The 57075-nt window shown below is 60.5% G+C and carries 51 protein-coding genes and 2 tRNA genes (2 of these 53 cut by a window edge); 26 read left to right on the forward strand and 27 right to left on the reverse strand.

The window, feature by feature from the left end:
• The 3 genes from prfB to AC1RO0_RS17170 all read right to left on the reverse strand — a co-directional run.
• A protein-coding gene (gene prfB, locus AC1RO0_RS17160; RefSeq protein ID WP_110924596.1) for a peptide chain release factor 2 occupies positions 1-446 on the reverse strand; the annotation gives its coding sequence in 2 pieces (ribosomal slippage) (positions 1-376 and positions 378-446; 1131 coding nt in all); it reaches 686 nt to the left of the window's first position.
• A gap of 126 nt (positions 447-572) precedes the next feature.
• Positions 573-3035, reverse strand: coding sequence for a penicillin-binding protein 1A (locus AC1RO0_RS17165; RefSeq protein ID WP_498594072.1), 2463 nt, complete (start codon positions 3033-3035; stop codon positions 573-575).
• Between the two features lie 262 nt (positions 3036-3297).
• A complete protein-coding gene (locus tag AC1RO0_RS17170; protein ID WP_498594073.1) occupies positions 3298-4497 on the reverse strand; it encodes an N-acetylmuramoyl-L-alanine amidase in 1200 nt (399 codons plus the stop codon).
• Between the two features lie 702 nt (positions 4498-5199).
• Here AC1RO0_RS17170 and AC1RO0_RS17175 point away from each other — a divergent pair.
• The gene (locus tag AC1RO0_RS17175; protein ID WP_498594074.1) at positions 5200-8076 is read left to right on the forward strand and encodes an Rne/Rng family ribonuclease; all 2877 of its coding nucleotides are present in this window, start codon (positions 5200-5202) and stop codon (positions 8074-8076) included.
• A 323-nt stretch (positions 8077-8399) separates the two neighbouring features.
• Here AC1RO0_RS17175 and AC1RO0_RS17180 read toward each other — a convergent pair whose 3' ends face one another.
• Positions 8400-9557, reverse strand: a complete 1158-nt coding sequence (locus AC1RO0_RS17180; RefSeq protein ID WP_498594425.1) for a pyridoxal phosphate-dependent aminotransferase — start codon at positions 9555-9557, stop codon at positions 8400-8402.
• Between the two features lie 213 nt (positions 9558-9770).
• On the opposite strand from AC1RO0_RS17180, the gene AC1RO0_RS17185 reads away from it, so the two are divergent.
• From AC1RO0_RS17185 to AC1RO0_RS17215, 7 genes are all read left to right on the forward strand, one after another.
• The gene (locus AC1RO0_RS17185) at positions 9771-10538 is read left to right on the forward strand and encodes a DsbA family protein (protein ID WP_498594075.1); all 768 of its coding nucleotides are present in this window, start codon (positions 9771-9773) and stop codon (positions 10536-10538) included.
• A 211-nt stretch (positions 10539-10749) separates the two neighbouring features.
• Complete coding sequence (gene aroQ / locus AC1RO0_RS17190) at positions 10750-11187, forward strand: type II 3-dehydroquinate dehydratase (protein ID WP_007691976.1); 438 nt, start codon at positions 10750-10752, stop codon at positions 11185-11187.
• A gap of 24 nt (positions 11188-11211) precedes the next feature.
• The gene (accB, locus tag AC1RO0_RS17195; RefSeq protein ID WP_498594076.1) at positions 11212-11682 is read left to right on the forward strand and encodes an acetyl-CoA carboxylase biotin carboxyl carrier protein; all 471 of its coding nucleotides are present in this window, start codon (positions 11212-11214) and stop codon (positions 11680-11682) included.
• A gap of 4 nt (positions 11683-11686) precedes the next feature.
• Positions 11687-13039, forward strand: a complete 1353-nt coding sequence (gene accC / locus AC1RO0_RS17200) for an acetyl-CoA carboxylase biotin carboxylase subunit (RefSeq protein ID WP_007691978.1) — start codon at positions 11687-11689, stop codon at positions 13037-13039.
• 6 nt (positions 13040-13045) lie between these two features.
• Entirely contained in the window at positions 13046-13669 is a 624-nt protein-coding gene (aat, locus tag AC1RO0_RS17205; RefSeq protein ID WP_498594077.1) for a leucyl/phenylalanyl-tRNA--protein transferase, read from the forward strand.
• 70 nt (positions 13670-13739) lie between these two features.
• Positions 13740-14696 (forward strand): DUF2167 domain-containing protein, encoded by a 957-nt coding sequence (locus AC1RO0_RS17210; RefSeq protein WP_498594078.1) that lies wholly within the window; start codon positions 13740-13742, stop codon positions 14694-14696.
• A gap of 369 nt (positions 14697-15065) precedes the next feature.
• A complete protein-coding gene (locus AC1RO0_RS17215) occupies positions 15066-15704 on the forward strand; it encodes a DUF1062 domain-containing protein (protein ID WP_498594079.1) in 639 nt (212 codons plus the stop codon).
• Positions 15705-15775: 71 nt separating this feature from the next.
• On the opposite strand, the gene AC1RO0_RS17220 is transcribed toward AC1RO0_RS17215, so the two are convergent.
• The 6 genes from AC1RO0_RS17220 to AC1RO0_RS17245 form a co-directional block, all read right to left on the reverse strand.
• Positions 15776-16216 carry a DUF2155 domain-containing protein gene (locus AC1RO0_RS17220; protein WP_498594080.1) on the reverse strand — a complete coding sequence of 147 codons (441 nt, stop codon included), beginning with the start codon at positions 16214-16216 and terminating at the stop codon, positions 15776-15778.
• Between the two features lie 104 nt (positions 16217-16320).
• Entirely contained in the window at positions 16321-16719 is a 399-nt protein-coding gene (locus AC1RO0_RS17225; protein WP_047465105.1) for an NADH:ubiquinone oxidoreductase subunit NDUFA12, read from the reverse strand.
• A gap of 104 nt (positions 16720-16823) precedes the next feature.
• Positions 16824-17291 (reverse strand): GNAT family N-acetyltransferase, encoded by a 468-nt coding sequence (locus AC1RO0_RS17230; protein WP_498594081.1) that lies wholly within the window; start codon positions 17289-17291, stop codon positions 16824-16826.
• Between the two features lie 19 nt (positions 17292-17310).
• Complete coding sequence (locus tag AC1RO0_RS17235) at positions 17311-17814, reverse strand: GNAT family N-acetyltransferase (RefSeq protein WP_498594082.1); 504 nt, start codon at positions 17812-17814, stop codon at positions 17311-17313.
• Positions 17815-17818: 4 nt separating this feature from the next.
• Positions 17819-19324 (reverse strand): Asp-tRNA(Asn)/Glu-tRNA(Gln) amidotransferase subunit GatB, encoded by a 1506-nt coding sequence (gene gatB / locus AC1RO0_RS17240; RefSeq protein ID WP_498594083.1) that lies wholly within the window; start codon positions 19322-19324, stop codon positions 17819-17821.
• Between the two features lie 87 nt (positions 19325-19411).
• Entirely contained in the window at positions 19412-19921 is a 510-nt protein-coding gene (locus AC1RO0_RS17245; RefSeq protein WP_498594084.1) for a GNAT family N-acetyltransferase, read from the reverse strand.
• Positions 19922-20222: 301 nt separating this feature from the next.
• On the opposite strand from AC1RO0_RS17245, the gene AC1RO0_RS17250 reads away from it, so the two are divergent.
• Positions 20223-20480 (forward strand): YjhX family toxin, encoded by a 258-nt coding sequence (locus AC1RO0_RS17250; protein ID WP_498594085.1) that lies wholly within the window; start codon positions 20223-20225, stop codon positions 20478-20480.
• Between the two features lie 76 nt (positions 20481-20556).
• Here AC1RO0_RS17250 and AC1RO0_RS17255 read toward each other — a convergent pair whose 3' ends face one another.
• The 7 genes from AC1RO0_RS17255 to AC1RO0_RS17285 form a co-directional block, all read right to left on the reverse strand.
• Positions 20557-22563: a DUF4139 domain-containing protein gene (locus AC1RO0_RS17255; protein ID WP_498594086.1), complete on the reverse strand. Its 2007-nt coding sequence runs from the start codon at positions 22561-22563 to the stop codon at positions 20557-20559.
• Between the two features lie 157 nt (positions 22564-22720).
• Entirely contained in the window at positions 22721-23863 is a 1143-nt protein-coding gene (locus tag AC1RO0_RS17260; RefSeq protein ID WP_498594426.1) for a slipin family protein, read from the reverse strand.
• A gap of 341 nt (positions 23864-24204) precedes the next feature.
• A tRNA-Lys gene (locus AC1RO0_RS17265) sits at positions 24205-24274 on the reverse strand.
• A tRNA-OTHER gene (locus AC1RO0_RS17270) sits at positions 24274-24347 on the reverse strand. Before AC1RO0_RS17270 ends, AC1RO0_RS17265 begins: the two co-directional genes overlap by 1 nt.
• A gap of 274 nt (positions 24348-24621) precedes the next feature.
• A complete protein-coding gene (gatA, locus tag AC1RO0_RS17275) occupies positions 24622-26103 on the reverse strand; it encodes an Asp-tRNA(Asn)/Glu-tRNA(Gln) amidotransferase subunit GatA (RefSeq protein ID WP_498594087.1) in 1482 nt (493 codons plus the stop codon).
• Positions 26104-26163: 60 nt separating this feature from the next.
• Positions 26164-26451, reverse strand: coding sequence for an Asp-tRNA(Asn)/Glu-tRNA(Gln) amidotransferase subunit GatC (gatC, locus tag AC1RO0_RS17280; RefSeq protein WP_498594088.1), 288 nt, complete (start codon positions 26449-26451; stop codon positions 26164-26166).
• A 67-nt stretch (positions 26452-26518) separates the two neighbouring features.
• A complete protein-coding gene (locus AC1RO0_RS17285; RefSeq protein ID WP_498594089.1) occupies positions 26519-27229 on the reverse strand; it encodes a metal-dependent hydrolase in 711 nt (236 codons plus the stop codon).
• 116 nt (positions 27230-27345) lie between these two features.
• Between AC1RO0_RS17285 and ruvX the strand changes: the two genes are divergently transcribed.
• Entirely contained in the window at positions 27346-27840 is a 495-nt protein-coding gene (ruvX, locus tag AC1RO0_RS17290; RefSeq protein ID WP_047465082.1) for a Holliday junction resolvase RuvX, read from the forward strand.
• Here the strand turns inward: ruvX and AC1RO0_RS17295 are convergent.
• The 3 genes from AC1RO0_RS17295 to AC1RO0_RS17305 form a co-directional block, all read right to left on the reverse strand.
• Positions 27777-28109 (reverse strand): DUF6105 family protein, encoded by a 333-nt coding sequence (locus tag AC1RO0_RS17295; RefSeq protein ID WP_498594090.1) that lies wholly within the window; start codon positions 28107-28109, stop codon positions 27777-27779. The genes ruvX and AC1RO0_RS17295 overlap by 64 nt on opposite strands.
• Before the next feature lie 299 nt (positions 28110-28408).
• Complete coding sequence (locus AC1RO0_RS17300) at positions 28409-29068, reverse strand: TetR/AcrR family transcriptional regulator (protein ID WP_498594091.1); 660 nt, start codon at positions 29066-29068, stop codon at positions 28409-28411.
• 103 nt (positions 29069-29171) lie between these two features.
• Positions 29172-29789 (reverse strand): GNAT family N-acetyltransferase, encoded by a 618-nt coding sequence (locus AC1RO0_RS17305; protein WP_498594092.1) that lies wholly within the window; start codon positions 29787-29789, stop codon positions 29172-29174.
• A gap of 83 nt (positions 29790-29872) precedes the next feature.
• Here AC1RO0_RS17305 and AC1RO0_RS17310 point away from each other — a divergent pair, with 83 nt between their 5' ends.
• Positions 29873-30073: a type II toxin-antitoxin system VapB family antitoxin gene (locus tag AC1RO0_RS17310; protein WP_498594093.1), complete on the forward strand. Its 201-nt coding sequence runs from the start codon at positions 29873-29875 to the stop codon at positions 30071-30073.
• Entirely contained in the window at positions 30070-30468 is a 399-nt protein-coding gene (gene vapC, locus AC1RO0_RS17315; protein WP_498594094.1) for a type II toxin-antitoxin system VapC family toxin, read from the forward strand. Before AC1RO0_RS17310 ends, vapC begins: the two co-directional genes overlap by 4 nt.
• 15 nt (positions 30469-30483) lie before the next feature.
• Here vapC and AC1RO0_RS17320 read toward each other — a convergent pair whose 3' ends face one another.
• Positions 30484-32142: an acyl-CoA dehydrogenase family protein gene (locus AC1RO0_RS17320; protein ID WP_498594095.1), complete on the reverse strand. Its 1659-nt coding sequence runs from the start codon at positions 32140-32142 to the stop codon at positions 30484-30486.
• 182 nt (positions 32143-32324) lie between these two features.
• Here AC1RO0_RS17320 and AC1RO0_RS17325 point away from each other — a divergent pair, with 182 nt between their 5' ends.
• The 10 genes from AC1RO0_RS17325 (at position 32325) to rpmG (ending at position 43892) form a co-directional block, all read left to right on the forward strand.
• Entirely contained in the window at positions 32325-33281 is a 957-nt protein-coding gene (locus AC1RO0_RS17325) for an aspartate carbamoyltransferase catalytic subunit (RefSeq protein ID WP_498594096.1), read from the forward strand.
• Positions 33278-34567, forward strand: a complete 1290-nt coding sequence (locus AC1RO0_RS17330; RefSeq protein ID WP_498594097.1) for a dihydroorotase — start codon at positions 33278-33280, stop codon at positions 34565-34567. The genes AC1RO0_RS17325 and AC1RO0_RS17330 overlap by 4 nt, the downstream gene beginning before the upstream one ends.
• Before the next feature lie 32 nt (positions 34568-34599).
• A complete protein-coding gene (gene plsY / locus AC1RO0_RS17335) occupies positions 34600-35217 on the forward strand; it encodes a glycerol-3-phosphate 1-O-acyltransferase PlsY (RefSeq protein WP_498594427.1) in 618 nt (205 codons plus the stop codon).
• Positions 35217-36368, forward strand: coding sequence for a DNA-processing protein DprA (dprA, locus tag AC1RO0_RS17340; RefSeq protein ID WP_498594098.1), 1152 nt, complete (start codon positions 35217-35219; stop codon positions 36366-36368). The genes plsY and dprA overlap by 1 nt, the downstream gene beginning before the upstream one ends.
• A gap of 240 nt (positions 36369-36608) precedes the next feature.
• The gene (topA, locus tag AC1RO0_RS17345; protein ID WP_498594099.1) at positions 36609-39275 is read left to right on the forward strand and encodes a type I DNA topoisomerase; all 2667 of its coding nucleotides are present in this window, start codon (positions 36609-36611) and stop codon (positions 39273-39275) included.
• Positions 39272-41650: a ribonuclease R gene (gene rnr / locus AC1RO0_RS17350; protein WP_498594100.1), complete on the forward strand. Its 2379-nt coding sequence runs from the start codon at positions 39272-39274 to the stop codon at positions 41648-41650. The genes topA and rnr overlap by 4 nt, the downstream gene beginning before the upstream one ends.
• A gap of 30 nt (positions 41651-41680) precedes the next feature.
• Positions 41681-42136, forward strand: coding sequence for a DUF983 domain-containing protein (locus AC1RO0_RS17355; RefSeq protein WP_498594101.1), 456 nt, complete (start codon positions 41681-41683; stop codon positions 42134-42136).
• Entirely contained in the window at positions 42133-42447 is a 315-nt protein-coding gene (locus AC1RO0_RS17360) for a hypothetical protein (protein ID WP_498594102.1), read from the forward strand. The genes AC1RO0_RS17355 and AC1RO0_RS17360 overlap by 4 nt, the downstream gene beginning before the upstream one ends.
• Positions 42444-43628, forward strand: a complete 1185-nt coding sequence (locus tag AC1RO0_RS17365; protein ID WP_498594103.1) for an MFS transporter — start codon at positions 42444-42446, stop codon at positions 43626-43628. The genes AC1RO0_RS17360 and AC1RO0_RS17365 overlap by 4 nt, the downstream gene beginning before the upstream one ends.
• Before the next feature lie 96 nt (positions 43629-43724).
• Positions 43725-43892, forward strand: coding sequence for a 50S ribosomal protein L33 (rpmG, locus tag AC1RO0_RS17370; protein WP_003547442.1), 168 nt, complete (start codon positions 43725-43727; stop codon positions 43890-43892).
• A gap of 823 nt (positions 43893-44715) precedes the next feature.
• Here rpmG and AC1RO0_RS17375 read toward each other — a convergent pair.
• Together AC1RO0_RS17375 and AC1RO0_RS17380 are read right to left on the reverse strand one after the other, a co-directional pair.
• Entirely contained in the window at positions 44716-46089 is a 1374-nt protein-coding gene (locus AC1RO0_RS17375; RefSeq protein WP_498594104.1) for a PleD family two-component system response regulator, read from the reverse strand.
• Between the two features lie 16 nt (positions 46090-46105).
• Positions 46106-46477 carry a response regulator gene (locus tag AC1RO0_RS17380; protein ID WP_028754034.1) on the reverse strand — a complete coding sequence of 124 codons (372 nt, stop codon included), beginning with the start codon at positions 46475-46477 and terminating at the stop codon, positions 46106-46108.
• A gap of 132 nt (positions 46478-46609) precedes the next feature.
• On the opposite strand from AC1RO0_RS17380, the gene AC1RO0_RS17385 reads away from it, so the two are divergent.
• Both AC1RO0_RS17385 and AC1RO0_RS17390 read left to right on the forward strand, forming a co-directional pair.
• Positions 46610-46918: a DUF3572 domain-containing protein gene (locus tag AC1RO0_RS17385; RefSeq protein ID WP_436027247.1), complete on the forward strand. Its 309-nt coding sequence runs from the start codon at positions 46610-46612 to the stop codon at positions 46916-46918.
• A gap of 2 nt (positions 46919-46920) precedes the next feature.
• Positions 46921-47568, forward strand: coding sequence for a hypothetical protein (locus AC1RO0_RS17390; RefSeq protein WP_498594105.1), 648 nt, complete (start codon positions 46921-46923; stop codon positions 47566-47568).
• A gap of 17 nt (positions 47569-47585) precedes the next feature.
• Here AC1RO0_RS17390 and AC1RO0_RS17395 read toward each other — a convergent pair whose 3' ends face one another.
• Positions 47586-48167: a GNAT family N-acetyltransferase gene (locus AC1RO0_RS17395; RefSeq protein WP_498594106.1), complete on the reverse strand. Its 582-nt coding sequence runs from the start codon at positions 48165-48167 to the stop codon at positions 47586-47588.
• A gap of 81 nt (positions 48168-48248) precedes the next feature.
• Here AC1RO0_RS17395 and AC1RO0_RS17400 point away from each other — a divergent pair, with 81 nt between their 5' ends.
• On the forward strand, positions 48249-49538 hold the full coding sequence (locus AC1RO0_RS17400) for a DNA polymerase IV (protein WP_498594107.1): 1290 nt from the start codon (positions 48249-48251) through the stop codon (positions 49536-49538).
• Here the strand turns inward: AC1RO0_RS17400 and AC1RO0_RS17405 are convergent.
• Positions 49508-51259 carry a GNAT family N-acetyltransferase gene (locus AC1RO0_RS17405; protein ID WP_498594108.1) on the reverse strand — a complete coding sequence of 584 codons (1752 nt, stop codon included), beginning with the start codon at positions 51257-51259 and terminating at the stop codon, positions 49508-49510. The two genes, AC1RO0_RS17400 and AC1RO0_RS17405, sit on opposite strands and share 31 nt — an antisense overlap.
• Positions 51260-51458: 199 nt before the next feature.
• Here AC1RO0_RS17405 and AC1RO0_RS17410 point away from each other — a divergent pair, with 199 nt between their 5' ends.
• Positions 51459-52727 carry a L,D-transpeptidase family protein gene (locus AC1RO0_RS17410; protein WP_498594109.1) on the forward strand — a complete coding sequence of 423 codons (1269 nt, stop codon included), beginning with the start codon at positions 51459-51461 and terminating at the stop codon, positions 52725-52727.
• On the opposite strand, the gene dnaE is transcribed toward AC1RO0_RS17410, so the two are convergent.
• Positions 52724-56221 carry a DNA polymerase III subunit alpha gene (gene dnaE / locus AC1RO0_RS17415; RefSeq protein ID WP_498594110.1) on the reverse strand — a complete coding sequence of 1166 codons (3498 nt, stop codon included), beginning with the start codon at positions 56219-56221 and terminating at the stop codon, positions 52724-52726. The two genes, AC1RO0_RS17410 and dnaE, sit on opposite strands and share 4 nt — an antisense overlap.
• Positions 56222-56682: 461 nt before the next feature.
• On the reverse strand, positions 56683-57075 hold the 3' portion of the coding sequence (locus tag AC1RO0_RS17420) for a P-loop nucleotide/nucleoside kinase family protein (protein ID WP_498594111.1). 66 nt of this gene lie beyond the right edge of the window; 393 of the gene's 459 nt are visible here — the last part of the coding sequence; its start codon lies off the right edge, out of view — the gene reads right to left on this strand; it ends in the stop codon at positions 56683-56685.

The raw sequence follows: 57075 nt of genomic DNA on the forward strand, positions 1-57075 counted from the left end.
TGCGCAGCAGCATGTTCGCCCAGTCCTGGCTCTCCGTGCCGCCGGCGCCGGAATGGACTTCGACGTAAGTGTCGTTGCTGTCGGCTTCGCCCGACAACATGGCTTCCACCTGCCGTCGCGCAGCCTCGGTCTTCAGCGCCTTCAGCGCCTCTTCGGCCTCGCGGACGACGTCGGCATCGCCCTCTTCCTCGCCAAGCTCGATCAGCTCGACATTGTCGGCAACCTGCTGCTCAAGAGCGCGCACGCCGCTGATGCCGTCATCAAGCTGCTGGCGCTCGCGCATCAGCTTCTGGGCTTCGGTGGCATCGTTCCAGAGGTTCGGATCCTCTGACTTATTGTTCAACCAGTCCAGTCGTCTTACCGCCTGATCCCAGTCAAAGATGCCTCCTCAGCAGGCTTATGGCCTGCTTGGTTTCGTCGACAATTTTCTCGATTTCCGCTCGCATGTTCCTGCTTCTTTATTCGGCTGTTCGATGTGAACCGCTGTTCAATTCAAAGAGTGCTGGTGACATAGATACACATGCCGCGGCTGTAAAGCCCCGCGGCATGTTCATTGAACAAATCCGATGGGATCAGAAGAGGCCGCCAGAACCGGAGGTGACCGCCTGATTGGCCTGCGGCGAGGTTCTGAGAATCTCCTCGGGCGCGACCTGTGCCGAAGCATCGCCGCCGCCAATGACCGTGAAGGTCGTGGCTGGGCCGGTGCCGGGCTTGAAGGCTTCCATGATGGCATTCGGATCGCCGGGCTGAGCCGCCATGCCGGTTCCGCGATTGACCGCCGTGATCGTCATGCCCGCCGGAACCTGGAACTTCTGCGGCGGCTGCCCCTGGGTGGCGGCCTGCATGAATTCGTTGAAGATCGGCGCGGCGAGCGAACCGCCGGTTCCGCCACGGCCGAGCGTGCTCGGCGTATCGTAGCCGATATAGAGGCCCGCAACGAGGCTCGGTGTGTAACCAACGAACCAGGCGTCCTTCTCGTCATTGGTCGTGCCGGTCTTGCCGGCGACGTCGGTGTTCAGCTTGATCTTGCCGGCGGCCGTGCCGCGAAGGATCACGCCCTGCATCATCGACGTGACCTGATAGGCCGTCATCGGGTCGAGTACCTGTTCGCGATTGTCGGCGATCACGGGCTCGTCCTGGTTTTTCCATTCGCTGACATTGCAGGCCTCGCAGACGCGCTCTTCATGCTTGAAGATGGTGGCGCCATAGCGGTCCTGAATGCGGTCGATCAATGTCGGCTTGATCTGCTTGCCGCCATTGGCAATGACCGAATAGGCCGAAACCATGCGCAGCACCGTCGTTTCGCCGGCGCCAAGCGACATGGCAAGCACCGGATTCATGCGGTCGTAGATACCGAAGCGATTGGCGTATTCGGCAACCAGCGGCATGCCCATGTCGGCGGCGAGGCGCACGGTCATCAGGTTGCGCGAATGCTCGATGGCAAAGCGAAGCGTATGGGCACCACCGCCCTCGCCTTCATAGTTTGTCGGTTTCCAAACATCGCCATTGCTGAGGGTGATCTGCAAGGGATCATCGAGAATGACCGAAGCCGGCGTGTAGCCGTTGTCCATGGCCGCGGCATAGACGAAAGGCTTGAAGGACGAGCCGGGCTGGCGCTTGGCCTGGGTGGCGCGGTTGAATTCGGATTGCGCGTAGGAGAAGCCGCCGACCATGGCGAGCACGCGGCCGGTATGCGGATCCATCGCGACGAGACCACCCTGCACTTTCGGCGGCTGGCGCAGGCGATAGGTGCTGGAATCCGCGCCGCCGGTCTTCTGGGCGAAGATCACATCGCCGGGGCTGAGCACGCCGCTCGGCGATTTCACCGTCTTGCCGCCCGCCAGGCGGAACGCCCAACGCATATCGGCGGCAGCTATGACACCACGCTTGCGCTCGGTTGCAACCCTGCCGGCGGCATCGACGCTCGGCTGCAGGCCGATATCAACCGCCTGGTCGGATACGGAAAGCACCACGGCAAGCTGCCACTCGGGAACATCACTCAAAGTCGGAATTTTGGCAAGCTCCGGACCCCAATCCTGCGACGTGGCGATCTGCTTGATCGGTCCATGGAAGCCACGGCGCTCGTCATAGTCGATGAGGCCGTCCTGCAGCGCCTTGCGCGCTTCAAGCTGCAATTGCGGATCAAACGAGGTACGCACGGAAAGACCGCCCTCATAGAGAGCCTTCTCGCCATATTGATCGATCAACTGCCGGCGAACTTCCTCGGCAAAGAAATCCGAGGCGGCAAGCGACGGCCCATTCTTCGGCGGAACGACGCCGAGAGACTGCTTCTTGGCCTCTTCCCCATCGCTCTGGCTGACATAGCCATTCTCGACCATGCGGTCGATCACCCAGTTGCGGCGGGTCATCGCAGCTTCCGGATGGCGGAAAGGATTGTAGTTGGCCGGACCCTTGGGCAGCGAGGCGAGATAGGCCGAATCGGCAATGGTCAGTTCGTTGACCGACTTGTCGAAATAGGTAAGCGCCGCACCGGCGATGCCATAGGAATTGAGGCCGAAATAGATCTCGTTGAGATAGAGCTCTAGGATCTTGTCCTTGCTGTAGGCCTGCTCGATGCGGAAGGACAGGATCGCTTCCTTGAGCTTGCGGTCAAAGGTCTGGTCAGCCGAAAGCAGGAAGTTCTTGGCAACCTGCTGCGTGATGGTCGATGCGCCGACAAAGCGGCGGCCGGAACCGATATTCTGCAGGTTGACGGCGATGGCGCGCATCAGGCCACCGACATCGACGCCGGGATGATTGTAGAAATTCTTGTCTTCGGCCGAGAGGAAGGCAGCCTTGAGGCGATCGGGAATGGCCTGGATCGGGATAAACAGCCGATTTTCGCGAGAATATTCCTTCATCAGCGCGCCGTTGCCCGCGTGGATGCGCGTCGTTACCGGCGGCGCGTACTTCGCCAGGACCTCGTAGTCCGGCAGATCCTTGGAGACGACGCTCAGATAAATAGCCGCCGCGGCCGCAACACCCAGGAACAGGATGCAGCCCAGTCCAAAGAAATATCCTATCAGTCTGACCATATGATGCTACCGGTGCTTCTTCTTCATGCGGCACATATGCGAAACCATCGCATATTTACGGGCGTTTTGCACGCTGACGGTGTTAATGCAAGACGACAACAACACAAAGCCGTGCATGCCGTCCGTGGGCGAACGATACTTCGCTGTAACGGCGGGAATGTGAGCAAAATAGGGCTCCTGCCGGTATTTGCCATTTCATCCAGGCCTATTAGCAGCGGCTGTTACATGGAAGACACGAACGGCGCCCGCCGTCCATACCCTTTTAGCCGCCATTCGCAACGATAGAAGCGCGGTATTGTTTAACCGCATTGGTCAACTGCCCCACCAGCTTCTGCCGCCAATCGGGATCGAGCAGCAACTTCTCGTCGTCCTTGTTCGACAGGAAACCCAGTTCAAGCAGAATGGAAGGCACGTCCGGCGCCTGCAATACGCGGAATCCGGCGTGACGATGCGGATTGTTGATCATGGCGATCTGGCCGTTGAAGGAGGTCAGCACGTCCTGCGCGAGCGATATCGAAAAAGCCTGCGTCTCGCGCCGGGTCAGATCCATGAGGATGTCAGCGACGGCGGCGGGCTGGGCCTGTGTCTCGGCACCGGCGAGCTGATCGGAATTATTCTCGCGGTCTGCCACTTCGCTGGCGAGCTTGTCGGAGGCCTTGTCGGAAATGGTGTAGACGGTCGCGCCCCGAATATCCTTCTGCTTCAACGTATCGGCATGCAGCGATATGAAGAGCGAGGCGTGGTTTTGCCGGGCGATGGTCACCCGTTGCGATAGCGACAGATATTCGTCCTTGTCGCGCGTGAGGAAAGCCTTGATGCCGGGCTGGGCATTCAGTCTGTCGGCCAGAAGCTTGGCATAGGCGAGCGTGATTTCCTTTTCCTGTGTGACGCCATCGCTGGCAGTCGCGCCTGTATCTATACCGCCGTGGCCGGCATCGACGGCCACGAGGAAGGTGCCCGGATCGGGTTTTTCCATTGGCGCCACCGGGCCGACATCCTTGGCGGTATCATCACTGGTCCAGCTCTGCTGCTTGACGAGCTCCGCGAATTGGGCGGCAGGCAGCATCTCCGCATCGAGCACGAGGCGATGCCCCTTGCCATTTTCGTCGGGCTGCACCTTGGCCATGACCAGCTTTACGGGCTTGGTTGCCGTCAGCACGATGCGGGCGCTGTCCTGATCCATGGTGCCGTAGCGGATATCCTTGAAAAGACCGGTCGGCTTCAGATTGGCAGCCGGAAAGCCGAAGGCGGTTGCCGGGAGGTCAACGACGACGCGAACGGGGTTGTCGAGATAATGGACGGAAAAGGCTGGCTCGCGGTCCATGTCGATGACGATGCGGGTACGGGCGTCATCACCGGCAATGCGGGCACCATAGGCAAGTACGGGATCGGCGGCGGCCTCAGCCCTACCAAGCGGCGAAACAATTGAAAGAGCCGTCACGGCGAGAGCCGCTATTGCCATTCGCAACACCCTCACGCCACTCTCCGTCCCATGCCGCAATCCCTTTGCCAACTGCCCGCCGCGCCCCATATTGATTCCGATGTCGTTTTTGAAGTCCCAAAAGGACGGGAAAGCCATCGATGGCACGATAGTCTTTGATATGACGGCACGCCGGATGAAGAATCGAAAACGCGGCCCTCGGACCTTCATCATCTGACGAATCCATCAATATTATGGCATACTTGGCTTTCCCCTTGCTATTGTGACAGATAAAACATACAACGCATATTAGGGTATAAGTGTTGACGGGATAGAGTCCGCCGCAAAGGCAGCCGCCTCAGAGTACTAGGCGCCATCCGCGGCCGTCATCCGCCGTCTCCAGTGCTTCTACCCCCATACTGGATATCTGGATTTCCGGTTTTGCGCGGGAAATTCATCGGTGGAGAGCCACCAAACGCTCTTTAGAGAGCACATTCATCGGACCCGATCTTGGGTCTAAGGCATTGTCGATCTCGCTTGGTTACGGATGTTACCGCAGCAGCTTTCTCAAGAAGTGAACAGACCCCGGGGAACTAACGTCCCGGTTGCCGTCTGGCTGTTGTCATCGCAAAACAACCAATCGCGACTTTCATTATCCGGTGCAGCAGTGATGGATTGCATCCAGCCTGTCTCAATGACAGGCCGGACCCTTTCCGCATGCCGGCGCCGAGGAGCACAACTTTCATGGCAGACAAAATGCTTATCGACGCGTCTCACGAGGAAGAGACGCGCGTCGTTGTCGTTCGCGGGAACCGCATAGAAGAATTTGACTTCGAGTCGCAGCACAAGAAGCAAATCCGCGGCAACATCTATCTCGCCAAGGTAACCAGGGTAGAACCCTCGCTACAGGCCGCTTTCGTGGATTACGGCGGCAACCGGCACGGCTTCCTGGCCTTTGCCGAAATCCATCCCGACTATTACCAGATCCCGCTCGCTGACCGGCAGGCGCTCTTGAGGGCGGAAGCCGAAGAGCATCGCCGCGACGACGATGTCGAGCATGTCGAAACGGCGCTCGACCTTTCGCAGCAGGACCAGCCGGATATCGGCATCGTCCAGAAGGATGAAGCCCCAGCCGCCATCGCGGAAGAGGCCCCTGCCCTCGAGGCAGCCGCTCCTACCGAGGAAGCGGAAGCTCCGGTCAAGAAGGCCAAGCCGCGCCGCAGCCGCAAGAAGGTGGTCGCGGAAGCTCCCGCCGACGAAGCACCCGTAGCCGAGGCAAAGGTCGACGCACCCGGCGAAGACGAGGAAGACCCCTCCGGCTCAATGGCCGCGATGGTTGAAACCGATTCGATCTCCGAAGACGTCGACGTTTCCAAGCGTCGTCATGACGATGACGACGATGATGATCACGACCATGAAGAGGAAGTGATCGAATCCGTCGGCGCCGAAGACGCGATGGAAGAGGTTCCGGATCGTGTGCAGCGCAAGCCGCGCAAGCAATATCGCATCCAGGAAGTCATCAAGCGCCGGCAAATCCTGCTGGTGCAGGTTGCCAAGGAAGAGCGCGGCAACAAGGGCGCAGCTCTCACCACCTATCTCTCGCTTGCCGGCCGCTATTCGGTTCTGATGCCGAACACCGCACGCGGCGGCGGCATCTCCCGCAAGATCACCAATCCGCAGGACCGCAAGCGTCTCAAGGAAATCGCAAAGATGCTCGAAGTGCCGCTAGGCATGGGCGTCATCCTGCGTACCGCCGGCGCCAATCGCACCAAGGTCGAGGTCAAGCGCGACTTCGAATATCTGATGCGCCTGTGGGAAAATGTCCGGACGCTGACGCTCGCTTCGACCGCTCCCTGCCTCGTCTATGAAGAAGGCAGCCTGATCAAGCGCTCGATCCGCGACCTCTACAATAAGGACATCAGCGAAGTCATCGTCTCCGGCGAGGAAGGCTATCGTGAAGCGAAAGACTTCATGAAGATGCTGATGCCGAGCCACGCCAAGGTGGTTCAGCCCTATCGCGATATCCATCCGATCTTCTCGCGCTCCGGCATCGAGGCGCAGCTTGACCGCATGCTGCAGCCGCAGGTCACGCTGAAGTCCGGCGGCTACCTGATCATGAACCAGACGGAAGCGCTGGTTTCGATCGACGTCAACTCCGGCCGCTCGACCCGCGAACATTCGATCGAGGACACGGCGCTTCAGACCAACCTTGAAGCCGCCGACGAAGTGGCCCGCCAGCTTCGCCTGCGCGACCTTGCAGGCCTTGTTGTCATCGACTTCATCGACATGGAAGAGAAGCGCAACAACCGCGCTGTCGAGAAGAAGCTGAAGGAATGCCTGAAGAACGACCGCGCCCGCATCCAGGTCGGCCGCATCTCGCATTTCGGCCTTTTGGAAATGTCGCGCCAGCGTATCCGCGCATCGGTTCTGGAAAGCACCACGCAGGTCTGCTCACATTGCGGCGGCTCCGGCCATGTACGCTCGCAGTCCTCGGTCGCGCTGCATGTTCTGCGTGGGATCGAGGAGTATCTGCTCAAGAACACCACGCACGACATCACCGTCCGCACGACGCCTGAAATCGCGCTTTACCTGCTCAACCACAAGCGCCAGACGATCGTCGATTATGAAAGCCGCTTCGGCGTTGCCATCATCATCGGCGCTGACAATGCCGTCGGTGCGCAGCATTTCGCAATCGATCGCGGCGAGCCGGTGGAAAATCCGGTGAAGATCGAAACCCTGTTCAACTTCGCCGCCATTCCGGAAGACGATGACGACGATATCGTCATCGAGGCCGATGAGGACGAAGACGAAGAACTGGAAGAAAAGGCAGCCAGCGTCGAGCAGACGCCTGTTGCCCGGTCTTCCGAGAGTAATGACGGCAATCGCAAGCGCAAGCGCCGCCGCCGTCGTCGCGGTGGTCGCGGCAACGAAGTCCAGACAGCCTCCCAGCCCGGAGACACCTCCGCCGAAGACGGCGATGAGGATGGAGACGAAGGCGACGAGGACGATAACAACGAGAACAGTGAAATCTCGGCCGTTTCCGGCAGTGATGAAGACGCTCAGCAGAAGCGCAAGCGTCGCCGTCGCGGCAAGCGTGGCGGTCGTCGCAATCGCGATGGTGAAGGCAATGAATTGGCTGCCGGCGAGGAATCCGGTTCCGACGAAGGCGCTGACGCTGAGGATGACGGCGAAAACGATGTCGCTGTGACAGTCGCCGAAATCGTCATTGCCGAAGGCGAAGCCGCCGTCGAAAGCCAGCCGGCCATGGCCGCTGTTGAGACGGCATCCACCGTCACCGAAGACGTAAAGCCCGCCAAGAGCCGCAGCCGTCGCAAGCCGAAGGCGGAAACTTCGCCTGTGGAAGCCCCGGTTGTCGAAGCAACGACTGTCGCTGACACCGAAGCCGAAACGGTTGCCGAAGTCGCAGTTGCTCTCGACACCCCGGCCGAACCGGTCGTGGCAGCGGAACCAGAAGCCGCCAAGCCGGCGCGCGCCAACCGCGAATCGAATGTCTCGTCCTCCTCCGAGCCGGTGGTCAAATCCACCCGCACCAACGAGGGCACCGACAGCGACGGCAAGCCGAAGAAGGCTGGCTGGTGGCAGCGCCGTGGTTTCTTCTGAACACTGCTGTTCGGAACGAATTAAAAAACCGGCCGTGGTGACACGGCCGGTTTTTTTGTTTTGAACGATTGTTCTTTTCCCAAAACCACCCTCGCCCTTCGACAGGCTCAGGGTGAGGGCTAGCCCTTCAAGCTCGGGGACTGCTGATCTTCAAGCTTGGAAGTGGAGCTCATTTTGGACAGGCCAGAACAGTCTCCCCGCCTCACCCTGAACTTGTCGAAGGGCGATGCGGCCCGATTAGCGGGCCTCCCGCTCCTCACAATTTGATTCAAGAACTTCCTGAAATACCTTCAAAACCCATCGCAAGTAGCTGATATAGGATTCTATTTCAGCCAGGCAGCCATGCGCTCGACGGCTTCCTCGATCTCCGCATTCGAGCCGGCATAGGATAGGCGCATCGCGCGGTGTCCCTCGATCGGATCGAAGTCGAGGCCGGGCGTGGCGGCGACATTGATGTCTGCCAGCATCTTTCGGGCGAAGGCCATGCTGTCGTTGGTGAACCTGGTTACGTCGACATAGGCGTAGAAGGCGCCGTCCATCGGCGAGGCGATGGAGAAGCCGATTTCGGGCAGGCGCCGCATCAGGAAATCGCGGTTGCGGCGATAGGTTTCGCGATAGGTGTCCAGTTCGGCCCCTGCCCCGAGCGCTGCCGTGGCGGCAATCTGCGACAGTTCCGGTGCCGAGATATAAAGGCTTTGGGCGACGCGCTCAACGGGGCGCACCAGCCGCTCCGGCAGCACCATCCAGCCGATGCGCCAGCCGGTCATGCAATAATATTTCGAGAAGGAATTGATGACGATCGCCTCGTCCGTCAGTTCCAGCGCACTCGTCTCCTCGCCAACGAAGGTCAGGCCGTGATAGATCTCGTCGGAGATGAAGGCGATCGAGCGATCGGCGCAATAATCGGCGAGCGCCTTCAGCGCCGCCCTGCCCGTCACCGTACCGGTCGGATTGGCGGGGCTTGCAAGCAGCACGCCCTTCAACCGCTTGCCGCTTGCCACTTGCGCCGCCTCCAGGCTCTCCGGCGTCAGCGTGAAATGCGTTTCGGCCGTGACAGGCACCTCGACGACATCAAGCCCGAGGGCGGCAAGGATATTGCGGTAAGCCGGGTAGCCGGGCCGGGCAATGGCGACACTATCGCCGGGGTCGAACAGCGTCAGGAAAGCGAGATTGAAGCCGGCCGAGGAACCGGTGGTGATGGCGATCCGCGCGGGATCGATCTCCAGCCCATGCCGTGTCCGGTAATGGCCGGCGAGCGCCCGCTTCAGCGCCAAGGTGCCGAGCGCATCGGTATAGCCGATGCGGCCGTGATCGAGCGCCGTGCGGGCCGCCGCAAGCGCTGCCTGGGGTGTCGGATGAGACGGCTGGCCGACGGCCATGGAAATGACCGCATGTCCCGCCTGCCGTCGCCGCGTCGCCTCCGCCAGCACGTCCATGGCATGGAAGGGTTCGACATCGCTGCGTTTGGATAGGGAAAACAAGGTCAATTCTCTCTTCTTATCGGATTCGCGTGTGACAATTGCCGCAATATCGGCGTGTTCACAATCCCGCGATTGATGCTTCGCCGTGAAAATTCCTGTTTCTGGAAATAAGCATGCACCGTAAATTGCCGATACCTATTTGCGGACTTTAACCTGCCGGTGCTATGTCGCACGCGACGATGAAGTCTTAGCATCGACTCAAACGAGGACCCAATGACCCTTTTTTCCAAAACTCTGCTGACGGTTTCGGCGGTCGCCATTGCCGCATCGCTCGCCTTCGTCCAGCCCGCCGCAGCGCTGGATGATCAGCAGAAGAAGGAGTTTGGGGAGTTCATCAAGGAATACCTCGTCGAGCATCCGGAAGTCCTTCTGGATGCGCAGGCGGCGCTTGAGAAGAAGCAGGATGCGGCGCGCCTTGCCCAGTCCGCCCAGGCGGTCACCCAGAACAAGGATGCCATCTTCAACTCCAAGAACGATGTCTCGATCGGCAATCCGAAGGGCGACATCACCGTCGTCGAGTTCTTCGACTATAATTGCACCTATTGCCGCCATGCTCTCGGCGATATGGAAACCCTGCTGAAGCAGGACACGAATGTGCGCTTCGTGCTCAAGGAATTCCCGATCCTCGGACCGGATTCCGTTGCGGCATCAAGGGTCTCCGATGCTTTCCGCAAGCTGGCGCCTGAGAAGTACGCCGCCTTCCATCGCGCCCTGCTTGGCAGCGATGGCCGCGCTTCGGAAGACAGCGCCATCGAAGTCGCGGGTTCGCTCGGCGTCAGCGAAGCGGCGATCCGCGCCGAGATGGCCAAGAGCCCGAACACCGATTCGGTCAAGGCCACCTACCAGCTTGCCACCGATCTCAACGTCACCGGCACGCCAGCCTATGTCATCGGCAACGAGACGATCTCGGGCGCTATCGGCCTCGAGGCCATCCAGCAGAAGATCGCCAATGTCCGCAGTTGCGGCAAGACCACCTGCTGAACCAAAGGGCCTGACCATCCCGAGCGGCCTCAGTCGGGCAGCATGCTGAAAGGCGCTCGAGCCTTCATGAAAACGAACCGCTTCCGAATTGAGCGCAAAATCGCCAAAATCGGGGCGTTTCCACATCAGACATGCACACCCTCTTATCTGGGGGCTTTCCTCTAGGCCCTCGGGAGTCTATAGGTTGCGCTGCACTTTGACGGAACCTCTGATGGCGCAAACCATTTTCGTCCTGAACGGACCCAATTTGAATGCCCTTGGCAAGCGCGAGCCGGGCATCTATGGCGGCAAGACACTCAAGGATATCGAAGCCGATTGTAAGTCCGTGGGCGAAAGCCTGGGCTTCGTCATCGATTTCCGCCAGAGCAATCATGAAGGCGTGCTGGTCGACTGGATGCACGAAGCCGGCGACACTGCCGTCGGCGTCGCGATCAATCCCGGAGCCTATGGCCACACGTCCATCGCGCTTCATGATGCAATCCGCGCCATCTCGGTTCCGGTGGTGGAGGTTCATATTTCCAACATCCACGCACGCGAAGAATTCCGGCACAAATCGATGATCGCGCCCGCCGCCAAGGGCATGATCTGCGGTTTCGGGCCTCACAGTTACATCCTGGCGCTGCACGCGCTGAAATCCATCACACAATGACAAGAATTACAGGGCACAAGATCCATGGCTGAAAAGAAAACGGGTATCGACCAGGCGCTGATCCGCGACCTCGCCAATATTCTCAATGAAACCGATCTGACCGAGATCGAAGTCGAGCAGGAAGATCTGCGTATCCGCGTCTCCCGCGCTGGCACGACGCAATACGTTCAGGCGCCGATCGCAGGCCCGGCCTATGCCGCAGCGGCTCCCGCTGCCGCACCGGCAGCAGCTGCTGCTCCCGCCGGCAAGGTGCGCAACCCGGACAGCGTCATCAGCGCTCCGATGGTCGGCACCGTCTACCTGGCGTCCGCGCCGGGTGCAGCCGCCTTCATCCAGGTCGGCTCCGTCGTCAAGGAAGGCCAGACGCTGCTGATCATCGAAGCGATGAAGACGATGAACCAGATCCCCGCGCCCAAGTCCGGAACCGTGACCGAAATCCTCATCAAGGATGGAAGCCCGGTAGAATACGGCGAAGCCCTGGTGGTCATCGAGTAAGCCCATGCCCATGATTTCGAAGATACTCATAGCCAATCGCGGAGAGATCGCCCTTCGGGTGCTGCGCGCCTGCAAGGAGCTTGGCATCGCGACCGTTGCCGTGCACTCGACAGCCGACGCCGACGCGATGCATGTGCGTCTGGCGGATGAAAGCGTGTGCATCGGCCCACCGCCGTCACGCGAGAGCTATCTCAACATCCATCAGATCGTTGCCGCCTGCGAGATCACCGGCGCCGACGCCGTACATCCGGGCTATGGGTTCCTGTCGGAGAACGCCAAGTTCGCCGACATCCTCGATGCACATGGGATCACCTTCATCGGCCCGACGGCGGACCATATCCGCATCATGGGCGATAAGATCACCGCCAAGACGACCGCGCAGCAGCTCGGCATTCCCGTCGTTCCCGGTTCGGACGGCGAAGTGAAGACCGAAGAGGAAGCGCTGAAGACGGCGAAGGAAATCGGCTATCCCGTGCTGATCAAGGCCACCGCCGGCGGCGGCGGTCGTGGCATGAAGGTTGCCCGCACGGAAGCGGACGTCCTTGAAGCCTGGTCGACGGCGCGTACCGAGGCGGCTGCCGCCTTCGGCAACGAATCCGTCTACATGGAAAAATACCTCGGCAAGCCGCGCCACATCGAAATCCAGGTGTTCGGCGACGGCGAAGGCAATGCCATCCATCTCGGCGAACGCGACTGCTCGCTGCAGCGCCGCCACCAGAAGGTCTGGGAAGAAGCCAACTCGCCGGCGCTCAACGTCGAGCAGCGCATGAAAATCGGTCAGATCTGCGCCGACGCCATGATGAAGCTGAAGTATCGCGGCGCCGGTACGATCGAATTCCTCTACGAAAACGGCGAGTTCTATTTCATCGAAATGAACACCCGCCTGCAGGTGGAGCATCCGGTCACGGAAGCGATCACCGGCATCGATCTTGTGCACGAACAGATCCGCGTCGCCTCCGGCGGCGGTCTGTCGGTGACACAGGACGAAGTGCATTTCCATGGTCATGCCATCGAATGCCGCATCAATGCCGAGGACGCGCGCACCTTCGTACCCTCCCCCGGCACGATCACGCATTTCCACGCCCCCGGCGGTCTTGGCGTGCGTATCGATTCGGGCGCCTATCAGGGCTACAAAATCCCGCCCTACTACGACAGCCTCATCGGCAAGCTGATCGTGCACGGCCGCACCCGCGTCGAATGCATGATGCGCCTGCGCCGCGCGCTGGACGAATTCGTGGTCGATGGGATCAAGACCACCCTGCCGCTGTTCCAGGATCTGGTTTCCAATCAGGATATCGCCAATGGCGATTACGATATCCATTGGCTGGAAGACTACCTGGCGAAGACCTCGGTCTAAGCGCCCATGGCACGGCCGCGCGGCAGAAATCCCGGCATTACTCCGGAAATTCTGCTGCGCGCCTATTCCATCGGGCTCTTCCCGATGGCGGAATCGGCCGATGACCCGGAAATCTTCTGGGTCGAGCCGGAATTGCGCGGCATCCTGCCGCTCGGCGCCTTCCATATTTCGAAAAGCCTGGCGAAGACCATCCGGCAAAAACCCTTCGATATCCGCTTCAATGCGGATTTCGACGCCGTCATCGCCGCCTGCGCCGAGCAGACCAGCGGCCGGCCCAGCACCTGGATCAACAAGACGATCCGAGCGCTCTATTCGACCCTCCACCATATCGGCCACGCCCATTCCGTCGAGGCATGGGACGGCGACATGCTGGTCGGGGGATTGTACGGTGTATCGCTCGGTTCGGCCTTCTTCGGCGAGAGCATGTTCTCACGCCGCACGGACGCCTCGAAGATCTGCCTGGTGCATCTGGTCGAACGACTGAGAGAGCGGGGCTTCACCCTGCTCGACACTCAGTTCACCACTGAGCACCTAAAGACATTCGGCGCGATCGACATGCCGAAGGACGAATATGCCCGGATGCTGGAAAAGGCGATGGAATCGCCCAATTTGAGCTTCTCCGGCAGTTAAGAATCCTCATCTCAGCATTGATTTAATTCATCAGTCCGCTACTTTCGGGTCGACAGCCGGGGGTGGTATCTTGAAGAAATATCTTGCAATCGCTTTTCTCGCCGCGCTGGCCGCAACGCCGGCCGAGGCGAAGTCCTTTCACGACATGTTCGGCGCCGATGTGCCGGAGGGCAAATACGGGGCCGTCCTGAAGACGCTCGACTTCCAGCAGGGTGCGATCAAGCTTTCCGGCGCCAACGCCACGCTGAATGTTTCGGATCAGTTCTACTATCTCAATCAGCAAGATACGCGAAAGGTGCTGGTCCAGCTCTGGGGCAACCCGGATAGCGCCGCCGGCAATACATTCGGCATGATCTTCCCGGCGAAGTATTCGCCGATCGACCCGCGCTCCTGGGGCGCGGTTATCGATTATGACGGCAGCGGCCATGTCTCCGATGACGATGCCGCCTCGACGGACTACACGGCGCTGCTGAAACAGATCCAGGACGGGATCCAGGAGAGCAATCCCGAACGCGAGAAGGCGGGCTACGATCCGATCACGCTGGTCGGCTGGGCCGAACCACCGCATTACGACAAGGCGACCCACGCCCTCCACTGGGCGCGCGACCTGATTTTCGGCAAAGATCCGAACGCTCCGCACACGCTGAACTATTCGGTGCGTGTCCTTGGCCGCGAAGGCGTGACCGAGCTTGATTTCGTCGCCGGGCTCGAGCAACTGCCGGAAATCAACGCGGCCATCCCTAGCGTTATCAACACCGTCCAATATGACAGCGGCAAGCGCTATGCCGACTTCGTCAACGGCGACAAGATCGCCGCCTACAGCATGGCGGGCATGATTGCTGCCGGTGCCGGCGTGAAGATCGCGGCCAAGCTCGGCTTCCTCGCCGTCGTCCTCGGCTTCTTCAAGAGTTTTGGCGTGGCGCTTCTGGCGCTGAAGAAGGGATTGATCATCGTGGTCGCTGGCGTTGTGGCAGCCGGGCGCAAAGCCCTCGGGCTGTTTCGCCGCGACAAGAACACCGACGCGTAAGAATGATTCGGGCCGGTTTTGCCCACCAAAGGACAACCGGCCTCTTCATGTTTTTACGACTTCAAATTCTGGTTGCCGTCTGTTATCGCTTGACGCGAAGAGTGTTGGCGCGTCGAGGTTTCATTTTGCCTTCGTAAATACCGGTCTCATCCAATTTCACCCCGTATGTCAGGGCAGCATATCGCCGCCCGGCATATGATCATGTTCATCGGGTGGTGGTCTGAGACCGGTTTGGCATTGTTGACATGCGCCATGCGCAGCCATTGCTGTCTCAGCTCTTCATCCGTCCTAGACATCGCCACACCGCGCCCGTGAAGGGCTTGTCTTGCCGCCAGCTTGGTGAACTTCCGAACGGAAGACCAAGACGGTATGTGCACTATTCTAAAGGTCCGCTGGACCATCAATCCCCGAACTGCGCCCCAGCCATGGATCGCCTGCAGCAGCTGCGGGTGCCTCAAGCCCTTCAGATCCAGCGGCAAGGTCAGGCTTAACGCCAACGGCAAGAAACTCGACGCCTGGCTCGTCTATAAATGCTCGGCTTGCGACAAGACATGGAACCGAACGCTTTTCGAGCGCCAGAATGTTCGTGGGCTCGCCCCCGCCACTCTCGAGGCGTTGCAAACCAACGATATCAACTGGATACGGGCGCAGGAATTCGACCTCGATGCACTGAGGCGCAAGGCTCAGCGTATCGACGAATTTGCCGATGCCGATGTTCAGAAGGAGGTTATAAGCGAGACGGACGGCTGGACCGAGCTGGACATCGAACTGGCGGTCTCGTTTCCCGTCAGCGCACGGCTGGACCGCCTGCTTGCCTCGGAGCTCGGCATCTCACGATCCCGGCTTCAGGCGCTGCATAAAAGCGGGAAACTGCAAATCCATTCCGATCGCGCTGACGCCATGCGGCGGAGGATCAAAGATGGCACGCGCATTGGCATCGATCTCAGGGACGAAACAGAGCAGTATCCGGTTGAGATAAGCACCGCTTCGCCGCGAGACTATGAGTAACGAAATCGCCCGCGGAAGGTAACTTCTGCGGGCGAACATCACTGCGTTGTCAAAGTCTGGGGAGAGGCGCTTTACTTGCTACCAGCCGAGTCCGGCGGCGGGATATCTGACTTCTGCTTGCACTCTTTCAGCCAGACGTCATAGATCGGATGCTCGACGGCGTTGAGGCCGGGGCTGTCGGCGAACATCCAGCCGGTGAAAATGCGGCGGATGCGGCGGTCGAGGGTGATCTCGTCCACTTCGACGAAGCCGTCGACCTTCTGCTGTTCGGTATCATCGCGCGAATAGCAGGCCTTCGGCGTCACCTGCAGGGCGCCGAACTGCACGGTCTCGTTGACATAGACATCGAAGGTGGTGATGCGGCCGGTAATCTTGTCGAGACCGGAGAAGACGGCGACCGGATTGGAAATGCGGGCGGCTTCTGCCGCCGGTGGCAACAGGGCTCCCGCGGCAAGGGCAAGAACTGCTGCCGACATCGCACGCAAAGTAGCGCTCCGCGTGAAAAACGTCATATCCGCCAATCTCCGCTTGGTCTCGGTCGAAGCGCCGAGCACGAGCCGGCATGTTCTGCGCCTATAGGCCAATTGTGGCCAAAGGACGAGCCGGCTTTCTATGCTCAGTTGCCCGGCGTCCAGGCGTCATAGTCGCCAGTGACGCGCGGACGTTCGCCGGCAACGGCGAGCGAGCCCGGCGGACGATAGGCCTGCGGCGAACCGGTCGGATTGGCGCGGTGCGAAATCTGCCATTCCTTGGCAACGTAATTGTCCTTGGTCGGCGGAACGTCGGTGCGGTGATGCATCCAGCCGTGCCAGCCCGGAGGAATGGCGGAAGCCTCTGCGTAACCCTTGTAGATCACCCAGCGCTTAGGAAGACCGTAGGACGACATGCCGCCCTCGTAATAGACATTGCCCAATTCATCCTCGCCGACGCGCTTGCCGAACCGCCATGTCGCGAAGCGGGTGCCCATCGTCTGACCATTCCACCAAGTGAAGGTTTGCAGGAGTAAATTCCACATGTCTTTTCCTTGTGCCCGCAAAAAGGCGAGCGATACCAGAATTCGATCTCTCGCTTATGCCGCCACTAGGCTTGCTTGTCCAGTGATTCCAGCGGGAAAAGCGGTCATTTCAAAGCCATCTTGAAGCCGAGATGGCTCGGCTTGAAGCCCAATCTCTCATAGAAACGGTGGGCATCCGTGCGCACCGCGTTCGATGTCAGCTGCACCATCCGCATACCGCGACTTTTTGCCTCGGTGATGCAGAATTCGATCATCGCGGCACCGATCCCCTGCCCGCGCAGGTCATTACGGGTCTGTACGGCTTCGATAATCGTCGCGGCAGAGCCGCGACCAGTCAGCGATGTCGTGATCATCGTCTGGAACGTACCCGCCACTTCGCCAGCCAGTTCGGCGACATAAAGCGTCTGGTCGGACGAGGACTGGATGGTGCGGAAGGCACGGAGGTAATCGTCATAAGCGGAGGGGTCGGTGGTATCGCCGTGGCCGCCGAGCGCATCGGCGGCGAAAAGGGCGATCAAGGCGGGGAGATCGGATTCGCGAGCTTCGCGAATGATCAAACCGGCGTTGTTCATGATCGACCTGCCTCAGCTTTCAGTGGTTTTCGAGAGGCTTCTCGAATATCAGCGCCGGAATGCCGGATTGTGCATTCCCGCAGTTTTCCGTGCGGCCGACTTCGACAAAACCATGTGCCCTATAGAAGGCGAGCGCCGGCTCGTTTTGCGGTTCGACCTCCAGACGCATGACTTCTGCGTCAGGAAAGCAGGTTTCCAGTTCGGCGAAGATATCGCGGCCGATACCCTGACGCTGGCAGCGCGGGCTGACATAGAGCATGTAGAGCAGGACGGTTTTCGTCAGCTCCGTCGACATGGCGGCATAGCCCATGCCGCCGATGTTTTTGCCATCGTCCGCGACGAGGAATTCGGAGTTCTTTCTGGCAAGCCGGGCCTTCAGGGACTGGAGAGAATGCCAGGAGCCATGCAGCTCGCTGACCTTATCTGCGCCATAAAGCTTGTCGTAGGTCGCATGCCAGGTTTCGCGCAGCAGAGCGCGGACCTTTTCCAGGTCCTGCTCGCCGGCGGTGCGGACGAAATACACCCGACTATTCCTCTTCGATGCCGAGCTTGGCCTTGACCAGGGCCTGCACGGCCTGCGGATTGGCCTTGCCGCCGGTGGACTTCATCACCTGGCCGACGAACCAGCCGGCAAGCGTCGGCTTGGCCTTGACCTTGGCAACCTGATCCGGATTGGCGGCGATGATCTCGTCGACGGCCTTTTCGATGGCGCCGGTGTCGGTGACCTGCTTCATCCCGCGGGCTTCGACGATCTCGGCGGGATCGCCGCCCTCGGTGAGCACGATCTCGAACACGTCCTTGGCAATCTTGCCGGAGATGGTTTCGGCCTTGATGAGGTCGATGATCGCGCCGAGCTGGGCGGGCGAAACCGGAGTCTCTTCAATATCTTTGCCGGTTCTGTTCAAGGCGCCCAGCAAGTCGTTGATGACCCAGTTTGCCGCCATCTTGCCGTCACGGCCAGCTGCAACCGTCTCGAAATAATCGGCAATCGCCTTTTCCGAGACCAGAACGGAGGCGTCGTAGATCGACAGGCCGAGCTCGCGCACGAAGCGCTCCTTCTTGTCATCCGGCAGCTCCGGCAGATGTGCTGCAAGCTCGGTGACGAAGGCGTCGTCGAATTCGAGCGGCAGCAGGTCCGGATCGGGGAAATAACGATAATCATGCGCATCTTCCTTGGAGCGCATGGAACGGGTCTCGCCCTTGTTCGGGTCGAACAGCCGGGTTTCCTGATCGATGGAGCCGCCGTCTTCCAGAATGCCGATCTGGCGGCGGGCTTCGTATTCGATTGCCTGGCCGATGAAGCGGATGGAGTTGACGTTCTTGATTTCGCAGCGCGTGCCGAATTCGCCGCCCGGACGGCGCACGGAAACGTTGACGTCGGCGCGCATCGAGCCTTCATCCATGTTGCCGTCACAGGTGCCGAGGTAGCGCACGATCGAGCGCAGCTTGGTCATATAGGCCTTGGCCTCATCCGACGAACGCATGTCCGGCTTGGAAACGATTTCCATCAGCGCCACGCCGGACCGGTTGAGGTCGACATAGGACATGGTGGCGTGCTGGTCGTGCAGCGACTTGCCCGCGTCCTGCTCCAGATGCAGGCGCTCGATGCCGATTTCGATATCCTCGAACTGGCCCTGACGGTCGGGACCGAGCGAAATGACGATCTTGCCTTCGCCGACGATCGGATCCTTGAACTGCGAGATCTGATAGCCCTGCGGCAGGTCGGGATAGAAATAGTTCTTGCGGTCGAAGATCGAACGATTGTTGATCTGCGCCTTCAGGCCAAGACCGGTGCGAACCGCCTGCGCGACGCACTCCTCGTTGATGACGGGCAACATGCCGGGCATGGCGGCGTCGACCAGCGAGACGTTGGAATTCTGCGGCTTGCCGAACTCGGTCGAAGCGCCGGAGAAGAGCTTGGATTTGCTCAACACCTGGGCATGGACTTCCATCCCGATAACAATCTCCCAATCGCCGGTGGCACCGGGAATGAAGCGCTTCGGATCTGGGGTACGGACGTCGACAAGGGTCATGGGAAGCTCTTGAAATGCTGTTCTTCTGAACTTTGTGAGGTAGAGCAATTGGCGGGGCGGCGCAAGACTTTCGGCACCGCGCGGATGCTATAAGCCCGAACCATATGTCCCGTCGCTGCTGTCAACCAGCGCCTTGACGAGGCCGACCGTCGGCACGTCATGATCGAGCTTCGGAGAATAGACGACCGAGAGCCAATGAATGGCATAGCCATGGGCCTTGAAGAAGCCGATCGCCTCGCCGTTGTCGGCATGGGTCTGTAACGAGACCTTCTCCAGCCCCTGCCCCAGAACATCCTCTTCGATACGCGCCAGCAATGCCGAGCCGAGCCCCTGGCGCAGATAGTCGGGATCGATCCAGAAGTCGGAGATGGTCTCGTCCAGCGCCTCGCGCGCCGCCCAGCCGGCGACCTCCCCGTTCAGCTCGACGACGGTAATCGTCAACCAGACATCGCGGGTGAAATTTGAGAAGGCATCGCTGGCACTTTCAAGCATCGCCTCTGAGCCGCCGACCGATCCCATGGCCTTGCTCCACGACCGCAGGCCGATATTGGTCAATATCTCCGTTTCGCCCTCACGCGCATTGCGAATATGGATCATCGAGCCCCCAGGCGTTTTCAGCAGTAAAGCACCGGCAAACGCCTTTTTCCAGCGGCCAGATGAGAGCAAGCGCCGGATAGCCGGCTATGTTTGACAAGGGTGAAACTTGACCGCCGTCTGCAACCTGTTTTAAAAGTGCTACGTCAATGGAGTTTTTATGTCCAACTCGTCTGAGCCCCGGTAAAGGCCCCGCCCGCAAGTCTTCTTGCGCGCTGGGCCAGAAAACGAAGCCCCGGCTTCCCTGAAGGGAGCGCCGGATCGTTTTGTTGCGCCTTATGGCGCTTTCCGGATCTTGAAAACCATGGACATTTCCCGCGCAGAACAGCGCATCCTGCACCTGCTCGCCCAGGGCGGGCGTATCGAACTCGAACGCACCGAAAAAAAGAAAATCGAGACCGCCAGTTGCTACACGCGCGACGGCTGGCTCTATCCCGATTTCGGTATTGAACTCTTTCGCAAGCTCAGGCGCCTGAAGGCCATCAGGTCTACCGACGGCCATCCCTACCGGATCACGGAAAAGGGGCTGAAGCTGGTAAGGGCGCAGTTGGATAATCGATAGAGAAAACGTGAGAGCCGCCCGATCGGGGCGGCTCTTTCCTGTTGATGTGGCTCACGGGACGGTGCGCCGATGGCGATCAGAATGTCCTGATGATGTCCGCCACGTGGTCGCCTCGGCGATCGCTTTCCTGCTGCACCGTATCGCGCCTTTCGTTCATTGCAGCGATTTGATCCTCGCTATCCGCCAGGGCCTTCAAATAGCGCTTCTTCAAATCGCTATTCTCCGGAACCGCGCCGATATTCTGTCTTATCCGCTCCTGGTCATTGATGGTCTTCTCGATTTCGCTATCGAGGCTCGCCAGTTCGTTCTGGATCGCGACCTGCCTTTTGCGCGCGTCTGCGAGATTTGCGAGCTTGTCTGTGAGTGCCTTGTCCTGTGTCGAAGCCGACCATCCGAGCAGCATGTCCGGTTCTGCGTCGACCAGAGCATAGCTGTTGCTCTGAAGCTGCTCGTCGACCGCCGTCAGTGTCTTTTCCGTAGCCGCCGGAACAACCGTCTTGAGCCGCTGGTGTGTTGCCGTCTTGCCGAAGCTTTCGCCCGACGAAAATGACCAACCGTCCCTGATCGGGTGCTCGACGATGACGGTCCTTTCGCCGTCAAGCGCCCCTGAAACGGTATATGTTGTCGTCTGTCGATATTTGACGACTGCTTGCATCACGCCATCCGAAACCTTCAGAGAGGCAATCTCCTCAGTCGGCGTCTGCTGCTCGCTGATCGATACCTTTCGGTCGGTCGCGAAACTGGCGAGGCGCGTGTCCCCCTTGGGCAGCGCGGATAGCTGGGAATCGCCGACATAGCCGATCTTGCTATCGTAGAGCGTGAGAATTCCCGCCGGCATGCTGACACCTGCGGTGTTCTTGAGCATCACGGCGGCGATCGGATTGCGGAAGGAGCTGCCTGCCCGATACATGTCCACCATATCGGCATCCAGTTCCGCATCCACGATCGGCACCGACAAGGTGTCGCCATTTGCCAGATCGTAAGTTCCTGGCAACTCAAAAGTGGCCGAGATATCGCTTTCGCTCGCAGTGGTCGGATTGGCTGCAGCCATTTGCATTGGCACTGCTGGCCTTTCCAGCTCGTCAGCCATGTAGGCAGACGCCGCCGCCTTTCTGCTGACCCCACCCATTGCCTTGGCAGGCGCGGGTGCTGCTCGTTCCTGGACATCCGATGCCAGACGCTGCCTGTTGGACAAGTCTCCACTATCGGGATCAGGGACATTGTTTGAAGCCGTGTCGACCGGCACCTCCTGCCGCTCTCTCCAGTAGAGTTGGTGCAGTCCCTGCTTCAGCGTCACCGGCTCGGCAGACGTCAACGTCAGTTTTACGCCCTTCCAATCTTCGCCACTGGCGTTTTCCAGCACGGTCCATGCCTGCAGACGCGCCTTGCCATTTGCCTCGGTCACAACCTTGTAGGCCGTTTTCCAGATCGGAGACGGAACGACATAGGTCAGACCGACGTCGCCGCTGCTCTTCGCACCGTTCACCTTGATATCAATGGTGCGGGTGCTGTCGTTCTTGCCACGGGCAATGGCTGCCGCCGCCTTGGCAACCTTTGCTCTCATGCCGGCATCGTCAATCCGGACGGACGCATCCTCACCTAGCGCCAGCGTCTCCACCGCACCATCCTTGTCAAGAACGGTCAGCAGATGAATTGTCGCCTTCTCGCCGGCCTTTCTGGTCTCGATCCCGAGAATGTCTCCCTCAACGGTTTTCCCGCCGCTGGTTACCGATACCCTGGCACCCTGTATCGATGTCAGAAGCGACGGCACGGATGAGAGCGCTTCCGGCGTGAACGGCAGACCCTTGAAAGTCTCCTGCAACGGCTGCGGCCCCGCCAGCGAAATGCCGGCCACCGAGCCCTCGGTCCCATTGACCACAAGGCTTTTCAGCATGTCATCGACCTGATCGAGCGGCACCTCGAGCCGGACGACGCCGTCGGTATCGACTGCGGCCGATCGCGAAACCTCGGCAAGGCCGCCCGAGGACAAGGTAATGGCCCGAATGGCCCCATTGTCGGCCGCCAGCGAAATCGCTGGGAATGCCACACTGAGGAGCAGGATCGCCGTGACTTTTTTGAGCATGAAGAGACCTTCCGATTCGGTTGCAGATGATAGAGCCAAGCGGCTTACTGCAATTTATGATCGTATTTCGGTCCAAAATGTGATGGTCGCTGGGCGGAATATTGGCATGTGCAAAAGGGCCGTCCGGATTTCCGGACGGCCCTTCCTGTCAGTGGCATCAGATATCGCGAAGCTTGACGAGATCGTTCATCAAGCCGCTCGTGCCGTTGTGGATCGTCAGCTTATCCACCTTGCCGGCAATGGCCTCCAGAGCTTCAAGCTCCTTCAGCCGTAGCATAACCGGATGCTCCGCCATGACCTTGGCCGTGTTGAGCAACGAACGGGTGGCGTTCGTCTCCTCGCGGCGGCGGATGACGTTGGCTTCCGCCTGCTTTTCGGCCGCAACCACCTGGTTCAGGATCTCACGCATATCGCCCGGCAGGATCACATCCTTGAGCTCGATATCCGAGATCTCCACGCCGATCACCACCATGTCCTCGCGCACCTTTTCGGCCGCTTCGGCGTTGATGGAGACACGGCGCTCCAGGATCTGGTCCAGCGTCATCGTGCCAAGCGTCCGGCGGAAAGCCAGTTGCAGCGCACGATAGAGCGCATCCGCGAAATCCTTGACGGAGCCGACGGCCTTGACCGGATCGACCACGCGGTAATCCGCGGAGATGTTGACACGGATCGTCACGCGATCCTTGGTCAGGAGTTCCTGTCCGGCAACATCGAGCGACTGACGTTTCAGATCAACGATCTTGACCTGTAGAGCCTTGCCGACATTCCAGAAGGTATGCATGCCCGCATCGAGCGTCCGCAGGTAGATGCCGTCAACGAACAGCAGACCCACCTGCCCTTCGAGCACGGCGTAGCTCGCGATGAACTCGTGCTTCCGTGCCAGCCCGAGGCGGCGCGACAAGACCCGGTCAACGGAAAGTTCGTCTGCGGTATCGACGCGCATTTCCTTCCACGGACCCGACTCCTTCCAGACAACAAGCTTCTGGCTCGGACCAAGTGTGGCGTAAATTGCGCCATCGCGCTCAATGACGGCAACCTCGCCGACATCGGTACGGAACACGGTGAGATGATGCTCGGCAACCTCCGGGAGCTTTTCGAACAACGCCTTCTCGTAGACCGATGCGAACACCGGATTGGTCAGATCGTAGCGGAAAACCTCAAGGCTGTTGCGTCGGTTCGGCAATACCTGCTGACCCGGCCCGAAAATACCAAGGATCGTCCCCTTGTGCAGGGCGACCAGACGTTCGTTTTCCTTAACGAGGACGCGCTTGCGTCCCAAGATCTTATCGAGAAATGTCATCATTGTTCATACTCCTTCGGCATGCGCTACGTCATAGACCGATGTTCCTTTCGTGTTTCGTTTCATGCGCCGATCATCGAGATCCGGAGACCGGTGGCAGCGACGACGGGCGGATTTGCGAGGAGCGGATTGTGCAGTATCCCGGCTTTGGAGGGCTTCCTCCTTGCTGGCCGGGGCACGGCGAAATCTTCAACGCCAATCGAGCCCATAGTCCTGGCGCTCACCCATTCATCCAGGCAATCCCTAGAGATTGCGCGGATATCCGAACTTGCGCATTCCGGTCCCCGAACCGTCATTGGTAAACAGCTTTGCGGGCTGGTGCCGGCCTTTCGACCAGCAATTGGAAAAGGATTCGAACCTTCAACCGTCAGATTAAGAATCTGATGCTCTAACCAACTGAGCTATCCATTTGGCTGGTGTAGCGGGATTCGAACCCACGACCTCCGGACGAACGTCCGGTGCTCTGCCATTGAGCTATACTCCAAAAGCCTTCCCGTCTCCCGACACGGCATTCGTATACAGAGCGGAAAACCGCCTGCACGGGAGGAGTTTTGGAGCTCCAACCATCAACGCTCGTATCGGCACGACGACCGGGAAGGCGCGTATAGCTCCAGTTTAGAATCGCTTCAAGGTGGAGAAATGAGCGCACACGCTTATGTGCGCGTGTTGTTGCAATTATAACACGACCTATTGATGTGCAACTTACTCTAGAATGACCGCGCCGATTGCTTCATCGGCGGCGATCACAAAAGTGGTGTTTACCACCACTTCGTCGGCGTGAACTTGCCGGCGGCCTGTTCGATGACGTGCGCCGTCTTGAACAGCGTCTCTTCGTCGAACGGCTTGCCGATAAGCTGTAGGCCGAGCGGCAGGCCCTTCTGATCGAGGCCGGCGGGGACGGCGATGCCGGGGAGGCCTGCCATGTTGACCGTCACCGTGAAGATGTCGTTGAGGTACATCTTGACCGGATCGGAAGCGAGATCCTCGTCGGCGATGCCGAAGGCCGAGGACGGCGTGGCGGGCGTCAGGATGGCGTCGACACCGGCGTGGAAGGCAAGTTCGAAGTCGCGCTTGATCAGTGTGCGAACCTTCTGGGCGCGCAGGTAATAGGCATCGTAATAGCCGGCGGAGAGCACGTAGGTGCCGATCATGATACGGCGCTTGACCTCGTTGCCAAAGCCGGCAGCGCGGGTCTTCTCGTACATGTCGGCGATATCCTTGCCGTCGACGCGCAGGCCGTAACGCACGCCGTCATAACGGGCAAGGTTCGACGATGCCTCGGCGGGGGCGACGATGTAATAGGCCGGCAAGGCGTATTTTGTGTGCGGCAGCGAGATGTTGACGATCTCGGCGCCGGCATCCTTCAACCAGGCGATGCCCTGCTGCCAGAGCGTTTCGATCTCTCCCGGCATGCCGTCGACGCGGTATTCGTTCGGAATGCCGATCTTCATGCCCTTCAGCGACTGGCCGAGCGAGGCTTCGTAGTCCGGCACCGGCAGGTCGACCGAGGTCGTGTCCTTGGCGTCGACGCTTGCCATAGACTTCAAGAGGATGGCGGCGTCGCGAACATCGCGGGCGATCGGGCCGGCCTGGTCGAGCGACGAAGCGAAAGCGACAATACCCCAGCGCGAGCAGCGGCCGTAAGTGGGCTTGATACCGACCGTGCCGGTGAAGGCGGCGGGCTGGCGGATGGAACCGCCGGTGTCGGTGGCAGTCGCGCCGGCGCAAAGATGCGCGGCAACGGCTGCGGCCGAGCCGCCCGAAGAACCGCCCGGAACGAGCTGCTGGTTCGAGCCGTTAGCGCGCCACGGGTTGATGACCGGGCCGTAATAGGAGCTCTCGTTGGAGGAGCCCATAGCGAACTCATCCATGTTGAGTTTGCCGAGCATGACGGCACCATCGTTCCAGAGGTTCTGGGTCACGGTCGATTCGTAGCGCGGCTCGAAACCGTCGAGAATGTGGCTGCAGGCCTGGGTGTGGATGCCTTCGGTACCGAAGAGATCCTTGATCCCCAGCGGAATGCCTTCGAGCGCACCGACCTTGCCGGCGGCGAGACGCGCGTCGGAGGCCTTGGCCATATCGCGCGCCTTCTCCGGCGTTACCTTGATATAGGCGTTGAGCTGATCATTGACCGCATCGATCGTCGAGAGATAGGCCTCGGTGAGTTCGGTGGCGGTGATATCCTTGGCGCGCAGCTTGTCGCGGGCTTCGGCAATGGTCAGGCTGGTCAGTTCGCTCATCTTGTTTCGCTTCAGATCTTTAAAAAGGGCAACGGGTCGGAATAGGCTCGAAGCGAGCCCTTATTCGACGACTTTGGGCACCAGGAAGAAATTCTGATCGGTATTCGGCGCATTGGCGACGATGTCATCGGCCTTGCTGCCGTCGGTGACTTCGTCCGCCCGCTTCTTCATCGCCATCGGCGTAACCGAGGTCATAGCCTCGACGCCATCGACATTCACTTCGGAGAGCTGCTCGACGAAGCCCAGCATGCCATTCAGCTCGCCCACCATCCGCTGCGCTTCGTCTTCATTGACGGCGATGCGGGCAAGATGGGCGACGCGTTTAACGGTGGCAAGATCGACGGACATGGCATTCTCCGGATAGGATTTTTCCTATCGCTATAAAGGCCATGTCCGCCATACGCAACGGGTATCGTTATGCGGAAATGCTCTCGCCCGGCTTCGGTGCCGCGACCGCCGTCTTCGAACCTTCCAGGCCGGCAATGAACTTGTCCGGGGTCTGGTCGATGATCGGGAAGGTGCCGTAGTGGCAGGGAATGGCGGTCTTGAAGTTGAAGAAGCGCTGGCAAGCGAGTGCCGCGACGGCGCCACCCATGGTGTAGCGGTCACCGATCGGCACGATGCCGATATCAGGCTGATGTAGCTCGTTGATCAGGCCCATGTCGGAGAAGATGTCCGTATCGCCCATGTGAAACAGCGACGGCTCATCGTCGAAATGCAGCATCAGGCCGTTCGGATTGCCGAGCGCATGCGACACGCCGTCCTCGGTGATCTGGGCGGAAGAATGCAGTGCATTGGTAAAGGTGGCGGAGAAGCCACCCAGGGAGATGGTGCCGCCGGTATTGCCCGTTTCCAGTTTCTCGACGCCCTTGGTGCCGAGCCAGGCGGCGAGATCGGCATTGGCGAGAACGACGGCGCCAGTATCCTTGGCGATCTGAACGGTATCGCCGACATGGTCGCCATGGCCATGGGTGAGCAGGATGTGCGTGACGCCCGCCGTGGCCTCCTTGAGGTCGATCCCGGCGGCGGCAAAGGAGGAGTTATAGCTGAGGAATGGGTCGATAAGGATTTTAGCCTTGGCCGTTTCGAGACGGAAAGCGGCATGGCCGAGCCAAGTGATCTTCATGGATTTCTCCTTAATGCTTGATTTGAAATGCAAGACTGGTGTTAGGACATATCCGAAACCGTCACAAAGAAAAGCGGCGCGGAATTCACTTTGTTTTGACGGGGAGACAAGAACCTATGACGACACTGACCATCGAAGACCTTGCCGTGATGCTGCTGCCTAGACAGGCGATTGCCGGGCTCGATCTCGGTACCAAGACGATCGGTCTTGCCATGTCCGATCTCGGCCGGCGGTTCGCCACGCCGCGCCCGGTGATCAAGCGGGTGAAATTCACCCAGGACGCCCAGACGCTGCTTGCCTTCGCCGAGAAGGAAAAGGTCGCAGCCTTCGTTATCGGCCTGCCGATGAACATGGATGGGTCAGCGGGGCCGCGTGTGCAGGCAACGCGGGCCTTCGTGCGCAGCATGGCCGACAAGACCGCCCTGCCCTTCGTCTACTGGGATGAGCGGCTGTCAACGGTCGCAGCCGAACGGGCATTGCTGGAGATGGACGTTTCGCGCGCCAAGCGAGCCGAGCGCATCGACTCCGCCGCCGCAAGCTTCATTCTTCAGGGCGCCTTGGACAGGCTCTCGGCTCTCGGCAGGCCGGCCTTCCCCGATCTCGATTCCTGACGGCTCTTCCACCAGGCGAGGATCTCGGCGCGCTTGCGAAAGGCGAGGAGCGCGAAAACCAGCAAGGTGTCAAAGGCAATGGCGCGGGCCACCAGCGGCGGAATGGTCTCCGGCGGGATCCCGAGGATATTGCCATAGATATGGAAGACGAGGTCATGCATCTGCCGCGTGAGCATGAAGATGCCGAAGCTCATGTCGTAGTATGACAGGTAATACCACGCCCCGAGGAACGAGACAGGCGCGGCCCAGAAGATCAGCACCCACTTCATGCGGTCCCCCTTCGACGCTGATATTGCGTCGTTCCAGTCGAAAGGACTAGCCAGTTCGTCAGCGCCATAGCGCTCAACACCAGCGCCGGCACCGTTATATCTAGTGCCAGAATGGCGAAGAACATCATCGCCGCGATGAGAAACGCGATTTTTGCGGGTCTGGACCCCATGGCTGCACGCTTATTGGTTAACAATCAGTCTGCGCACAGTGGCGAGTTAACCGTTGCGGCGCAATGTAAACCAATTGTTAAGGTTAACGGCCGGGCGGGGCTGTGGATATCTCTCGCATAGTCAGATTTTCAGCCGTAAACGCCGCGCACGATGCGTCGGAGCGCTGTGGCCGCCTTCTCCCAGTCCTTCGATGTCTTCAGCGCGAGGCCTGCGCATTGATCACCGACGGCGGCGGAGAGAACAAGATGCTGTATGGCGGAGAAGATCAGTGCATTGACGGCGATCGCATCGATCCCTTTCGGCGGCACCAGCGAGCCGCGCATGCGCTCGATCCAGCCTGCAAGCGCCTTCGAACGCGCTTCCGAAAGCCGTCTCACCTGCTCGCTATTGTCAGAGACTTCCCAGGCGACGATGCGGCGCATCAGCGGATCGGAGCGCAGCGCCTCGAGGAAAAGCAGGGCCAGCCGCTCCATCAGGTCGCCATAGGTCAAAAGGAACATGCCGCCGGTATCGTCGGGGATGCGATCCTTTACCCAGCTTCCGAGATCCGTGCCGATCGCCTCCACCAGGCCGTCGAGGCCGCCGTAATAGCGGTAGATCAGCTGCTTGTCGCAACCGGCGCCGCGGGCGACCGCGTTGATGCCGAAATTCTGGAACCCCTCCTCCGCCAGCAACCGCTTGGCAGCGTCCAAAATCGCCTGCTCAGTGGCGGCGCGATTGCGGATTCGCTTTTCCGGCTCGGCGGGTGTTTCGATCGGTTTTTTCAGAACAGCGTTTGCGCTCGGCATCGTGTCGGCTCCAGTCAGTCACCGACCGGTGAATAACAAGCCTGATACAAGCGAACAATGACGCGACGGGCGTGGAGGTGTCTTAAAGTGCCGAATCCACAGATTAGAGATATTGGCCGAACCAGACGGTACTCGGCGAGGCCAATTCCGGTGGCAGTTCCACCTCAGTAAACCCGCGCGACGCCCAGAATCGAATCCCGCTGTGATTGCCCACGCTCGCACCGAGATGAACGCCTTTGACGGCCTTGTCACGGGCGTTCGACAGCCATTTGTCGAGAAGCGCGCTGCCGATGCCCTGCCCCTGCGTACGTGGCAGGAGGTTCATATGGATATGGGCCGGAAACGGGTCGGTCAGAACGCTGGGTACTCTCTTCGGATGGTGGATCGCATGGCTGCGCCGCTGATCCGCATTCCAGGTCGAAGGATCGCCGGATGGTTCCGGATAGCGCCCACGCAACTCCGGCCACCATTCGCGCTCCAGTCTTTCCTCAAAAGCAACCGTGTCGAAAACGCCCGCGATATAACCGCAAACACCCTCACCGTCTTCGGCAACGAAGACGGTCTGCGGGCTGAGAACAGCATAGGGCACAGAATAGATATGCCCGATCATCCGCCCATCGCGATGAAGCGCCGTCGCATCCTTGCCGGCATCGCCGGTGACCAGGGAGATGACATAGAGCTGGTCGATGTCGTCGGATTGGACGGGGCGGAGGTTGATCATGGGGGCCTCGATAGTTGCTTGAACGTTTACATTTCGCAGGCTGATGTGTATGATTTCTTATCGACATACACACGAGATTGCAAATGCGAACGAACATAGACATTGACGACGCATTGATCGCGGAAGCGATGGCTGCAACAGGACAATCGACGAAAAAGGCCACCGTCGAAGAAGCTTTGCGGAGCGTCGTTCTCTGGCATCGTCAGAAAAAAGCCCTCGACGACCTTGCTGGCCTTGGTTGGGAAGGCGATCTCGACGAAATGCGCAGAGATCGGCAAACGTGATCGTTGTCGACAGCTCCGTTTGGATTTCGCTTCTACGCGCAACGGAGACGGAAGCCGTGCTTCGCTTGCGAAGCATGCTCACCGCAGGACCTCCCGGTATTCTGGTTGGAGACCTGATTCTTCTCGAGGTTCTTCAAGGTGCCCGAGGCGAGCGACAGGCAACATTGATCGAACGAAACCTTCGCCAATTTACCATCCGACCGATGTTGAACGATACGCTTGCCGTCAAGGCGGCGCGCAATTATCGCCTGCTGCGTGCGCAGGGAATTACGGTGCGCAAAACCATAGACGTCATCATCGGTACGTTCTGCATCGAGGAAGGCCATACCCTTCTCCACGATGATCGGGATTTCGATCCGATGTCCGAACATCTGGGCCTACAAGTCGCTCTGTAGATTTGGCCCGACGCCTCAAGTCGCCGGCGGATAGAGCAGATCGATGATGTAGCTCGCATCGAACCGCGCATCCAGCATGCCGTAGGTCGAGCGCCAGCCGCCGGCCAGGCGGGTTTCGATGAAGGCGTCGGCGATCTTGCCTGCACCCAGTCGATAAAGCTCGGCGGCACCAGCGGCGAGCGCCATCTGCTCGATCAGCAGGCGCGCCGCGCCCTCGTCCTGTTCGCAAAGCGCCATGGCGGCACGGAGCACGTCGATGGTTTTCTTGCCGGCCGGGCCGAGATCGCGGGCAAGGCCGGCGAAGACGGTTTCGAACAGGTCCCTGCCCCGGTTCAGCACGCGCAGCACGTCGAGCGCCATGACATTGCCGGAGCCTTCCCAGATCGCATTGACCGGAGCCTCGCGGTAATGCCGGGCGATCGGGCGTTCCTCGATATAGCCGCTGCCGCCGATGCATTCCATCGCCTCGTAGATCAGCGCCGGCGCGATCTTGCAGCACCAGTATTTGGCGACCGGCGTCATGACGCGGGCATAGGCGGCGTCTTCGCTGCTGCTGCTTGCCTTGTCGAAGGATTCCGCCAGACGGAAGGCGAGCGCAGTCGCTGCCGCGACATCGAGCGCCATGTCGGCAAGCACGCGTGTCATGATCGGCTGCTGGACCAGCATCTTGCCGAAGACACTGCGGCCGCGCGTATGGTGCACGGCTTCGGCGAGCGACGCCCGCATGATACCGGCAGACGCCAATGCGCAATCGAGCCGCGTCAGCGTCACCATGTCGAGAATGGTGCGGATGCCGCCATCGGGCGCACCCAGCAGGAAACCAAAAGTGTCGCTGAACTCGACTTCGGACGAGGCATTCGAGCGATTGCCGAGCTTGTCCTTCAGCCGCTGGAATTGCAGGCCGTTGGCGGAGCCGTCTTCGAGCAGACGCGGCACCAGGAAGCAGCCCATGCCGTCCTTGGTCTGCGCCAGCATGATGAAGGCGTCGCTCATCGGCGCTGACATGAACCATTTGTGGCCCGAGAGCCGGTAGATACCGTCGCTGACCTTGTCGGCCGTCGTCTTGTTGGCGCGCACATCCGTGCCACCCTGCTTTTCCGTCATGCCCATGCCGATGGTGACAGCGGACTTTTGCATGGCCGGCTTGTTGGACGAATCATATTTGCGCGACAGGACCTTCGGCGCCCAGTCCTTCTGGACCGCCGGCGACGCCATCATCGCGGCGACCGAGGCGCTGGTCATGGTCAGCGGGCAGAGATGGCCGCATTCGAGCTGCGCTGTCAGGTAGAAACGAGCAGCACGGACCTTATGCGATTGGCCTTTCGCATCCAGATCGGCCTGAGCATCCCAGATCGAGGAATGCAGGCCGGCCGACATCGAGCGGCGCATCAGCGCATGCCAGGCCGGATGGAATTCGACCACGTCCAGCCGCTCGCCGCGCGGCCCATGGGTGCGCAGTTGCGGCGTACCCTGGTTCGCCATGCGCGCCAGTTCCTGCGCCTCGTGCGAGGTGACGTAGCGGCCCATCTGCTCCAGGTCTTCACGCGTCGAGCGCGGCAAAGTGGAGGTCAGATCGACGATCAGCGGATCGGAACGATAGGCATTGATGCCGGACCAGAGGCTCGGCTGGTTCAGTTCGGCAAATGTATCGTCATTCCGGGTCGATTGGGTCATATTTCGCTTTTAGAGCAAGAGGATTGCAAAAGGAAACCTGAAGTTTCTGCTTTTGAGATTAGCGCTGTAACGAGATTCGAATCAAATTGCATGGGGAACAAATGCGCTTATCCAAAGCCCGCGCTTGCCCCTGAGGCCCTCCCTCTTTATAGACGCCCTGACGAAATCCAGAGGGCAGCTTCATGGTCTTCTTTCCCCACCGCCACCTCATCGGCATCAAAGGCCTCACCGAGCAGGATATCACCTATCTTCTCGACAAGGCCGACGAAGCGGTGAAGATTAGCCGCCAGCGCGAAAAGAAGACATCGACGCTTCGCGGGCTGACGCAGATCAATCTCTTTTTCGAGGCATCGACCCGCACGCAAGCTTCTTTCGAGCTGGCCGGCAAACGGCTCGGCGCCGACGTGATGAACATGTCGGTCGGCAACTCTTCGGTGAAGAAGGGCGAGACGCTCATCGACACGGCGATGACGCTGAACGCCATGCGCCCCGACGTGCTGGTCATCCGCCATTCCAGCGCCGGCGCCGCCGCGCTGCTGGCACAAAAGGTCTCCTGCTCGGTGGTCAATGCCGGCGACGGCCAGCACGAGCATCCGACACAGGCGCTGCTCGACGCGCTGACCATCCGCCGCGCCAAGGGCAAGCTGTCGCGCATCATCGTCGCGATCTGCGGAGACGTTCTGCATTCGCGCGTCGCCCGCTCCAACATTCTGCTGCTGAACGCCATGGGCGCGCGCGTCCGTGTGGTCGCCCCTGCCACGCTCCTGCCCGCCGGGATCGCGGATATGGGTGTCGAAGTCTTTCATTCCATGAAGGAAGGGCTGAAGGACGCCGACGTAGTGATGATGCTGCGCTTGCAGCGCGAGCGTATGTCCGGCGCCTTCGTGCCGTCGGTGCGTGAATATTATCGCTTCTATGGTCTCGACGCCGAGACGCTGAAGGCGGCCAAGGAGGATGCCCTAGTCATGCATCCTGGCCCGATGAACCGTGGCGTGGAGATTGCTTCCGAAGTCGCCGACGGCCCGCAGAGCGTTATCGCCGAGCAGGTGGAAATGGGCGTCGCGGTGCGCATGGCGGTCATGGAGACGCTGCTGATCTCGCAGAACCAGGGGCCGCGCACCGAGGGAGCTGGCGCATGAGCAACTCGATCGTCCTCCAGAACGTCCGCATCATCGACCCCTCGCGCAATCTCGACGAGGTCGGCACGATCATCGTCGAAAACGGTATCATCGTCTCCGCCGGCAAGGATGCGAAAGCCCAGGCCGCGCCGAAGGGTGCCGAAGTGCGCGATTGCACCGGCCTCGTTGCCGTCCCCGGCCTGGTCGATGCCCGCGTGCATGTCGGCGAGCCCGGCGGCGAACATCGCGAGACCATCGCCTCGGCAAGCCGCGCGGCGGCAGCCGGTGGCGTGACTTCCTTTATCATGATGCCGGATACCGATCCGATCATCGACGACATCGCGCTGGTCGAATTCGTCAAGAAGACAGCGCGCGACACGGCTGTCGTGAATGTCTATCCAGCAGCGGCAATCACCAAGGGCCTCGCCGGCGAGGAAATGACGGAAGTGGGGCTCCTGCGCGAGGCCGGCGCCGTCGTCTTCACCGACGCCCATTCCGGCGTCCACGACACCCAGGTTCTGCGTCGGATCATGACCTATGCGCGCGAATTCGGCGCCGTCATCTCCTGCGAGACCCGCGACAAATATCTCGGCGCCAACGGTGTCATGCATGAGGGACTGTTTGCCAGCTGGCTCGGCCTTTCCGGCATTCCGAAAGAAGCCGAACTCATTCCGCTCGAGCGCGATCTCAGGATCGCCGCCCTGACGCGCAGCCATTATCACGCGGCGATGATCTCGGTGCCGGAATCGGCAGAGGCCATTCGCCTTGCCCGCTCGCGCGGCGCAAAGGTCACCTGCGGCATCTCGATCAACAATCTGGCGCTGAACGAAAACGACATCGGCGAATACCGCACCTTCTTCAAGCTCTATCCGCCGCTGCGTTCCGAAGACGACCGGACGGCAATGACCGAAGCGCTGGCGGACGGCACCATCGACATCATCGTCTCCTCGCACGATCCGCAGGATGTGGACACGAAGCGCCTTCCTTTCGGAGAGGCGGAAGACGGCGCGATCGGGCTGGAGACGCTGCTTGCCGCAGCCCTTCGCCTGCATCATAGCGGCCAGGTCAGCCTGATGCGGCTCATCGACGCCCTGTCGACGCGGCCGGCGCAGATCTTCGGCCTCGACGCCGGCACGCTGAAGCCGGGCGCGAAGGCGGATATTGCCCTTATCGATCTCGACGAGCCTTGGCTTGTTGCCAAAGACATGCTTCTGTCGCGCTCGAAGAATACACCGTTCGAAGACGCAAGAATGAGCGGCCGGGCCGTTGCGACCTATGTCGCGGGCAAGCTGGTTCACAGTCTGTAGGCAAAGCTAGGGCTTATGGAGAATAAGACGTGATGGCGCAATTCTGGACTTGGCAGCTCTCCCCGCAGACTGCGCTCGCAGCAGCCGTCATCGGCTACCTGCTCGGCTCCATCCCCTTCGGCCTGGTCCTGACGCGCATGGCCGGCCTTGGCGATGTCCGCAATATCGGGTCGGGCAATATCGGTGCAACGAATGTGCTGCGCACCGGTAACAAGGGCCTGGCAGCGGCGACGTTGCTCCTTGATGCCTTCAAGGGCACCGCAGCCGTATTGATCGTCTGGCATTTTTTCGGTGAGGACGCAGCCATACTTGCCGGCTTTGCCGCCTTCATCGGCCATATCTTCCCGGTCTGGATCGGGTTCAAGGGCGGCAAGGGTGTTGCGACCTACCTGGGCATTTTGCTCGGTCTTGCCCCATTCATGGCCTTGATCTTTGCCATCATCTGGCTGGTCATCGCCTTCACCACGCGCTACTCCTCTCTTTCCGCGCTGGTTGCAACCCTTGTCATTCCGGTTGCATTGTGGATACTGGGCGCCGACAAGATTGCCGCCGTCATGGCGCTGATGACCGTCATCTCCTGGTACAAGCACCGGGCCAATATCGTCAGGCTGACCGCCGGCACGGAAACCAAGATCGGAGCGAAGGGGTAATGGTCGCAGGCAGCGCAGGACGAACCGGAATTGCGCTGACGGAAAAACAAAGGATCGCCTGGCTCAGGCTCATCCGCTCCGACAATGTCGGCCCCTCGACCTTTCGCGATCTCATCCAACATTACGGCTCCGCCGAAGCCGCGCTCGCCGCCTTGCCGGACCTGTCGCAGCGCGGCGGCTCAACGCGAGTGATCCGCATCGCCAGCGAGCAGGATGCGCTGCGGGAACTGGAAGCGGCGCACCGCTTCGGCGCCCGCTTTGTCGGCATCGGCGAACCGGGCTATCCGCAAGCCCTGAAAGAGATCGACGGCGCGCCGCCGCTTCTGACTGTCAAAGGCAACCTATCGACGGCGGTTCGGCCCGCCATCGGCATCGTCGGTTCGCGCAACGCCTCGATCAGCGGCGCGAAATTCGCGGCAATGATTGCCCGTACCTGTGGCCAGGCCGGCTATGCCGTCATCTCGGGACTTGCCCGCGGCATCGATACGGCAGCACACCGAGCCAGCCTGGAGACCGGTACAATCGCCGCCATGGCCGGCGGGCTCGACCAGCCCTATCCGCCCGAAAATGTCGGCCTGCTGAATGAAATATGGGACGGCAACGGCCTTGCCGTCAGTGAAATGCCGTTCGGCTGGGAACCCCGCGCACGCGATTTCCCGCGCCGCAATCGGCTGATCGCAGGCATTTCCCTCGGCCTCGTCGTGGTCGAGGCAGCGACTCGATCCGGCTCGCTGATCACCGCGCGCCTTGCCGGCGAATTCGGTCGACTGGTCTTTGCCGTCCCCGGCTCGCCGCTCGATCCCCGTTGCGAAGGCACCAACGGCTTGCTGAAGGACGGCGCGATCATCGTCACCCGTCCCGAGGATATTGTCGAGGCGCTGCGGCCGCTGGCCGAACCCGACCTCTTCCGCCCGCAGTCTGCCGAGACGCCGGTCGAAAAGAGCGGCAAGCCGCTGTCGCCGCCACCCGACGATACCGACCGCGACCAGATCGTCGACGCGCTCGGACCGACACCGGTGGAGATCGACGACATCATCCGGCATACCGGCCTGTCGGTGTCCTCGGTCCATTCCGTGCTGCTCGAACTGGATATGGCCGGCCGGCTGCACCGACATCCCGGCGGACTGGTGTCGATCTCAATGCTGGATTGAAAGCATGGCCGATCATCCCGATATGATGGCAGCAGCCTCGTCGAAAGCGTCAGCAAGCATTTCCTCGGGATGTAACACTGATGCCATCCGGCAGAGATTGCGGCATCGAGCCGACGGCAAAAATCGACATCGCCTCTTGACCGCGACGAATTCCCTGTCCATGTCGAAAGGCCGGGGAGCGAAAATACCCGGTCTTTCCCGCGCCTTTTTTCGGCGCGACCTCTTATTCAGAGATTTATGATGAACGTAGTAGTGGTGGAATCGCCTGCCAAGGCCAAGACAATCAACAAATATCTGGGACCCGGATATACGGTTCTTGCCTCCTTTGGCCATGTGCGAGACCTGCCCGCCAAGGACGGCTCAGTGCTGCCCGATCAAGACTTCGAAATGCTGTGGGAAGTCGACGCCGCCTCGCAAAAACGCATGAAGGACATCGCCGACGCGGTGAAATCCGCCGACGGCCTGTTTCTCGCGACCGACCCGGATCGCGAGGGTGAAGCGATCTCCTGGCATGTGCTCGATCTTCTCAACAAGAAGCGCGTCATCAACGGTAAGCCCGTCAAGCGCGTCGTCTTCAACGCCATCACCAAGAAGGCCGTGCTCGACGCAATGGCCGACCCGCGCGACATCGACGTGCCGCTGGTCGACGCCTATCTCGCTCGACGCGCGCTCGATTATCTCGTCGGCTTCAACCTCTCGCCGGTGCTTTGGCGCAAGCTGCCGGGCGCCCGTTCGGCCGGACGCGTCCAGTCGGTGGCGCTTCGCCTCGTCTGCGACCGCGAATCCGAGATCGAACGCTTTATCTCGGAAGAATACTGGAACCTCTCGGCGATCCTGAAGACGACGCGCGGCGACGAGTTCGAGGCCCGGCTCGTGGCTGCCAACGGCAAGCGCCTGCAGCCGCGTGCCATCGGCAATGGCGAAGATGCCGGCAATCTGAAGGCGCTGCTGGAAGGCGCCTCCTATGTCGTCGACACCGTCGAGGCAAAGCCGGTCAAGCGCAATCCGAGCCCACCCTTCACCACCTCCACCCTGCAGCAGGCCGCCTCCTCCAAGCTCGGCTTCTCGGCTTCGCGCACCATGCAGGTGGCACAGAAGCTTTATGAAGGTGTCGACATCGGCGGCGAGACCGTCGGTCTCATTACCTATATGCGTACCGACGGCGTGCAGATGGCACCGGAAGCGATCGATGCGGCACGCACTGCTATCGCCGATCAGTTCGGCAACCGCTATCTCCCGGAAAAGGCCCGTCTCTACTCGACCAAGGCGAAGAACGCCCAGGAAGCGCACGAAGCAATCCGCCCGACCGATTTCGACCGCACGCCGGATCGCGTCCGCAAATACCTCGATGCCGACCAGCTGCGGCTTTACGATCTCGTCTGGAAGCGTGGCATCGCCAGCCAGATGGCCTCGGCCGAGATTGAACGCACCACCGTCGAGATCCTCGCCGACAATGGCGGCCAGAAGGCTGGCTTGCGCGCTGTGGGTTCGGTGATCCGCTTCGACGGTTTCATTGCCGCCTATACCGACCAGAAAGAAGACGGCGAGCAGAGTGACGATGCCGACGACGAAGATGGCCGCCTGCCGGAGATCAATGCGCGCGAAAACCTCGCCAAGCAGAAGATCAACTCGACGCAGCATTTCACCGAACCGCCGCCGCGTTATTCTGAGGCGTCGCTGATCAAGAAGATGGAAGAGCTCGGCATCGGCCGACCGTCGACCTATGCGGCGACGCTGGCGACACTGCGCGACCGCGATTATGTGACGATCGACAAGCGCAAGCTGCTACCGCAGGCCAAGGGCCGGCTGGTGACAGCCTTCCTCGAAAGCTTCTTCACCAAATATGTCGAATACGATTTCACCGCCGATCTCGAAGAGAAACTCGACCGCATCTCGGCCGGCGAATTGAACTGGAAGGACGTATTGCGCGACTTCTGGCGCGATTTCTTCGCCCAGATCGAGGACACCAAGGAGTTGCGCGTCACCAATGTGCTTGATGCGCTGAACGAAGCGCTGGCGCCATTGGTCTTCCCGAAGCGCGAGGACGGCAGCGATCCGCGCATCTGCCAGGTTTGCGGCACGGGCAACCTTTCATTGAAGCTCGGCAAATACGGCGCCTTCGTCGGCTGCTCGAACTATCCGGAATGCAACTTTACGCGCCAGCTTTCCTCGGAAGGCGGCACGGAAGCCGAGTCTTCGGGCCTGAGCGAACCGAAGGCGCTCGGCACCGATCCTGTGACCAACGAGGAGCTGACGCTGCGTTCGGGCCGTTTCGGACCCTATATCCAGCGTGGCGACGGCAAGGAAGCCAAGCGCGCCTCGCTGCCGAAGGGCTGGAAGCCGGAAGAAATCGACTATGAAAAGGCCATGGCGCTGATCTCGCTTCCGCGCGATATCGGCAAGCATCCCGAAAGCGGCAAGATGATCTCGTCCGGCATCGGCCGCTACGGGCCGTTCCTTTTGCATGACGGCAGCTACGCCAATCTTGAGACCGTGGAAGACGTCTTCACCGTCGGCCTCAACCGCGCCGTGACCGTGCTTGCTGAAAAGCAGAGCAAGGCAGGCGGCGGACGCGGCACGCCCGCGGCGCTGAAGGATCTCGGCGCCCATCCCGATGGCGGCGGCTCGATCACCGTTCGCGACGGCAAATACGGACCCTATGTCAACTGGGGCAAAGTCAACGCCACGCTGCCGAAGGGCTCTGATCCGCAGGCGATCACGGTCGAAGAAGCGCTGGCGCTAATCGTTGCCAAGGCCGGCAAGTCCGGCGGCGGGAAGCCGGCCAGGGCACCCGCCAAGGCCAAAGCCAAGACGGCAGCGGCCGCAAGCAAGACGACGAAGACCACCGCCAAGCCGAAGGCCAAAGCAGCCTCCAAGGCGAAGACAACGAAGAAGAGTGCAGAGTGAGCAGAGAACCACGCGGCAGGAATTCATCGCCGGAGCACCGCTCCGGCAAGGTTGGCCGCGTGACGAAAAACAGCGGCGACGCGGAGCCGATGGCGGCGATCATCCACGGCGTCCTGCCGCCACGCGAGGTTCTCCTGCGCTTCATCGCCGATCATCCGCAGCAGGCGTCCAAGCGCGAACTCGCCAAGGCCTTCGGGCTGAAGGGCGAGGCCCGCATCGAACTGAAGAGCCTGCTGCGCGAGCTTGAACAGGACGGCATGGTGCAGAAGAGCCGCAAGTCGCTCATCCGTCCCGGCGCGCTGCCGCCGATCGCCGTTCTCGACATCACCACGCGCGACAAGGACGGCAGCCTGATCGGCCGACCGACCGAATGGCCGGAAGAAAACGGCGTGGCCCCGGCAGTAATGATCAAGCAGTCCTCTTCGCCCGCCGGTCGCAACGGCAAGGGCAAGGCGCCGGTCGCCGGCATGGGCGACCGCATCCTCGCCAAGATCTTTTCGGCCGTCGATCGCGGCGGACCGGCCTATACCGCACGCATCATCAAGGTCATCGACAAGCGCCAGGGCGCGTCCATGGGCGTCTTCCGCGAAACGCCGGGCGGCGGCGGGCGGCTGATGCCGATCCAGCGGCGCGGCGAGGAAATGGTGATCGATCCGGAATATACCGGCGACGCCAAGGACGGCGATCTGGTCGAAGTCGAAGTGGCCCGCCTTGGCCGTTTCGGCCTGCCCCGCGCCAAGGTTCTCTCGATCGTCGGCTCCGTCGCCTCGGAAAAGGCGATCTCGATGATCGCCATCTATGCACACGGCATTCCGCATGTCTTCCCGCCAGCCGTCATCGCCGAGGCGGACGCAGCCAAGCCTGCCACCATGTCGCATCGCGAGGACTGGCGCAGCCTGCCGTTGATCACCATCGATCCGGCCGACGCCAAGGACCATGACGACGCCGTCTATGCCGAAATGGATCCCTCGCCCGACAATCCCGACGGCGTGATCGTCACCGTCGCCATTGCCGACGTCTCCTGGTATGTGCGGCCCAATTCCCCGCTCGACCGCGAGGCCCTGAAGCGCGGCAATTCGGTCTATTTCCCGGACCGCGTCGTGCCGATGCTGCCGGAGCGCATCTCCAACGATCTCTGCTCTCTTAAGGAAGGTGTCGACCGCCCTGCCCTTGCCGTGCGGATGATCTTTTCCAAGGAAGGCCGCAAGGCCGGCCACACCTTCCATCGCATCATGATGAGGAGTGCCGCCAAGCTGTCCTATCAGCAGGCGCAGGCGGCGATCGACGGCCAGCCGGACGACAAGACCGGATCGATGCTGGAGCCCATCCTGAAGCCGCTCTGGCACGCCTACAGGATCATGCAGCGCGGCCGCGAAAGGCGCCAACCGCTCGAACTCGACATGCCCGAACGCAAGATCCAGCTGAAGCCGGACGGCACGGTCGATCGCGTCATCGTGCCGCCGCGTCTCGACGCTCACAAGCTCATCGAAGAAATGATGATCCAGGCGAACGTGGCCGCCGCCGAGACGCTGGAGAAGAAGAAGCAGGCGCTGATCTATCGCATTCATGACGGCCCGACGCTTGCCAAGCAGGAAGTGCTGCGCGAATTCCTCGCGACGCTCGACATCGCGCTTGCCAAGGGCGGCAATGTCCGCGCCAACAGCTTCAACGGCATCCTGGCGAAGGCCGAGGGAACGCCGCATCAGACCATGGTCAACGAGATGGTGTTGCGCTCGCAGAGCCAGGCGATCTACAGCCCCGACAATATCGGGCATTTCGGCCTGAACCTGATGAAATATGCGCATTTCACCTCGCCGATCCGCCGCTATGCGGATCTGATCGTGCATCGCGCCCTCGTCGGCTCGCTCGGCCTCGGCGAAGGCGGTATCACGCCGGACGAGGAGGCAGCGCTCGACGATATCGCCGCCGAGATCTCCACCTTCGAGCGCCGCGCCATGGCGGCCGAGCGCGAGACGGTCGACCGGCTGATCGCCCATCATCTTGCCGGCCGCGTCGGCGAGGAATTCGAGGCGCGCGTCGGCGGCGTGACCAAGTCGGGACTTTTTGTCACCCTGCCCGACTATGGCGCCGATGGTTTCATCCCTATATCCACACTCGGCTCCGACTATTTCATCTATGATGAGGCGCATCAGGCGCTGACGGGTGAAAAGACGGGGCTCGGCTTTCGTCTTGGCGACAGCGTGACGGTGCGGCTGGCGGAAGCGATCCCTCTTGCCGGTGCCCTGCGCTTCGAAATGCTGAGCGACGGCCGCGCCATGCCGACAGCGGTGCGCTCCTTCCACAAGGCGACCCGCCGCAACAAGAGCCCGGCGCGCAAGGCACCGGGAACGAGACCACCGCGCGGCCGCCGATAGACGGCGGCTGCCGGCAGGAAGGAAACGTTCATGACGAGCAGCCCGTCCGATTCCACGATCCGCTACGGCGGTCCCGACGAGGCTGAACGACCGCTGGGGCGCTCCATCATGCGCGGCTTGCAGAACCGCTGTCCGCGCTGCGGCACGGGCAAGCTCTTCCGTGCCTTCCTGAAACCGGTTGACCACTGCGCCGCCTGCGGCGAGGAGATATTCCACCAGCGCGCCGACGACCTGCCGCCCTATCTGGTGATCCTTGTGCTCGGCCATGTCGTGGTCGGTGGCTTCATGATGACGGACATGGCCTTTCATCTGCCTGTCTGGGTCCATCTCGCCATCTGGGCGCCGATCACGGTGGTCACCGCGCTGGCCATCATCCAACCGATCAAGGGCGGCGTCATCGGCCTACAATGGGCACTGAGGATGCATGGCTTCGGCGGCCAGGACGACAGCCCGGATGAGTGGGATCAGGGGAACGGCCGCTCTTGAACATCATGATCGAACGGATATTGCCAGCCTTGTCGGCCGGCCAGGGTCGGCATGTGCCGCTACACCCTTCAGCCAGGATCTGCATCGAATCATCGCATATTGGTGATTCACGCGAATTGCCAGATCTCCAACGGCTTGACATCGGCGACGTTTCTTGTCTGAACATGCCGGGCGTCGAAAGGATCACTCTGGAGGGTGCGACCGATCCCATGAAAGCCGAACCGTCACCTGGATTTGGCCGTGCCGTGCCTTTCTATCCCCCCGCGTCGCGAATGATTCGTTCGCCAAATGCTCTAAGGATCAATTCATGACTGAACCGACGAACGGCAAGGCCGGCCATGTCGAAGAAATTCACTGGCCTTCGCTCGTCGCCGCTATTTCGTCCGTTTCCGCTGTCGGCATCGCCATCGGCCTCGGCCTTCCGCTTCTCAGCATCATCCTGGAAAAACGCGGCATTCCCTCGAGCCTGATCGGGCTGAACACGGCGATGATGGGGGTCGCCGCGATGATAGCGGCCCTGATCACCACCAAGCTCGCCCACCGCTTCGGTGTGGTGCAGACGATGATCTGGGCCGTCGTGCTCTCCGCATTGAGCTCCCTGGGCTTCTATTACGCCGAGAGCCTGGTCCTCTGGTTTCCGCTGCGCCTGATCTTTCACGGCTCGACGACGACCCTGTTCATCCTGTCGGAATTCTGGATCAACGCCGCCTCCCCACCCTCCAAGCGCGGTTTCGTGCTCGGTCTCTATTCCACGGTCTTCTCGCTCGGCTTTGCCGCCGGTCCCCTGCTGTTCTCGCTGGTCGGCAGCGAGGGGCTGATGCCGTTTGCCATCGGTGCCTGCATCATTCTCGCCGCCGCCATACCGATCTTCATCGCCCGCAATGAGAGCCCGGTCGTCGACGAAAAACCGGAGCTGCATTTCGTTCGCTACATCTTCCTGGTGCCGACGGCCACGGCCGCCGTTTTCGTGTTCGGTGCGGTGACCGTCGGCGGCGGATCGTTGTTCACCAGCTATGCGACGCGCCTCGGTTTCAACGAATCACAGGCAGCCCTGCTGCTGACCGTCATGGGCGTTGGCAATTTCATCTTCCAGATCCCTCTCGGGCTGCTTGCCGACCGATTGCACGATAAACGGCCGCTGCTGTCGATCATGGCGGCCATCGGGCTCGTCGGTGCGCTGCTGCTGCCCTCGCTCGCCTCGAACTGGATCCTTCTGGCGGTGATCCTGCTGTTCTGGGGCGGTTGCGTCTCCGGCATGTATACGGTAGGCCTCAGCCACCTCGGAACGCGCCTGCGGGGCTCCGATCTGGTCGCCGCCAATGCCGCCTTCGTTTTCTGTTACGCGATCGGCATGGTCCTCGGCCCGCCGACCGTCGGCACCGCCATGGATATTGCCAGCCCCAGCGGTTTTGCCTGGGCGATTGCCTTTTTCTTCGGCCTTTATGTCCTGCTTTCGGGGATACGGCTGCTTTTCATGGGCAACAGAGGTTGACTTTTCGGGCGCGATTTGTATTTTCGCGCCAGAATTTGCCGTGGACCTCCGCACTGGCCGTCCACGGCTTTCATTTTTCTTAAAGGCAGGACGACCATGGCCAAGGCTACCACTATCAAGATCAAGCTGCTGTCGACGGCCGACACCGGTTTCTTCTACGTCACGACGAAGAACAGCCGTACGATGACGGACAAGATGACGAAGACGAAGTACGACCCGGTTGCTAAGAAGCACGTCGAGTTCAAGGAAACGAAGATCAAGTAAGTTTCCTAAACTTCTGGTTACAGCAAAAGGCGCAACCGCAAGGTTAGCGCCTTTTTCTTTTTTGGCCCCTTCTTTCCTGTGCAAAACTTTGCGAAGACGCCGACGATCAGGAAAATCTAAAACGCATCCCACTGATATTTATGAGCAAAGAAAAACGCCGCCTTCCGAAGGAAGAGCGGCGTTTTAAATTGGGGGCCGGCTAGCCTGCAAAACGGCACGAGGAACCGCTTGAATTTGCCTGCCAGCCGACCGACCCCACGACCCAGGAGATGCGGCGGACCTGAGCATCATGGGGTATTCTCCAACCCTTGCGGGCTATCTCTGTACGGGACTAAATTTGCCCGAAATCGAAAGAAAATCAACAAATTCTTAATGATAAAAAATTCTCGTCTGGCCGAATGGTTAAAATTCCCGCTTTCACCCAGTTCTATCCCTTGAAAAGATAACAATCCTCGAGCGAGTACATCGCAAAAACGAAGAGATAATTAGCGTATGCATAGCAAATTCAAGCGAGGGATATTTAAAGACGATTTCATACTATAATGACAGCCATATTATGAGTGAAATCCTCATGGTTCTCTATCAATTCAAACTCAAAGCCATCAAGAATATCGCGCGCAATACACTATTGTACATTCGATCATCGCGGACAGGTGGGTATTTCCGTTGAATTATACGACAATTATAGCGTTTATTCTGTAGTGCTGATCCGTTCGCATATAGCTGTGGACCCATGATTATAAATTTTAGATCGCTGCTCAAAATTCCGAAAAGCCCGTGGATATTGAAGGGGCCAAGGAATTGAGCACTGGATCAGTTCGGATCAGGCTGCCGCTGCAACAACACGATTGCGGCCTGCCTTCTTAGCTTCGTAAAGGGCGAGATCGGCCTGCTTCATCAGTTGCTCGGGCGTCTCTATGGACTCCAGGCGGGACGAAATGCCGAAAGAGGCGGTGATATTAAGCGCGGCTCCCGCTTCCCGCAGCGTGACGGGCACGGTTTCCACCGCGGCGCGCAGACGTTCGGCAACGGCGGCGGCAACTTCCGGGGGCGTATCCGGCATCACCACCACGAACTCCTCGCCGCCATAACGGCAAGCCAGATCGGCGCCACGAACGGTGGAGCGGATACGAGCGGCAAACTCCTTCAGCACCTCGTCGCCAGCATCATGGCCATAGGTATCGTTCACCAGCTTGAAGCGGTCGATGTCGGTGATCAGGATCGAGAGCGGCCGGCCACGCGCCAGCGAGCGGCTGAAGAGGATCTTCAGGTGATTGTCGAGATAGCGCCTGTTGTTGAGGCCCGTGAGGGCGTCGGTGACGGCAAGCTCGATCGTATGCTGCACGCTGGCGCGCAAACGATCATTATAGCGCTTGCGGCGGATCTGGGTCAGGCTGCGAGCCACCAGCTCGTTCGGATCCAGCGGCCGGACAATGTAGTCGTTGACGCCGAGATCAAGCGCCCGGACGATCATCTCGTCGGCCCCCTGCTCCGTCACCAGCAGCACCGGCAGGAAGCGCGTGCGCTCCAGCGAACGGAGTTGAGAGCAAAGCCGCAACGGGTCGTAGTCTTCGAAATTGGAATTGACGATGACCAGTTCGAACGGCTTTTCCGCAGCCTCGAACAAGGCCGCCTGCGGATCGGAGGTCGCCGTTACCTCAGCAATCGGCTTCAGGGCGCGGATGATGCGCTCTTGCGAGTTGGCGCGACCATCAACCAGGAGGACATGGCCGCTCTCGTCAATACGGCCATCGCCCAGGCGCAGCAAATCCTCGATGCCGAGATCGCGGGCCGTCTCATTGCGCATGCGCAGCTCGTCGCTCAGCGTCTTCAGCCGCAACAAGCTCTTGACGCGCGAGATGAGCTGCAGGTCGTTCACCGGCTTAGTGAGGAAGTCGTCGGCGCCGGCTTTCAGGCCCCGCACACGATCGGTTGGCTGATCCAGCGCCGTGACCATGACGACGGGGATATGCGAGGTGCGCGGATCGGATTTCAGCCGCTCGCAGACGTCGAAACCGTCCATCCCGGGCATCATGATGTCGAGCAGCACGAGATCCACCTGCGTGCTGTCGCAGATGGCGAGCGCCTTCAAGCCGTCCTCGGCGGTCAGCACCTCGAAATACTCGGCCAGCAATCGCGCTTCTAGAAGCTTCACATTGGCCGGGATATCGTCGACTACCAGAATGCGCGCCGTCATCAGTCGTTCCCCACGCTCAGGCGTCGCCCAGGTAAGTCTTGATGGTCTCGATGAATTTCGGAACGGAGATCGGCTTCGAGACATAGGCTTCGCAGCCGCCCTGACGGATGCGCTCTTCGTCACCCTTCATCGCAAAGGCAGTGACCGCGATCACCGGGATGACGTGCAGATCGTCATCCTCCTTCAGCCATTTCGTCACTTCCAGCCCCGAAACTTCGGGAAGCTGGATATCCATGAGGATCAGGTCCGGACGATGTTTCCGAGCCAGATCAAGGGCTTCCATACCGTTCCGCGTCTGGATCGTCGTGTAGCCTGACGCCTCGATCAGATCGCGAAAGAGCTTCATATTCAGCTCGTTGTCTTCTACAATCATCACTTGCTTAGGCATGGAGAGCTGTCCCTGCATTCGGTATTGCATCCACTTGCTGAAAATATAAGGTCGCGACAAATCGATTCCAAAAAATATTTGAATCGGACTTTAGCGGCATTTGGTTGAAAAATAGGTAACTTACCTCTCAAAATGCAAAGTAACTTCAAGAACTCGAAGAAGGCCGCCACCGACCCGCAAGAGACTGCGATCGCGGTACTTGGCTGGCTCGCCAACGAGCCGGATATGTTCGGCCGTTTCCTCGCCTTGACCGGCGTCGAGCCGGCACAGGTGCGCAACGCCATCAACGAACCGGCCTTTCTTGCGGGCATGCTGGATTTCCTGATGAACCATGAGCCGACCTTGCTTGCCTTCTGCGAGGCAAGCGGGATGGCACCGGAAACCGTTATGGCGGCCGCGGCGCATTTCTCGCCGCCTGGCCTCTCCTCGGGAGAATATTGACCATGGACGCCCCACTCGAACTGGATATGTCGCATGTCCGCCTGGGAGACCGGCCGCTGGTCGTCTGCGACGTCGATGATGTCGTGCTGCATTTCTTCGCGCCTTTCCTGGTCTTTCTTGATGCCGAGGGCCATGAATTCCTGCCGCGTTCTTTCCGGTTGACCGGCAATATCATTTCGAAGGCCAATGGCACGGCTTTGGAAGAAAAGGACGTCCACCGCCTGATCGAGGCCTTTTTCGAAGCGCAGGAACAGTGGCAGACGCCTCTGGACCGCGTCGTCGATGCCCTCGGCGACTTTTCCAAGGATGCCGACGTCGTTTTCCTCACCGCCATGCCGCCGCAATTCTCGGCCCAGCGCCGCCGCCTTCTCGACAGGCTCGGCCTTGCCTATCCGCTCATCGCCTCGCTGCAGCCGAAGGGGCCGATCCTGCAGACCCTGCATGGCGCCCGCCCCCTCCCCGTCGCCTTCGTCGACGACATGGCGCACAATCTGCATTCGGTTCGCGACCATGTCGAAAGCTGCCTTCTGATCAATCTGAGACCGGACTCGATCGTCCATCGCATGGCCCCGACCGTGCCCGCCGATATTCCCCAGACGAACGACTGGGCTGAGGCCGCGCCATTGATCCACGCCCATATCGCCCGCTAAGCCCAACCGGAGCGCCATCAGAGAACAAGGCGCATCAACGGTCGCCCATCCTTTCGTTTTGCCACTTCGGAAAATCCGGCGGCCTCGAATATCCGCAGCGATCCGACATAGAGGCCGACGGATTTCGACTGTTTCGTCCGCTCGATCGGACAGCCTTCAAGAATGCGCGCGCCGGAGGCCTTGGCGAAATTCACCGCCTCGGACAGCATGCGATGGCTGTATCCCTTGCCGCGATCGCGCGAATTCATGAAGAAGCAGCTCACGGCCCAGACCGAGCCGTCTTCGGCATCGGCCGGATCGAGCGGTCGTGACACGGTTTTCGGGGAATTCCACTGCGGCAGCTCCGAGCGCGGCCCGACCTGCGCCCAGGCGACCGGACGTTCGCCAATATAGCCGAGAATGCCAGGCGAAGGACCGGCCGCGACCCGAGCCTGCATGAACGCCTTCTTGGCATTGCCATCCATTGTCTTGCGGGCTGATGTCGGAACGCGGAAATAGGTGCACCAGCAACCATAGCAGGCGCCGCTCGGCCCGAAGAGCGTTTCGAAATCGGCCCAGCGATCCGATGTCAGGGGCAGCACTTTCAATTCCTCCAACATCCCCTCCTTTGGCGTTTTTCCGCCTTGAGACTCGCGAGCTTAGAACATAAGGTAGCGATGTTCAATTTTTGTTCTCGTTTCATGATCAGCGCGCCCGACAAAATTTCCGGTTTTTGCCGCGATTGCTTGAGCGAGCAATTGAGCGAGCGAACGCGCTGCCGTGCCTGTGGCAGCCCACGCCTTGTCTATCACCGCGAACTCTACAACCTGACGCTAGCGCATATCGATTGCGACGCCTTCTATGCCTCGATCGAGAAGCGCGACAATCCGGAGTTGGCGGACAAGCCGGTCATCATCGGCGGCGGCAAGCGTGGCGTCGTATCCACCGCCTGCTATATCGCCCGCATCCATGGCGTCCGCTCGGCCATGCCGATGTTCAAGGCACTGGAGGCCTGTCCGCAGGCGGTGGTCATTCGCCCGAATATGGAGAAATATGTCCGCGTCGGCCGCGAGGTGCGGATGCTGATGCAGGAGCTGACACCGCTGGTGCAGCCGCTTTCGATCGACGAGGCCTTTCTCGAGCTCGAGGGCACCCAGCGCTTGCATCATGATCCGCCGGCGCGAATCCTCGCGAAATTTGCCAAACGTATCGAAAGCGAGATCGGCATCACCATCTCGGTCGGCCTTTCCTATTGCAAGTTTCTCGCCAAGGTCGCCTCCGACCTGCAAAAGCCGCGCGGCTTTTCCGTGATCGGCCGCGAGGAGGCGTTGTCGTTTCTGGAGCCGCGTTCGGTGACGACCATCTGGGGCGTCGGCAAGGCCTTTGCCGCGACGCTGGAGCGCGACGGCATCCGCACCATCGGCCAGTTGCAGACCATGGAGGAAGGCGACCTGATGCGCCGCTACGGCGTCATCGGCCAGCGGCTTTTCCGCCTGTCGCGCGGCGTCGATGACCGCACGGTGCATCCGAACGAGGCGGCAAAGAGTGTATCTGCAGAGACGACCTTCTTCGAGGATATCTCGCGCCATGACGATCTCGTGCCGATCCTGCGTGATCTCTCTGAAAAAGTATCGCGACGCCTGAAACGCGGCGATATTGCCGGGCACACCGTCGTGCTGAAGCTGAAATCGGCGGATTTCAAAAGCCGGACCCGCAACCGCCGCCTGGAGGACCCGACCCAGCTTGCCGACCGCATTTTTCGTACTGGCCTGCGGCTCCTCGAACATGAGACCGACGGCACGAAATTCCGCCTGATCGGCATCGGCGTCACCGATCTCTGCGATGCCGCCCGCGCCGATCCGCCGGATCTGATCGACGAACAGGCGAGCCGCCGCGCGGCAGCCGAGGCGGCGATGGACAAGCTCAGGGAAAAGTTCGGCAACAAGACGGTCGAAACCGGCTACACATTCGGCGGCAAGCGCGGGACGTGAGAGAGGGGCGGCAGCATGTCCGGCTCCTCATCGAAAAGTGCCGCGCGATTGGCAAGCGCCTGTTCGTAGTCCGGCCTGGCCGCAATCGCGTCGTCATAGCTCGCCAGCGCCTCGTCGGGGCGCCCGAGGTGGCGCAAGGCGTTGGCCTTGTTGTTGTGGGCAACCGCGTAGTCCTGCTCCAGTGTAATCGCGCGATCATAGCGGATGACGGCAGCCTCGAAATTCCGGGTCGCGGCAAGGATATTGCCGTAGGTGCAATGGGCGGCAGCGGAAGCGGGGCGAAGCTCCAGTGCCCGCGCGATCTCGGCCTCCGCCTCCTCGCCCTCGCCACGCAGCAGCAGGAGTATGCTCAGCCGGTGCACGGCATCGAAATCTCCGGGATTTTCAGCGATCGCGGCGCGGTATTGCCTTTCCGCCTGGACGCGATCGGCAGATCCCTGGTCACCGGTCGGGGCATCATCGGACCAGATTTTCTGCCAGAGCGTCCGCGACGCTGCGATGTCGCGATAGAGCGCCAATGCCTCGCGATGCGCAGGCTCGACGGCTAGGATCTGCCGGCAGCCGATCTCGGCATCGCGCTGATCGCCAGCGGCATGTAGATCTTTGACGCGGGCAAGCACGAGCGGCAGACTATGCGGATCCAGCCGTTCACCCAGATTCCACCCCGTCCGTGTGTCGATCCGATAGTGCTCGATGCGCCGGCTGACGGAGCCGAAAGCATATTTATGCGCGTAATTGCCTGCGCCGAGATCGTAGATGCGAAAGCCGTTCTCGATCGCCCAGCGGATCGTATGGGCATGAAGGATCAAGCCCGGAGATAGGTCCCGGATCGTCACATCGCGTGCGCTCAGGAAACACATCAGGCTCTTCCTGGGGCGGTCGAGAAGAATGGCGGCAGCCGCGATCGGCGTCTCGCCCTGCCACAGGATCGGCATAAAGAGATCGCCGTCGCGGAAGCTATCCGGCAAAACCGACCGCGCATTATCGAGGATATAGCGCGCATGGCCTGGACCACGCTGTCCCCATTGCTTCTCCCAGAGGCCAAGCAGTGTCTCCAAGTCTGCCTCACCGGCTCCGCCCTCGCCATGCGTCACCCGCAGCGTCGTCGAGCCATCCAGCTTGCGCAGGCCAAGGCGGACATTGCGCCGCACCCTTGGGCGTAGTTTTTCGCTGAGGAAGGATTCGAAATTCGCCGGCAGCGTCACATGGAGATGGATCTCCGGATCGACCCGGTCTGTCGCATTCTGGATCCGTGCCGGATGCCTGACCCTGTCGCCGGTAAAATCCTCGGGCGGGAAATGGTCAAGGAAACGCCCGATCCGCGCGGATGATCGGTCGATGCCGTCCAGATGCAGGCTGCGCCAGTGAAAGGTTCGGATATGCTCGGCAAAGGCCAGGGCCGATGCATCCGCGTGAGCAGGGTCGCTCAGAATGCCGGTATAGGGCGCAAAGTAGGAGCCGCCCATGGCGACGATATTGTAAAAGCCCTTGCCGCGATCAAGCCCGGTGCCGATCTGGATCGGGAGGAAAGCCACATAGGCGCCATCGGCCTCTTCCCTCGCCGCCAGCACGAACCAGGGCAAGGTGCGTGAGGCAAACCAACTCGATATCCATGTCGAGGACAAAAAGCAGTGCGCTTCCGGGTCGATCTCGTAGATCCGATCCCAGTTGCCTTTCAACGCTTGCAGATCTTCCAGCGTTTCGATCACGTCCACTTGCATGTCGAACCCCCACCCGGCCCCACAATCCGTAACTTAAGAATTACATAAAATACTTCCTGCCGCAATTGCGCTCATTGAGCGGGTCTTTTCCTGGTGAATCGCCGGAAAAGCATTTCGAACTGAAGGCTTGTCTTCAAGTCTTCCTTAAACTTCGAAGTCTAGTCTACATCAATACGAGTATTGCGTTTGGTATGTGTGTATGAAGCCGCATTTTCTTTTCGGACTTGGCCTGTTGTCGGCCACAGCCCTCATTCACCCTGCCCTTGCGGCGGATGACGTCCGCACCTTGCAGATCGTCGTGTCCAAGGACCGGCAGTCGCTGGCCGTCTATGACGGCGACAAGGTGGTGGCGACGTCGAAGGTTTCGACCGGCAAGCGTGGCCACACGACACCGAGCGGCATCTTCTCCATTCTGGAGAAGGAGGTCTATCACGAATCCAATCTCTATTCGAACTCGCCAATGCCCTTCATGCAGCGGCTGACCTGGTCCGGCATCGCGCTGCACGAATCGAGTTCGGTGCCGAATTACCCCGCCTCGCATGGCTGCGTGCGTATGCCGAAAGCCTTTGCCAAGATGCTCTACCAGATGACCGAGCGCGGCGTGCATGTCGTCATCGCCGACCATCCGTTGGTGCCGCAGCCTTTCCAGCACGCCATGCTGTTCCAGCCCGAGGCAGCACCCGCCTCCGTGCTGTTCTCCGATCTCGAATTGCGTCCGACAACAGCCATCTTCATGCCGCAGGCACAGCCGGTGCAGGTCGCCACCAACGATGTCGCGGCCTTGCCGTTGCCGCCGGCCGTACGGACAGCACGACCGGTCGACCAAGCGCCACTCAGCATCCTGATGACCCGCCGGGGACTACACGAAAACGTTCGTGATCTGCAGGGCCTGTTGAACGACATGGGCTTTACCACCGGCACCCCGGACGGACTGCTCGGACCGGCGACCGTGCAGGCGATCGGCGACTTCAAGAAGGCGCATGGTATCACGACCTCGGGCAGCCTCGTCAGCCCGGCGCTGATGAAGGCGGTCTATGCCGCTGCCGGCAAGGGCGAGCCGCCGAATGGCGCCATCCTGGTTCGCCAGAATTTCAAGCCACTATTCGAAGCGCCGGCAATCATCGCCGAGCCGCAGGAAGCACTCGGCACGCATTTCTTCACCGCAAATGCGGTCGACAGGATAAACGGCAAGACGGACTGGTTCGGCGTGACGCTGGAAGACGATCTCTCCAGGGATACCAAGAAGCGGCTCGGCATCACCAGCGAAGAGCAGGCACAAGCCTTCGACGCCGCCGACCGCGCGCTCAACCGCATTACCATACCCGACGACATCAGGCGCAGGATCGGCGATCTGCTGACGGCAGGGTCGTCCCTGACGATTTCCGACACCGGCGTCGGCCCGGAAACCGGGAACGGCACCGATTTCATCACCATTACCAATAGCGGCGCGTTGGGGAAAAAGGGCTAGACCAGCTCCACATCAATCACGCCGGGCGCTGTGCGCAGCGCGGCCGCGATCTCCGGCGTGATGCGGTATTTCTCTTGCAGCACCACCTCGACCTCGCGCTTGCCCTCCTCCTTGATGACGATGAAGGAGACCAGGCCGTCGCCCCTCGCGTTGAGGTGCGCGGCCACCGCCTTCAGCGGGCCGGAATCGCGGACATAGACGCGCAGCGCCTTCTGCATCTGCAGCGACTTCTCCTCCAGCGACTGCGCCGTCTGCAAGCGCAGACTGATGCCTTCCGGCCGCTCGTCGGCCTGGGCCGTGACGACGAAGGATTTGCCCACTTCGAGCACATCGCGATATTGATTGAGCACTTCGGAGAACAGCACGGCTTCGAACTGGCCCGAAGCGTCGGAGAAGACGAAGATGCCCATCTTGTTGCCGGTGCGCGTCTTGCGTTCCTGCTTCGAGATGACCGTTCCCGCCAGGCGGCCGTTGCTGGCCCCCTGCTTCACAGCTGCCGAGAAATCGGCAAAGTTCTGCACCCGCATCTTGTCCAGCACGCTCTTGTAGGTGTCGAGCGGATGGGCGGTAAGATAGAAGCCCAGAACCTGGAATTCGCGCAGCAGCCGCTCCGAGGCAAGCCAGGGTGTGAACGGCGGGAAGGAGATCTTCTCAGGCCCCGAGGCCGCACTTCCGAACATATCGTGCTGGCCGCTGCGCTTGTTTTCCTGCGCGACCTGCGCATAGCCCATGATCCGATCGATCCCGCCGATCAGCTGCGCGCGGTCGATCTCGAAACAATCGAAGGCACCGGCGGCGATCAGGCTTTCCAGCACACGGCGGTTAATCTGCTTCGGATCGATGCGCAGGCAGAAATCCTCGATCCCGGCGAAAGGCTGATCACCACGGACTTCGACAATATGGTCGACAGCGGATTCGCCGACGCCCTTGAGGGCGGCCAGGGCATAATAGATGCGGTTCTCGCCCGTCTCGAAACGGCGGAACGAGGTCTGGATCGACGGCGCGATGACCTCGATGCCGAGGCGCTTGGCGTCCTGGCGGAAGTCGTTGACCTTTTCGGTGTTCGCCATATCGAGCGTCATGGACGCTGCGAGGAACTCCACCGGATAATGCGCCTTCATATAGGCCGTCTGGTAGGAGACGATGGCGTAGGCGGCGGCGTGCGACTTGTTGAAGCCGTAATTGGCGAACTTGGCCAGCAGATCGAAGATGACGTCCGACTGGCCTTTCGACACGCCATTCTTGACGGCGCCATCGACGAAGCGCTCGCGCTGCTGGTCCATCTCCGCCTTGATCTTCTTGCCCATGGCACGACGCAGAAGATCGGCCTCGCCGAGCGAATAGCCCGAGAGCACCTGGGCGACCTGCATCACCTGTTCCTGGTAAACGATGACGCCCTGCGTTTCCTTCAGGAGGTAGTCGATGGTCGGATGGATCGATTCGATCTCTTCCTCGCCATGCTTGCGGGCATTGTAGACCGGGATGTTTTCCATCGGGCCTGGACGATAGAGCGCCACGAGCGCGATGATATCCTCGATGCAGTCCGGGCGCATGCCGATCAGCGCCTTGCGCATGCCCGCACTTTCCACCTGGAACACGCCGACCGTCTCGCCGCGCGAGAGCATGTCGTAGGTCTTCTTGTCGTCGAGCGGGATGCTGGCGAGATCGATCGCGATGCCGCGCTTGGCGACGAAATCGACGGCGGTCTTCAGGACCGTCAGCGTCTTCAGGCCGAGAAAGTCGAACTTCACCAGGCCGGCCTGCTCAACCCATTTCATGTTGAACTGGGTAACCGGCATGTCGGAGCGCGGATCGCGATACATCGGCACCAGCTTCGACAGCGGGCGGTCGCCGATGACGATGCCGGCGGCGTGGGTCGACGCGTGGCGATAGAGACCCTCGATCTTCTGGGCGATGTCCAGCAGGCGGGCGACGACCGGCTCCTTGTCGGCCTCCTCCTGCAGGCGCGGCTCTTCCTTGATCGCCTGATGCAGCGGTGTCGGATTGGCGGGGTTGTTCGGCACGAGCTTGCAGATCTTGTCGACCTGGCCATAGGGCATTTCCAGCACGCGGCCGACGTCGCGAAGGGCGGCGCGCGCCTGCAACGAACCGAAGGTGATGATCTGCGCCACCTGCTCGCGACCATACTTGGCCTGGACATAGCGGATCACCTCTTCACGGCGATCCTGGCAGAAGTCGATGTCAAAGTCCGGCATCGACACGCGTTCGGGATTGAGAAAGCGCTCGAACAGCAACGAGAAACGCAGCGGATCGACGTCGGTGATGGTCAGCGCATAGGCGACCAGCGATCCCGCACCCGAACCACGGCCGGGGCCGACCGGGATATCATGGCGCTTCGCCCATTTGATGAAGTCCGCAACGATCAGGAAGTAGCCGGGGAACTTCATACGTTCGATAACGCTGAGCTCGAACTCCAGCCGCTCGCGATAGTCCTTTTCCACATAGCCCGGCGCCATGCCAAGCGAAGCTAGCCGCTGGTCGAGACCCTCGATCGCCTGGGCACGCAATTCCGCGGATTCGGCGCGATCGGCCTCTTCCTCATCGTCGGCGGCGCCGGTGAAGCGCGGCAGGATCGGTTTGCGGGTCTTGAGCACGAAAGAGCAGCGCCGCGCGATCTCCACGGTGTTTTCCAGCGCTTCCGGCAGGTTGGCGAAAAGCTTCGCCATATCGGCGCGGCTCTTCAGATAATGATCCGGCGTCAAGCGAAAACGGGTGTCATCCGAAACGATGGCGTTGTGGGCAACCGCCATCAGCGCGTCATGGGCATCGTAGTCGTCGCGGGTCGGGAAGAAGGCTTCGTTGGTGGCGACCAGCGGCAGCTCGTGCTCATAGGCGAGCGCGATCATCTTCTGCTCGTGGCGGCGGTCATAGGTGCCATGACGTTGCAGCTCGATATAAAGCCGGTCGCCAAACAGGCGCTTCAGTGTCAGAAGCCGCGACAGCGCCTGAGGCGCATGCCCCTCCTTCAGCGCCATGTCGACAGGACCGCCGAGCGACCCCGTCAGCGCGATCATCCCCTCCGTGCCGATCTCTTCCAGCCAGGAGGCGGTGATATGAACGGCTTGATTGCCCTCACCGCCGAGATAGGCACGGCTGACAAGGTCGACCAGCCGCTCATAGCCCCGCTCGGTGGCAGCAAACAAGACGATGGACGGCAGCTTGGCCAAAGCCTGCTGCGGACCACGCTTCTCACCCTCGACACCATCCTCCATATCGATGGATACCTGGCAGCCGATGATCGGTTGCAGGCCGTCGTCCATCGCCTTCTGGGAGAACTCCAGCGCGACGAAAAGATTGTTGGTGTCGGTGACGGCAATGGCCGGCTGATTGTCGCCGGCCGCCTTGGCGAGGATCTTCTTCAGGGGCAATGCGCCCTCGAGCAGTGAATAGGCGGAATGGACACGAAGATGCACGAATTCCGGCGTGTCACCGACCGGTGCACTCGTCGCACCGCTGCTCGTCATATCCGCCATTCTATGCCCTTCCGCATGCCCAAATGAATCGGCTGCATTGTCGGCATAGCGGACGATAAAGTCCAGAAGCTGTCCTCATGATTAACGGGCGCATCGCAACACCCGTGGGGATAAGATTCACATCGCCATCATGATCAGGGAAAAGCTGGCGACGAACATCACGATGGAGGTGAATGCTGCAACGTCTCGAATGATATCGGTCATTTACGCGCTCCTTACTCGTTATGTTTCTTATTTGTTCTATTTTTGTTCGAGAGTCAATAGGACCATCAATAAATTTCATCATCGATGTTCTCCTGCATGTCGATGGACGGAAGAACCGGCCGAGGCAAATGCGTCATCAAAGGCCAGATGATGGGCGCAACTCTTGGCTTCTCAAGGGGCACCAGCAATCGCACTGCATATCCGGATGGCGTCAGGTAAATTCGCATTTCCGATGATCTTAACGACCGCCTGCGGCGCTAATGATATATGGAAGCCTCCTCCTCCGGCAACGGCCGCTCAAGCCACGTAGCGCACAATTCGAGGTGCTCCCGCGTTACAGAAAATGTGTCGGGCGGCAGGTCCTGGTTACGCGCCTCGACACGGTTAACCAGTTCCTCAAAAGGCGGGTCCAGGAAGATCAGTTGCGCCTCGGCGCCTGCCTTGGACGCCAGCCTTCGTGCATCGTCTCGCTCTGCGCGACGGAAGAACCCAAATTCCAGGACCACGTCGCGCCCGAGACGAAGAACCCTATCGGCCAACTCCAACTGCAATTGCTGTACCGCTCGTCGTCTGTCGGCATCGTAGCCGTCCCGAACAACTCGCGCCATCCACACGTCTGGAGACAGCAGCAATGCAGGGCAATTCTGCTC

The sequence above is a fragment of the Rhizobium sp. GW821-FHT14E12 genome (assembly GCF_058803745.1).

Excerpts from the sequence above, each read along its gene's own strand:
- AC1RO0_RS17165 (WP_498594072.1), bottom strand. The coding sequence starts at position 3,035 with ATGGTCAGACTGATAGGATATTTCTTTGGACTGGGCTGCATCCTGTTC.
- AC1RO0_RS17170 (WP_498594073.1), bottom strand. The coding sequence starts at position 4,497 with ATGGCAATAGCGGCTCTCGCCGTGACGGCTCTTTCAATTGTTTCGCCG.
- AC1RO0_RS17175 (WP_498594074.1), top strand. The coding sequence starts at position 5,200 with ATGGCAGACAAAATGCTTATCGACGCGTCTCACGAGGAAGAGACGCGC.
- AC1RO0_RS17185 (WP_498594075.1), top strand. The coding sequence starts at position 9,771 with ATGACCCTTTTTTCCAAAACTCTGCTGACGGTTTCGGCGGTCGCCATT.
- aroQ (WP_007691976.1), top strand. The coding sequence starts at position 10,750 with ATGGCGCAAACCATTTTCGTCCTGAACGGACCCAATTTGAATGCCCTT.
- accB (WP_498594076.1), top strand. The coding sequence starts at position 11,212 with ATGGCTGAAAAGAAAACGGGTATCGACCAGGCGCTGATCCGCGACCTC.
- accC (WP_007691978.1), top strand. The coding sequence starts at position 11,687 with ATGCCCATGATTTCGAAGATACTCATAGCCAATCGCGGAGAGATCGCC.
- aat (WP_498594077.1), top strand. The coding sequence starts at position 13,046 with ATGGCACGGCCGCGCGGCAGAAATCCCGGCATTACTCCGGAAATTCTG.
- AC1RO0_RS17215 (WP_498594079.1), top strand. The coding sequence starts at position 15,066 with ATGTGCACTATTCTAAAGGTCCGCTGGACCATCAATCCCCGAACTGCG.
- AC1RO0_RS17220 (WP_498594080.1), bottom strand. The coding sequence starts at position 16,216 with ATGACGTTTTTCACGCGGAGCGCTACTTTGCGTGCGATGTCGGCAGCA.
- AC1RO0_RS17225 (WP_047465105.1), bottom strand. The coding sequence starts at position 16,719 with ATGTGGAATTTACTCCTGCAAACCTTCACTTGGTGGAATGGTCAGACG.
- AC1RO0_RS17230 (WP_498594081.1), bottom strand. The coding sequence starts at position 17,291 with ATGAACAACGCCGGTTTGATCATTCGCGAAGCTCGCGAATCCGATCTC.
- gatB (WP_498594083.1), bottom strand. The coding sequence starts at position 19,324 with ATGACCCTTGTCGACGTCCGTACCCCAGATCCGAAGCGCTTCATTCCC.
- AC1RO0_RS17245 (WP_498594084.1), bottom strand. The coding sequence starts at position 19,921 with ATGATCCATATTCGCAATGCGCGTGAGGGCGAAACGGAGATATTGACC.
- AC1RO0_RS17250 (WP_498594085.1), top strand. The coding sequence starts at position 20,223 with ATGGACATTTCCCGCGCAGAACAGCGCATCCTGCACCTGCTCGCCCAG.
- AC1RO0_RS17255 (WP_498594086.1), bottom strand. The coding sequence starts at position 22,563 with ATGCTCAAAAAAGTCACGGCGATCCTGCTCCTCAGTGTGGCATTCCCA.
- AC1RO0_RS17260 (WP_498594426.1), bottom strand. The coding sequence starts at position 23,863 with ATGACATTTCTCGATAAGATCTTGGGACGCAAGCGCGTCCTCGTTAAG.
- gatA (WP_498594087.1), bottom strand. The coding sequence starts at position 26,103 with ATGAGCGAACTGACCAGCCTGACCATTGCCGAAGCCCGCGACAAGCTG.
- gatC (WP_498594088.1), bottom strand. The coding sequence starts at position 26,451 with ATGTCCGTCGATCTTGCCACCGTTAAACGCGTCGCCCATCTTGCCCGC.
- AC1RO0_RS17285 (WP_498594089.1), bottom strand. The coding sequence starts at position 27,229 with ATGAAGATCACTTGGCTCGGCCATGCCGCTTTCCGTCTCGAAACGGCC.
- ruvX (WP_047465082.1), top strand. The coding sequence starts at position 27,346 with ATGACGACACTGACCATCGAAGACCTTGCCGTGATGCTGCTGCCTAGA.
- AC1RO0_RS17295 (WP_498594090.1), bottom strand. The coding sequence starts at position 28,109 with ATGAAGTGGGTGCTGATCTTCTGGGCCGCGCCTGTCTCGTTCCTCGGG.
- AC1RO0_RS17300 (WP_498594091.1), bottom strand. The coding sequence starts at position 29,068 with ATGCCGAGCGCAAACGCTGTTCTGAAAAAACCGATCGAAACACCCGCC.
- AC1RO0_RS17305 (WP_498594092.1), bottom strand. The coding sequence starts at position 29,789 with ATGATCAACCTCCGCCCCGTCCAATCCGACGACATCGACCAGCTCTAT.
- AC1RO0_RS17310 (WP_498594093.1), top strand. The coding sequence starts at position 29,873 with ATGCGAACGAACATAGACATTGACGACGCATTGATCGCGGAAGCGATG.
- AC1RO0_RS17320 (WP_498594095.1), bottom strand. The coding sequence starts at position 32,142 with ATGACCCAATCGACCCGGAATGACGATACATTTGCCGAACTGAACCAG.
- AC1RO0_RS17325 (WP_498594096.1), top strand. The coding sequence starts at position 32,325 with ATGGTCTTCTTTCCCCACCGCCACCTCATCGGCATCAAAGGCCTCACC.
- AC1RO0_RS17330 (WP_498594097.1), top strand. The coding sequence starts at position 33,278 with ATGAGCAACTCGATCGTCCTCCAGAACGTCCGCATCATCGACCCCTCG.
- plsY (WP_498594427.1), top strand. The coding sequence starts at position 34,600 with ATGGCGCAATTCTGGACTTGGCAGCTCTCCCCGCAGACTGCGCTCGCA.
- dprA (WP_498594098.1), top strand. The coding sequence starts at position 35,217 with ATGGTCGCAGGCAGCGCAGGACGAACCGGAATTGCGCTGACGGAAAAA.
- topA (WP_498594099.1), top strand. The coding sequence starts at position 36,609 with ATGAACGTAGTAGTGGTGGAATCGCCTGCCAAGGCCAAGACAATCAAC.
- AC1RO0_RS17355 (WP_498594101.1), top strand. The coding sequence starts at position 41,681 with ATGACGAGCAGCCCGTCCGATTCCACGATCCGCTACGGCGGTCCCGAC.
- AC1RO0_RS17365 (WP_498594103.1), top strand. The coding sequence starts at position 42,444 with ATGACTGAACCGACGAACGGCAAGGCCGGCCATGTCGAAGAAATTCAC.
- rpmG (WP_003547442.1), top strand. The coding sequence starts at position 43,725 with ATGGCCAAGGCTACCACTATCAAGATCAAGCTGCTGTCGACGGCCGAC.
- AC1RO0_RS17375 (WP_498594104.1), bottom strand. The coding sequence starts at position 46,089 with ATGACGGCGCGCATTCTGGTAGTCGACGATATCCCGGCCAATGTGAAG.
- AC1RO0_RS17380 (WP_028754034.1), bottom strand. The coding sequence starts at position 46,477 with ATGCCTAAGCAAGTGATGATTGTAGAAGACAACGAGCTGAATATGAAG.
- AC1RO0_RS17385 (WP_436027247.1), top strand. The coding sequence starts at position 46,610 with ATGCAAAGTAACTTCAAGAACTCGAAGAAGGCCGCCACCGACCCGCAA.
- AC1RO0_RS17390 (WP_498594105.1), top strand. The coding sequence starts at position 46,921 with ATGGACGCCCCACTCGAACTGGATATGTCGCATGTCCGCCTGGGAGAC.
- AC1RO0_RS17395 (WP_498594106.1), bottom strand. The coding sequence starts at position 48,167 with ATGTTGGAGGAATTGAAAGTGCTGCCCCTGACATCGGATCGCTGGGCC.
- AC1RO0_RS17400 (WP_498594107.1), top strand. The coding sequence starts at position 48,249 with ATGATCAGCGCGCCCGACAAAATTTCCGGTTTTTGCCGCGATTGCTTG.
- AC1RO0_RS17405 (WP_498594108.1), bottom strand. The coding sequence starts at position 51,259 with ATGCAAGTGGACGTGATCGAAACGCTGGAAGATCTGCAAGCGTTGAAA.
- AC1RO0_RS17410 (WP_498594109.1), top strand. The coding sequence starts at position 51,459 with ATGAAGCCGCATTTTCTTTTCGGACTTGGCCTGTTGTCGGCCACAGCC.
- dnaE (WP_498594110.1), bottom strand. The coding sequence starts at position 56,221 with ATGGCGGATATGACGAGCAGCGGTGCGACGAGTGCACCGGTCGGTGAC.